The sequence below is a fragment of the Stenotrophomonas sp. S41 genome (assembly GCF_016624625.1).
Taxonomy (GTDB): Bacteria; Pseudomonadota; Gammaproteobacteria; order Xanthomonadales; family Xanthomonadaceae; genus Stenotrophomonas.
Genome location: NZ_JACVTV010000008.1, coordinates 1 through 56051 on the forward strand (window position 1 = coordinate 1; position 56051 = coordinate 56051).

At 67.7% G+C, this 56051-nt stretch carries 51 protein-coding genes, 1 other RNA gene and 1 riboswitch (1 of these 53 running past the window's edge); of the genes, 35 read left to right on the forward strand and 17 right to left on the reverse strand.

The genetic code is table 11. The features are described from left to right. Positions 1-117 precede the first annotated feature (117 nt). From ribH to thiL, 3 genes are all read left to right on the forward strand, one after another. Positions 118-585: a 6,7-dimethyl-8-ribityllumazine synthase gene (gene ribH / locus IAE56_RS03265; RefSeq protein ID WP_079220615.1), complete on the forward strand. Its 468-nt coding sequence runs from the start codon at positions 118-120 to the stop codon at positions 583-585. Further along, positions 582-1061 (forward strand): transcription antitermination factor NusB, encoded by a 480-nt coding sequence (nusB, locus tag IAE56_RS03270; RefSeq protein WP_116862605.1) that lies wholly within the window; start codon positions 582-584, stop codon positions 1059-1061. Before ribH ends, nusB begins: the two co-directional genes overlap by 4 nt. Before the next feature lie 342 nt (positions 1062-1403). Next, on the forward strand, positions 1404-2360 hold the full coding sequence (gene thiL / locus IAE56_RS03275; RefSeq protein ID WP_200751488.1) for a thiamine-phosphate kinase: 957 nt from the start codon (positions 1404-1406) through the stop codon (positions 2358-2360). Positions 2361-2491: 131 nt separating this feature from the next. Here thiL and IAE56_RS03280 read toward each other — a convergent pair whose 3' ends face one another. Both IAE56_RS03280 and IAE56_RS03285 read right to left on the reverse strand, forming a co-directional pair. Continuing rightward, complete coding sequence (locus tag IAE56_RS03280; RefSeq protein WP_200751445.1) at positions 2492-3226, reverse strand: fimbria/pilus periplasmic chaperone; 735 nt, start codon at positions 3224-3226, stop codon at positions 2492-2494. Between the two features lie 57 nt (positions 3227-3283). Further along, positions 3284-3790, reverse strand: a complete 507-nt coding sequence (locus tag IAE56_RS03285) for a fimbrial protein (protein ID WP_199932242.1) — start codon at positions 3788-3790, stop codon at positions 3284-3286. Positions 3791-3962: 172 nt separating this feature from the next. Here IAE56_RS03285 and IAE56_RS21270 point away from each other — a divergent pair, with 172 nt between their 5' ends. The 3 genes from IAE56_RS21270 to IAE56_RS03300 are packed head-to-tail and all read left to right on the forward strand — an operon-like array spanning position 3963 to position 7954. Continuing rightward, complete coding sequence (locus IAE56_RS21270) at positions 3963-4943, forward strand: fimbrial protein (protein WP_325167160.1); 981 nt, start codon at positions 3963-3965, stop codon at positions 4941-4943. Then, complete coding sequence (locus tag IAE56_RS03295; protein ID WP_200751446.1) at positions 4940-7429, forward strand: fimbria/pilus outer membrane usher protein; 2490 nt, start codon at positions 4940-4942, stop codon at positions 7427-7429. Before IAE56_RS21270 ends, IAE56_RS03295 begins: the two co-directional genes overlap by 4 nt. Positions 7430-7456: 27 nt before the next feature. Further along, entirely contained in the window at positions 7457-7954 is a 498-nt protein-coding gene (locus tag IAE56_RS03300; protein WP_200751447.1) for a fimbrial protein, read from the forward strand. A 103-nt stretch (positions 7955-8057) separates the two neighbouring features. Here IAE56_RS03300 and IAE56_RS03305 read toward each other — a convergent pair whose 3' ends face one another. The 5 genes from IAE56_RS03305 to IAE56_RS03325 all read right to left on the reverse strand — a co-directional run bounded on the left by IAE56_RS03305 (position 8058) and on the right by IAE56_RS03325 (position 13020). Continuing rightward, complete coding sequence (locus tag IAE56_RS03305) at positions 8058-8480, reverse strand: hypothetical protein (RefSeq protein WP_200751448.1); 423 nt, start codon at positions 8478-8480, stop codon at positions 8058-8060. A 488-nt stretch (positions 8481-8968) separates the two neighbouring features. Next, on the reverse strand, positions 8969-10354 hold the full coding sequence (locus tag IAE56_RS03310) for an FAD-linked oxidase C-terminal domain-containing protein (RefSeq protein ID WP_200751449.1): 1386 nt from the start codon (positions 10352-10354) through the stop codon (positions 8969-8971). Continuing rightward, complete coding sequence (locus IAE56_RS03315; RefSeq protein ID WP_200751450.1) at positions 10351-10941, reverse strand: metal-dependent hydrolase; 591 nt, start codon at positions 10939-10941, stop codon at positions 10351-10353. The genes IAE56_RS03310 and IAE56_RS03315 overlap by 4 nt, the downstream gene beginning before the upstream one ends. Beyond that, complete coding sequence (locus IAE56_RS03320; protein WP_174213483.1) at positions 10941-11309, reverse strand: YraN family protein; 369 nt, start codon at positions 11307-11309, stop codon at positions 10941-10943. The genes IAE56_RS03315 and IAE56_RS03320 overlap by 1 nt, the downstream gene beginning before the upstream one ends. Beyond that, positions 11299-13020, reverse strand: coding sequence for a penicillin-binding protein activator (locus IAE56_RS03325; protein ID WP_200751451.1), 1722 nt, complete (start codon positions 13018-13020; stop codon positions 11299-11301). Before IAE56_RS03325 ends, IAE56_RS03320 begins: the two co-directional genes overlap by 11 nt. Before the next feature lie 81 nt (positions 13021-13101). On the opposite strand from IAE56_RS03325, the gene rsmI reads away from it, so the two are divergent. Next, a complete protein-coding gene (rsmI, locus tag IAE56_RS03330; RefSeq protein ID WP_200751452.1) occupies positions 13102-13920 on the forward strand; it encodes a 16S rRNA (cytidine(1402)-2'-O)-methyltransferase in 819 nt (272 codons plus the stop codon). A gap of 122 nt (positions 13921-14042) precedes the next feature. After that, an RNA gene (gene rnpB / locus IAE56_RS03335) (RNase P RNA component class A) lies at positions 14043-14394 on the forward strand. 100 nt (positions 14395-14494) lie between these two features. Here rnpB and IAE56_RS03340 read toward each other — a convergent pair. Then, on the reverse strand, positions 14495-15283 hold the full coding sequence (locus tag IAE56_RS03340; RefSeq protein ID WP_200751453.1) for an NRDE family protein: 789 nt from the start codon (positions 15281-15283) through the stop codon (positions 14495-14497). A gap of 323 nt (positions 15284-15606) precedes the next feature. On the opposite strand from IAE56_RS03340, the gene mraZ reads away from it, so the two are divergent. The 16 genes from mraZ (at position 15607) to IAE56_RS21215 (ending at position 32587) form a co-directional block, all read left to right on the forward strand. Continuing rightward, entirely contained in the window at positions 15607-16053 is a 447-nt protein-coding gene (gene mraZ, locus IAE56_RS03345; protein ID WP_004143635.1) for a division/cell wall cluster transcriptional repressor MraZ, read from the forward strand. A gap of 14 nt (positions 16054-16067) precedes the next feature. Beyond that, entirely contained in the window at positions 16068-17036 is a 969-nt protein-coding gene (rsmH, locus tag IAE56_RS03350; RefSeq protein ID WP_200751454.1) for a 16S rRNA (cytosine(1402)-N(4))-methyltransferase RsmH, read from the forward strand. After that, positions 17033-17296 carry a cell division protein FtsL gene (gene ftsL / locus IAE56_RS03355; protein ID WP_079220624.1) on the forward strand — a complete coding sequence of 88 codons (264 nt, stop codon included), beginning with the start codon at positions 17033-17035 and terminating at the stop codon, positions 17294-17296. Before rsmH ends, ftsL begins: the two co-directional genes overlap by 4 nt. After that, positions 17293-19140 carry a penicillin-binding protein 2 gene (locus IAE56_RS03360; protein WP_200751455.1) on the forward strand — a complete coding sequence of 616 codons (1848 nt, stop codon included), beginning with the start codon at positions 17293-17295 and terminating at the stop codon, positions 19138-19140. The genes ftsL and IAE56_RS03360 overlap by 4 nt, the downstream gene beginning before the upstream one ends. Next, a complete protein-coding gene (locus IAE56_RS03365) occupies positions 19137-20645 on the forward strand; it encodes a UDP-N-acetylmuramoyl-L-alanyl-D-glutamate--2,6-diaminopimelate ligase (RefSeq protein WP_200751456.1) in 1509 nt (502 codons plus the stop codon). The genes IAE56_RS03360 and IAE56_RS03365 overlap by 4 nt, the downstream gene beginning before the upstream one ends. After that, positions 20642-22036, forward strand: coding sequence for a UDP-N-acetylmuramoyl-tripeptide--D-alanyl-D-alanine ligase (murF, locus tag IAE56_RS03370; protein WP_200751457.1), 1395 nt, complete (start codon positions 20642-20644; stop codon positions 22034-22036). The genes IAE56_RS03365 and murF overlap by 4 nt, the downstream gene beginning before the upstream one ends. Beyond that, entirely contained in the window at positions 22026-23111 is a 1086-nt protein-coding gene (mraY, locus tag IAE56_RS03375; RefSeq protein WP_079220628.1) for a phospho-N-acetylmuramoyl-pentapeptide-transferase, read from the forward strand. Before murF ends, mraY begins: the two co-directional genes overlap by 11 nt. A 2-nt stretch (positions 23112-23113) precedes the next feature. Beyond that, positions 23114-24436: a putative lipid II flippase FtsW gene (gene ftsW / locus IAE56_RS03380; RefSeq protein ID WP_200751458.1), complete on the forward strand. Its 1323-nt coding sequence runs from the start codon at positions 23114-23116 to the stop codon at positions 24434-24436. Then, the gene (gene murG / locus IAE56_RS03385) at positions 24433-25530 is read left to right on the forward strand and encodes an undecaprenyldiphospho-muramoylpentapeptide beta-N-acetylglucosaminyltransferase (protein WP_200751459.1); all 1098 of its coding nucleotides are present in this window, start codon (positions 24433-24435) and stop codon (positions 25528-25530) included. The genes ftsW and murG overlap by 4 nt, the downstream gene beginning before the upstream one ends. Positions 25531-25570: 40 nt before the next feature. Then, positions 25571-27007 carry a UDP-N-acetylmuramate--L-alanine ligase gene (gene murC / locus IAE56_RS03390; RefSeq protein ID WP_200751460.1) on the forward strand — a complete coding sequence of 479 codons (1437 nt, stop codon included), beginning with the start codon at positions 25571-25573 and terminating at the stop codon, positions 27005-27007. Beyond that, positions 27004-27966 (forward strand): D-alanine--D-alanine ligase, encoded by a 963-nt coding sequence (locus IAE56_RS03395; RefSeq protein WP_200751461.1) that lies wholly within the window; start codon positions 27004-27006, stop codon positions 27964-27966. The genes murC and IAE56_RS03395 overlap by 4 nt, the downstream gene beginning before the upstream one ends. After that, a complete protein-coding gene (locus IAE56_RS03400; protein ID WP_200751462.1) occupies positions 27963-28712 on the forward strand; it encodes a cell division protein FtsQ/DivIB in 750 nt (249 codons plus the stop codon). Before IAE56_RS03395 ends, IAE56_RS03400 begins: the two co-directional genes overlap by 4 nt. Then, on the forward strand, positions 28709-29944 hold the full coding sequence (ftsA, locus tag IAE56_RS03405; protein ID WP_079220634.1) for a cell division protein FtsA: 1236 nt from the start codon (positions 28709-28711) through the stop codon (positions 29942-29944). Before IAE56_RS03400 ends, ftsA begins: the two co-directional genes overlap by 4 nt. Before the next feature lie 161 nt (positions 29945-30105). Then, on the forward strand, positions 30106-31341 hold the full coding sequence (gene ftsZ, locus IAE56_RS03410) for a cell division protein FtsZ (RefSeq protein ID WP_079220635.1): 1236 nt from the start codon (positions 30106-30108) through the stop codon (positions 31339-31341). A gap of 184 nt (positions 31342-31525) precedes the next feature. Then, on the forward strand, positions 31526-32437 hold the full coding sequence (gene lpxC, locus IAE56_RS03415; protein ID WP_079220636.1) for a UDP-3-O-acyl-N-acetylglucosamine deacetylase: 912 nt from the start codon (positions 31526-31528) through the stop codon (positions 32435-32437). Positions 32438-32455: 18 nt separating this feature from the next. Further along, complete coding sequence (locus IAE56_RS21215) at positions 32456-32587, forward strand: hypothetical protein (RefSeq protein ID WP_267912555.1); 132 nt, start codon at positions 32456-32458, stop codon at positions 32585-32587. 132 nt (positions 32588-32719) lie between these two features. Here IAE56_RS21215 and IAE56_RS03420 read toward each other — a convergent pair whose 3' ends face one another. Next, positions 32720-33169 carry a DUF721 domain-containing protein gene (locus tag IAE56_RS03420; RefSeq protein WP_108767755.1) on the reverse strand — a complete coding sequence of 150 codons (450 nt, stop codon included), beginning with the start codon at positions 33167-33169 and terminating at the stop codon, positions 32720-32722. Between the two features lie 12 nt (positions 33170-33181). On the opposite strand from IAE56_RS03420, the gene IAE56_RS03425 reads away from it, so the two are divergent. The 3 genes from IAE56_RS03425 (at position 33182) to IAE56_RS03435 (ending at position 38201) form a co-directional block, all read left to right on the forward strand. After that, positions 33182-34135: a M23 family metallopeptidase gene (locus IAE56_RS03425; protein ID WP_200751463.1), complete on the forward strand. Its 954-nt coding sequence runs from the start codon at positions 33182-33184 to the stop codon at positions 34133-34135. A 265-nt stretch (positions 34136-34400) separates the two neighbouring features. Beyond that, a complete protein-coding gene (gene secA / locus IAE56_RS03430) occupies positions 34401-37133 on the forward strand; it encodes a preprotein translocase subunit SecA (protein ID WP_200751464.1) in 2733 nt (910 codons plus the stop codon). A 111-nt stretch (positions 37134-37244) separates the two neighbouring features. Then, positions 37245-38201, forward strand: a complete 957-nt coding sequence (locus tag IAE56_RS03435; RefSeq protein WP_200751465.1) for a Nudix family hydrolase — start codon at positions 37245-37247, stop codon at positions 38199-38201. Positions 38202-38296: 95 nt separating this feature from the next. On the opposite strand, the gene IAE56_RS03440 is transcribed toward IAE56_RS03435, so the two are convergent. Beyond that, positions 38297-38878: a DUF4124 domain-containing protein gene (locus IAE56_RS03440; RefSeq protein WP_200751466.1), complete on the reverse strand. Its 582-nt coding sequence runs from the start codon at positions 38876-38878 to the stop codon at positions 38297-38299. Positions 38879-38918: 40 nt separating this feature from the next. Continuing rightward, positions 38919-39746: a methylenetetrahydrofolate reductase [NAD(P)H] gene (gene metF / locus IAE56_RS03445; protein WP_200751467.1), complete on the reverse strand. Its 828-nt coding sequence runs from the start codon at positions 39744-39746 to the stop codon at positions 38919-38921. 204 nt (positions 39747-39950) lie between these two features. On the opposite strand from metF, the gene IAE56_RS03450 reads away from it, so the two are divergent. From IAE56_RS03450 to IAE56_RS03460, 3 genes are read left to right on the forward strand one after another with little or no spacing between them, the layout of a single operon-like run. Further along, on the forward strand, positions 39951-40883 hold the full coding sequence (locus IAE56_RS03450) for an alpha/beta hydrolase (RefSeq protein ID WP_200751468.1): 933 nt from the start codon (positions 39951-39953) through the stop codon (positions 40881-40883). A 26-nt stretch (positions 40884-40909) separates the two neighbouring features. Beyond that, positions 40910-41980 carry a histidine kinase gene (locus tag IAE56_RS03455; RefSeq protein WP_200751469.1) on the forward strand — a complete coding sequence of 357 codons (1071 nt, stop codon included), beginning with the start codon at positions 40910-40912 and terminating at the stop codon, positions 41978-41980. Further along, positions 41965-42696, forward strand: coding sequence for a LytTR family DNA-binding domain-containing protein (locus IAE56_RS03460; protein WP_200751470.1), 732 nt, complete (start codon positions 41965-41967; stop codon positions 42694-42696). The genes IAE56_RS03455 and IAE56_RS03460 overlap by 16 nt, the downstream gene beginning before the upstream one ends. Before the next feature lie 6 nt (positions 42697-42702). Here the strand turns inward: IAE56_RS03460 and IAE56_RS03465 are convergent, their stop codons facing one another. The 3 genes from IAE56_RS03465 to IAE56_RS03475 are packed head-to-tail and all read right to left on the reverse strand — an operon-like array spanning position 42703 to position 45814. Then, entirely contained in the window at positions 42703-43995 is a 1293-nt protein-coding gene (locus IAE56_RS03465; RefSeq protein WP_200751471.1) for a HAMP domain-containing sensor histidine kinase, read from the reverse strand. After that, the gene (locus tag IAE56_RS03470; RefSeq protein ID WP_200751472.1) at positions 43992-44681 is read right to left on the reverse strand and encodes a response regulator transcription factor; all 690 of its coding nucleotides are present in this window, start codon (positions 44679-44681) and stop codon (positions 43992-43994) included. Before IAE56_RS03470 ends, IAE56_RS03465 begins: the two co-directional genes overlap by 4 nt. A gap of 2 nt (positions 44682-44683) precedes the next feature. Next, the gene (locus tag IAE56_RS03475) at positions 44684-45814 is read right to left on the reverse strand and encodes a type 1 glutamine amidotransferase domain-containing protein (RefSeq protein ID WP_200751473.1); all 1131 of its coding nucleotides are present in this window, start codon (positions 45812-45814) and stop codon (positions 44684-44686) included. A 105-nt stretch (positions 45815-45919) separates the two neighbouring features. Between IAE56_RS03475 and IAE56_RS03480 the strand changes: the two genes are divergently transcribed. Further along, the gene (locus IAE56_RS03480) at positions 45920-46477 is read left to right on the forward strand and encodes a DUF3228 family protein (protein ID WP_108770611.1); all 558 of its coding nucleotides are present in this window, start codon (positions 45920-45922) and stop codon (positions 46475-46477) included. Between the two features lie 53 nt (positions 46478-46530). Here IAE56_RS03480 and IAE56_RS03485 read toward each other — a convergent pair whose 3' ends face one another. Both IAE56_RS03485 and ybaK read right to left on the reverse strand, forming a co-directional pair. Beyond that, positions 46531-46974, reverse strand: coding sequence for a hypothetical protein (locus tag IAE56_RS03485; RefSeq protein ID WP_200751474.1), 444 nt, complete (start codon positions 46972-46974; stop codon positions 46531-46533). Then, positions 46974-47447 carry a Cys-tRNA(Pro) deacylase gene (gene ybaK, locus IAE56_RS03490; RefSeq protein WP_200751475.1) on the reverse strand — a complete coding sequence of 158 codons (474 nt, stop codon included), beginning with the start codon at positions 47445-47447 and terminating at the stop codon, positions 46974-46976. The genes IAE56_RS03485 and ybaK overlap by 1 nt, the downstream gene beginning before the upstream one ends. Positions 47448-47720: 273 nt before the next feature. On the opposite strand from ybaK, the gene IAE56_RS03495 reads away from it, so the two are divergent. Further along, on the forward strand, positions 47721-48281 hold the full coding sequence (locus IAE56_RS03495) for an energy transducer TonB (protein ID WP_159097474.1): 561 nt from the start codon (positions 47721-47723) through the stop codon (positions 48279-48281). Positions 48282-48415: 134 nt separating this feature from the next. On the opposite strand, the gene ahcY is transcribed toward IAE56_RS03495, so the two are convergent. Next, positions 48416-49876 (reverse strand): adenosylhomocysteinase, encoded by a 1461-nt coding sequence (gene ahcY, locus IAE56_RS03500; RefSeq protein ID WP_200751476.1) that lies wholly within the window; start codon positions 49874-49876, stop codon positions 48416-48418. Between the two features lie 36 nt (positions 49877-49912). Further along, a riboswitch (S-adenosyl-L-homocysteine riboswitch) is annotated at positions 49913-49996 on the reverse strand. A 123-nt stretch (positions 49997-50119) separates the two neighbouring features. Between ahcY and IAE56_RS03505 the strand changes: the two genes are divergently transcribed. The 3 genes from IAE56_RS03505 to IAE56_RS03515 all read left to right on the forward strand — a co-directional run. Then, on the forward strand, positions 50120-52630 hold the full coding sequence (locus IAE56_RS03505) for a prolyl oligopeptidase family serine peptidase (protein WP_200751477.1): 2511 nt from the start codon (positions 50120-50122) through the stop codon (positions 52628-52630). A gap of 279 nt (positions 52631-52909) precedes the next feature. Continuing rightward, positions 52910-55621 carry a phosphoenolpyruvate carboxylase gene (gene ppc, locus IAE56_RS03510; RefSeq protein WP_200751478.1) on the forward strand — a complete coding sequence of 904 codons (2712 nt, stop codon included), beginning with the start codon at positions 52910-52912 and terminating at the stop codon, positions 55619-55621. Between the two features lie 75 nt (positions 55622-55696). After that, positions 55697-56051 carry the 5' portion of a hypothetical protein gene (locus IAE56_RS03515; RefSeq protein WP_200751479.1) on the forward strand. Its footprint extends 107 nt past the window's final position, so only the first 355 of its 462 coding nucleotides appear in the window; its start codon is at positions 55697-55699; its stop codon lies off the right edge, out of view.

Here is a 56051-nt window from a genome sequence, read left to right on the forward strand (position 1 = left end):
CCCCCCCCCCCCCCCCCCCCCCCCCCCCCCCCCCCCCCCCCCCCCCCCCACTACCCACGGGCGCCCCGGGGCCCATCCACGGTAGAATCACCCCCTTATCGAACCCCCAAGCCGCATATGAGCCACTACGAAGGCGATCTTCGCACCCCCGAGTCGGCGCGCTTTGCCATCCTGGCCAGCCGCTGGAACGCCCGCATCACCGATACCCTGGTTGCTGGCGCCCGCCAGAGCCTGGCCGGCAACGGCATTGCCGAAGCCAACATCGACGTGATCCGCGTGCCGGGTGCCTGGGAACTGCCGCTGGTCGCCGCGCGCCTGGCAGCTGCCCATGAACACGCCGCCATCCTCACCCTGGGCTGCGTCATCCGTGGCGACACCCGCCACTACGAACACGTGGCCGACCGCTGCGCCGAAGGCCTGATGCGCGTGCAGCTGGATTTCGGCGTGCCGGTGCTGAACGGCGTGCTGGCCGTGGAACGCGCCGAGGATGCCGAGGCCCGCGCCGGTGGCAGCCATGGCAACAAGGGTGAAGAAGTCGCAATCGCTGCATTGGAAATGGTCAACCTGCTGGAGCAACTGCCATGAACAAGAACACCCAGGGCAAGCCCTCCGGTAAACCCGTCCGCCGTGATGGCATCGACCCGGTGCTGCGCTCGCGCGCCCGCCGTCGTGCCGTGCAGGCCCTCTACGCCTGGCAGATCTCCGGCGGCAACGCACAGTCGCTGATCGCCCAGTTCGCCCACGAACAGGCCCGCGAAATCGCCGATCTGGCGTATTTCGAAGCCCTGGTGCATGGCGTGCTGGACAACCGCCGCGACATCGACGAAGCCCTGGGCCCGTACCTGGACCGTGGCATCGAAGAAGTGGATGCCATCGAACGCGCCGTGCTGCGTCTGGCCGGCTACGAGCTGCGCTACCGCCTGGACGTGCCGTACCGCGTGGTCATCAACGAAGCCATCGAATCGGCCAAGCGTTTCGGGTCCGAGCATGGCCACACCTACGTCAACGGCGTGCTGGATCGTGCCGCCGTCGAATGGCGCAAGGTCGAATCGGGTCACTGACCCGATTCTGCTTCTGGTGGGTGCCAACCTTGGTTGGCATGGCTGGGAACCTGCTCTGGACTTCGAACGGCGCGGGAACCTGCTCTGGACTTCGAACGGCGCGGGAACCTGCTTTGGTAGAGTCGACTGTTAGTCGACTGCTTTTCGATCAGCAGTCGTGGTGTCGGACGGGAAAACAGTCGACTAACAGTCGACTAACAGTCGACTAACAGTCGACTCTACCCCATCGGTTCCGCCCCATCGGTTCCGCCGCGTCGGTTCCACCCCGCCGGTTCATCTCGTCGGCATCATCCGCCCGCGCCCGCCGCCCATCCATGCAACCCGCCGGAGCGCCCCATGTCCCTGGCCGAATTCGCCCTCATCGACCGCATCCGCGCCCGCACCACCGAGCGCGACGACATCCTGCTCGGCATCGGCGATGACGCCGCGCTGCTGCAGCCGCGTGCGAATGAGCAACTGGTGGTCACCGCCGATACGCTCAACAGCGGCGTGCATTTTCCGGCGGAAACCCCGGCCTACGACATCGGCTGGAAGACCCTGGCGGTCAACCTGTCCGACCTGGCCGCGATGGGCGCACGCCCGGCGTGGTGCACGCTGGCGCTGTCGCTGCCGGACACCAGCGAAGAGTGGATCGACGCCTTTGCTGAAGGCTTCTTCGCCCTGGCCGACCAGCACGACATCGCCCTGATCGGCGGCGACACCACGCGTGGCCCGCTGTCGCTGACCGTGACCGCGATGGGCCAGGTCGGCCGCGGCCAAGCCCTGCGCCGCGACCGCGCGCAGGTCGGCGACGATGTCTGGGTGAGTGGCACGATCGGTGATGCCGCCGGTGCACTGAAGCTGTGGCAGCAGGGCGCGCTGGACGTGGCCACCGCCACGCTGCTGGGTGACTACGAAACCCTGCGCCTGCGCCTGCTGCGGCCCACCCCGCGCGTCACCCTCGGCCTGCGCCTGCGTGCCTTCGCGCATGCCGCCGTGGATCTGTCCGATGGCCTGGTGGCTGACCTGGGCCACATCGCGGCACGCAGTGGCTTGGCCGCGCAGATCGATGCCGACGTACTGCCGATCTCGCCGGAACTGCGTGGCCTGCTGGGTCGCGACGGTGCCCGCGAGTGCGCGCTGCACGGTGGTGACGATTACGAACTGTGTTTCACCGCCGCCGCCGACCAGCGCGACGCGCTGCTGTACCTGTCCGAATCGCTGGATGTGCCGCTGACCCGCGTCGGCCGCATCACCGAAGGGCAGGGCGTGCAGGTGGATGGCGAAGCCGCCAGCGGCGGTTACCAGCACTTCGCCTGATAGAGAGGCGCGCTGGGCAGGCCCGGCGCCACCACGTTGCCTGGGTAGATGCCAACCTTGGTTGGCACGCGCGCAACCGTGTCGACCAAGGTTGACACCTACCAGAGCGGTGTGTGACCGCCCCAGTCACCTCACTGCACGACAGCAGCTTCCGCATCGCGCGCGGTGCCGTGGTCATCCAACCATTGGAACCTCACTGTAGCCGGCAACGCGCTGTCCTTCGGCAGCAGGAACTCGGCCTGTGCACCGGGCGCGATCATGTCCACCTCCAGCGCGTTCCCATCGGGCAGGGTCACGCTGCTCAAGGTCACGTGGTAGGCACTCGGGTTGTGTACCTGCAATGCACCACCGTGCGCACGCCATTGCAGCAGGCCGGCCGCATCGCGTGGTTGGCCAGACAGGCCCGCCGGGCGGTGGAACAGCTTCACCCGCGTGCGCACCGCGAACTGAAGCAGGTTGCGCGTGCCGGCATCGGTCGGCTTTGGCGGTATGTCCAGCAGGTTGAAGTAGAAGACCGACTCCCGGTCGCTGGGCAGTGCTCCGTCCGTGGGACGTGGCGCATACGTGATGCGGTAGGCCTGCCCTTGGTGCGGCTGCAGCAGGCGCGGTTCGGCCGGGGTCAGCCGGAACGGCGTGCGCACGTCTTCGGGACGCGCATGGCCATCGCCTGCATCGATCCAGACCTGCACCAGCGCGGGCTGCGTGCCCACATTGTTGGCGGACACCGTGACATCGCGGCCCTTGCCGGCATCGTTGATGATACGCGTGCCCTGCAGCGTAACCGCCGCCGACGCGGACGGTGCTGGTGCGGCGGCCAGCACTGCTGTCAGCACTGCAGCAGGCACGCCAAGTGAGCGGAAGGACATGGTTCACCTCATCCCAGAGTGGGCGTTCCATCCGTGGATCGCCCATGAAAAGTGCCGTTACCTGTAGAGCACGACGAAGTCGCCGGATGCGTTGGCGATGCCCGCCTCTGCATCCTGGGCCGGGGAGGCATACCAGGCGCTGTAATTCAACTGACCGCTGCCGCCCGCGGCGATGGTCACCCACTGCACCGGGTCCTCGCCGATTTTCTGGTGGTTGCCGGCCGCGTCGTACAGGGCAACGCCCACGTTGCGGGCGGTGGAAGCGGCGGTCAGGCCAAGGTTGCCAGTGCTGCCATGCGGCAGCCCGCCGAAGCGGACGCTGACGTCCTGCGCAGCGCCCGAGCCGGTGCAGTCCAGCTGGATCGAGAAGTTCTTCTGGCCGGCACGCGTATCGGCATTGACCGAGGCCAGATCGACCTTGCCCATCGGCACGGTGATGGTGCCACCGGCTGAATTGACGGCACAGGTACTGGTGACCAGTTCACCGGTGACCTCCAGTTTCTCGGCAAAGGCGGACGGTGCTGCGCACAGCAGCAGAGGCAGTATCACCAAGCGGAAATTCATGGGTTGCTTCCATCATTGATCAAGGGAGCGCAGTATCATGCGCCGCCATTCGCTGGGGAATGCAACAAATTGCAATAGTCTGCGTCCGCCCTGATTCTGCAACTTGTTGCATGTTCGCCCCATTACCAGCCACCTAGAATCGCCGCCCTGATGATCCCAGGCAGGTGCAGCTGTGCGCGCTCCCACTCCCATCTTTTCTGGCCGGCTGCTGCTGCCGGCGCTGCTGCTCTATGCCGGCAGCGTAGAGGCGGCCTGCCAGCGCAACGGCACCCGTGACGGGACGCTGGACCTGGCACTCACCATGCCCAACATCGACCGACCCGACACGCGCTTCTCCGGTAGTGCAAGCACGGCCGCCGAGGCATTCAACTGCACGCTGGGTACAGAGACTTTGTCGATCCAGATGCCGGCGGCTGGGCTCACCTATGTACGTGACATCGTCTATGAGGCAAGAACCTACCCTGCCTACCAGACCAGTCCGCGCAGCCCGCTGCTGATCTTCAACCACACCATTGGCGAGCTGACAGGTGGCAACTACGAGCGTACGCCGTTGCGCGCCGGTGAAGTCACCCGGTCACAGTTCGTCCCAACCACGCAGGGGCTGTTTGATTCAGCCATCAATGTCTACGCTTTCTTCCGTGGCGGCGCGATGGAAAGCATTCCTGCCGCGTCGCTGGGGACGCTCGAAGTGTGGTCGCAGAGCGATGCCGGTAACCGCGTGCGGCACACCATCTCGGTGCAGCTGACGGTGCCCGTGCTGACGTGCACGCTGTCTGCGGCCAGTCACACGCTGGACGACGTGTCGGCCAATGCATTGGCCAGCGCCGGAGACACTGCAAGGGAGTCGGCGTTCGGCGTTTCGATGAACTGCCCGAGCGCCAACGTCGATGTCGATCTATCCGTGGCCGACGCCAACGCTGCCGGTGGCACCAACGGCGTGCTTGCGCTGGCGGCGGGCAGCACGGCGGGCGGCGTGCAGATCCAGCTGCTGCAGGCGGGCGTGCCAGTGCAGTTCGGCAGTACCTGGAGCCATGGCTTCTCGCTGAAAGGCGTACAGGCCATTCCGTTCACGGCGCGCTACCTGCGCATGCCGTCGGCCTTGGTGCCTGGCACGGTGAAGGGCGAAGCTGTGCTGACGGCCACCTACCGATGAAGCCTTCGCTAGGTCTGCTGAGCGTGGCGGTTGCGCTTGCGCTCCCCGCGCGCGCAACGGGCGCGCCTGCACTGGAGTTCAGCGAGGGCTTCCTGATCGGTGGCGAGGCCATTGATCTGTCGCGCTACACACAGGGCCACCCGGTGCCCGAGGGCATCTACGCCGTCGACCTGCATCTGAATGACCGTTTCGTTGCCGCACGCGATATCACCTTCGTGACATCTGACGACGCTGCGGTGGCGCGCCCATGCCTGCCGGCGAGCCTGGTGGCGGGGCTGGGCCTGAAACCGGCGTATCTGGCAGCACTGCCTGCCGACGACGACTGCGTGGATCTGCCCACGCTGGTTGACGGTGCAACCGTGGCCTTCGACAGCAGCACCCTGCAGCTGTCGATCACCGTGCCGCAGGCCGCACAGGCCACGGCGGTGCGTGGCTACGTGGCACCGGAGCTGCGCGACCGTGGCATCAACGCGGCCTTCGTTGACTACAGCGCCAACCATTTCCGCAGCGCTGGCCGCGACAGCAGCTACCTGGGCGTACGTGCGGGGGTGAACCTGGGCGACTGGCGCCTGCGCCACCGCGCCACCTTCAACCGCAGCACACATGAAGGCAGCCGCCACGACGTCATCAGCAGCCACGCCCAGCGTGACCTTCCCGCATGGAACAGCCAGCTGCTGCTGGGCCAGTCCAGCACCGGGGGCGAGCTGTTCGACAGCGTTGCCTTCACCGGTGTGCGTGTGGCGACCGACGAGCGCATGCTGCCCGACTCGCTGCGCGGCTATGCACCGGTGGTCAGGGGCATCGCCGAAGGCAATGCCGTGGTGACCATCCGCCAGAACGGCGGGGTGATCCACGAAAGCAACGTGGCACCGGGGCCGTTCCAGATTGACGACCTGTACCCGACCAGCTTCGGTGGCGATCTGGAAGTCACCGTGCAGGAGGCCGACGGCCGCAGCCAGCGCTTCAACGTGAACTTCTCCGCCGTGCCACAGGCCCTGCGTGCAGGCACGCATCGCTTCAGTGCTACGGTCGGTGCGCTGCGCGCGCAGGACGGGGTGTTCGCGCCGCTGCGCTTTGCCGAAGGCACCTACGTGCGGGGCATCAACAACCGGCTGACCCTGCTCGGCGGCAGCCAGCTGGGCGAGCGCTACGCCGCTGTGTTGGGGGGCGCGGCCATCAACACCACGTTCGGTGCGTTCGGCGCGGACGTCACCCATGCGCGCGCACGCCTGCCGGGTGCCGGTGTGGCCCGTGGCAACAGCTACCGGCTGAACTACCAGCGCTACTTTGCGGCCAGTGCGACCCACGTGGGTCTGGCGGCCTATCGCTACAGTACCGAGGGTTTCCACACGTTGGCTGATACTGCCCGCCTGCGCGACGATGCCTGGGCGCCAGCAGGGCGTGCGCGGCAGCGCTACCAGTTCAACCTGTCGCAGCGGCTGGGCACGCGCAGCAACCTGTACCTCAGCGGCGGCCATGTTGCGTACTGGGATCGAAGCGAGCGCCAGAATGATGTGCAGCTGGGCTTCCAGAGCGCCTGGGGCCCAGTGAACTATGGGGTTTCGGCATTGCGCTACCGGCTGGGCGACGGCCGCCTGGACACGCGCTACGCGCTCACCCTCAGCGTGCCGCTGGGCCAGAGCGCTGCTGCGCCACGCTTGAACAGCCAGCTGAGCCGCTCAGGCACGGGCGACATGCAGCGCCAGGTGGGTGTGAGCGGAACCGCCGGCGAACACCAGGCGCTCAGCTACAGCCTGTCCTCCACCCGCGCAACTGCGAGCCGCAGCAGCACCGATGCGTTTGCCAGCTACCGCGGCCGGCATGGCACCGTTGATATGGGCTACAGCCAGACTGGCAACCGGCACAGCCAGTCGCTGGGGCTGTCGGGCAGTGTGGTGGCCCATGCCGGTGGTGTGCAGCTGGGCCTGCCCGTGGGCGAGGGCTTCGCGCTGGTGCAGGCCAAGGGGGCGGCCAATGCCCGCGTCGGCAGTGGCGGCGACGTGCGCATTGCTGGCAACGGCTACGCGGTGCTTCCGCACATCAGCCCTTACCGCTGGAACCAGATTGAACTGGATCCCTCCGGGTTGCCGCTGGAGGTGGAGCTGCTGCAGACCTCGCAGCGTGTTGCGCCCACGGCCGGCAGCATCGTGCGCGTGGCCTTCGAGGTGCGCCGCGAACGCACGCTGTACATCGATGCCACCGATGCACTGGGCCAGCCGTTGCCATTCGCGGCGCGTGTGGAAGACGCGCGGGGCCAGCACAGGGGGGCCGTGGGCCAGGGCAGTGTCATCGCGCTGCGCGGTGCGCAGGCCGAAGGTGTGCTGGTGGTCGACCCCGACGGCCCGCAGCGCTGCCGGCTGATTTACCAGCTACCCGACGCACCCGATGCCTACGGGCTGTCGTGGACCCAGGCCATCTGCATGCCCGATCCGCCGCTGCCTCCTGGCCTGCAGGTCCGCACTTCGCTGCCGCCTGCGTCCCCTTGATCCATCCGCTTTGAAAAGGAACCTGACATGCCCAAGTCCCTGCTTCCCCTGTTGCTGGTTGTGCTGCCCGCGAGTGCGCTGGCCGATACGGCGACGCTCACCGTCAGCGGTACGGTGCTGCCTGGCACCTGCACCATGACCGCCACGGACATCACCCTCGATCCGGTGAAGGCTGATGAAATGGCCGTCGCCACGCCGGTCAACCTCAAGGCCGGCGCGTTGAACTTCGCCGGTTGCGTGGGCGTGGTCCGGGCCCGTCTATCGTTCGACGGTACCGAGGCCGATGGCGATGCCCAGCGCTGGAAGAACACGGCCACGACCACGCCAGCCACCGGTGTTTCGATCGCGCTGCTGTCGGGCACCACTGGTACCAATTACCTGAAGAAGGGTGATGCCCAGACGGTTGCCGTGACCGGTGCCACGGCCAGCTATGCCCTGCGCGCGGGCTACTACATCGGGTCGAATGCTGGCATCAACGCCGGCAACATCTCCACCGAGATCGTGGTGACTGCCGCCTACGATTGAGGGCATGCGCGCACTACGCGCGCAGTAGAGCCACGCCACGCGTGGCTGCTCTCTGTACGGGGTCAGAGCCCTTTGCACCGCAAAGGGATCTGACCCCGAAACCTCACGCTGCGCGCAGCTGCACATCCACGTACTCGGCCAACGCACGGCAGGCAAACAACAGCCCTTCGCGTGCGCCATCACCCACCTGTTCCGTTTCATCGCCATCCACGCGCGTGCGTTCGATGGCGTGCAGCAGTTCCAGCAGGAAGGTCTGCCCGGCATTGGCGCGGTCGATGCGGGCCAGTGCCATGCTCTGGCCGGGCGTGTGGCCATCGTTCGGCCACGGCTGGCCATTGGCGGCTTCCACCTGGCGGATGCGCCGCAGGCAGTTCAACACGGTGATGCTTTCGGGCGTGCGTTCGGGGACGTTGACGGCATCGGTGGCGGCCAGCGTGCTTTCCAGCGTGCGCGCCAGATCATCGGGCAGGCGCGCGGCGGCGTCGCCCAGGGTGGCGAACAGGAAGGGGTACTTGGTCGTGGTCATCTCGGCGTCCTTGTGCATGAAGCAGGACGCCACCCGCGCGGGACTGCGAGGGTGGCGGACGGTGCGTGGTTGCAATACCGGTGGTAACTTCGCGAAACGCCGGCGGGCACGAGGCCCCCACGCACCGCCCGCCATACAAACGCGGACGGATTGCCTGCCGACGCCGCGCACAGGGGATGCACGACGCCGGCAGACAAGCGTAAACAACGAAGTTACCCAACGGGATTGCAAGCCCGTGCCACCCGTTGTCGGTGGCATGTCGAGGATGGGCGGTCAGCGCCCGCAGCCCAATGAGAAAAGTTGGAAAGGTAGAAGAATTACGAATGCTTGCAGCGGCGCGGCGGCGGCTGCACGAACATGCAGATCGCGACAAGCGCGCAATCGCTCTGGTAGGTGCCAACCTTGGTTGGCACGCTGTGGCAGGTGTCGTGGTGCCTGAAGCGGGCGCGCTGGCGCGCGTGCCAACCCAGGTTGGCAGCTACCAACCGCTATGCCGCCGGCAGCACCTTGCCCGGGTTGAGAATGCCGTCCGGGTCCAGCGCGGCCTTGATCGCGCGCATCGTGGCCAGCGTGGCCGGGGTGAACGCCTGCGCCATGAAATCGCGCTTGGCCAGGCCGATGCCATGCTCACCCGACAACGTGCCGCCCAGCGCCAGCGTCAGTTCGAAGATCTTCGGCAGCGCCGCCTGCGCACGCGCGTTCTCGTCAGCATCCTCCGGGTGGTAGAGGATGTTGACGTGCAGGTTGCCGTTGCCGGCATGGCCGAAGGTGACGATGGTCAGCGTGTACTCGCGCGCCAGCGCCTGCACGCCGGCCACCAGATCGGGAATGCGCGACACCGGCACCACCACGTCTTCGTTGATCTTGCCCGGCGCAACGCTGCGCAGTGCAGGCGACAGCGCCTTGCGCGCGGCCCACAGCTGGTCGCGGGCGCGGCCTTCCATCGCCACATCCAGTTCGATCATGCCGTCGCCTTCGGCGGCAGTGGCCAGCGCCTGCAGCAGGTAGGGCAGGGTGTCGTGGTCGCCATCGGCTTCGACCAGCAGCATCGCGCCAGCCTCGGGCACGTCGGCGCCATTCAAGCGCAGCAGTTCCAGGCTGCGTGCATCCATGAATTCCAGGCGCGTGGGCACCACCGGCTGTGACATCAGCCGCGATACCGCAGCGGCCGCGGCATCGGCATCGCGGTACAGCACGCGCAGGCCGGCCTGGGTGACCGGCAGCGGGGTCAGCTTGAGCGTCGCTTCCACGATCAGTGCCAGCGTGCCTTCGCTGCCCACCAGCAGATGGGTCAGGTCATAGCCGGTGGCGTCCTTGGTGTAGGCGCCGCCGCAGCGGATCACTTCGCCGGTGCCGGTGACCGCGACCAGTCCGAGCACGTTGTCGCGGCTGGTGCCGTACTTCACCGCGCGCGGGCCACCGGCATTGCAGGCCAGGTTGCCACCGATGCTGCAGATCTCCGCGCTGGACGGGTCCGGCGCCCAGAACAGGCCGTGTGGCGCCAGCGCCTGCTGCAGCGGGCCGTTCAACACACCGGGCTGCACCACGGCGCAGCGGTCGCCGGCGCGGATCTCGACGATGCGGTCCATGCGGGTGAACGACAGCACGATGCTGCCCGGCTGCGGCACCGCCGCGCCGGTGGTGCCGGTGCCCGCACCGCGTGCGACCAGGGCCACGCCGTGCGTGCGGCAGGCGCGCACCAGCGCCTGCACCTGTTCGATGTCGGCCGGCAGCGCCACGGCTTCCGGACGCTGGCGGCGCCATGAGTTGTCCTGTGCGTTGGCCTCCAGCGCACCGTCATCCATGCGCCAGCCCTCCGCGCCCAGCAGGGCGGACAGTTCGGCAACGAGGGCGGCGGGCAGGGCAGTGCTCATGAGGGGTTCCGGGGGACGGCAGGGGCGGGTTGGATCAGTTTCCAGGCGACTACGGCGGTGGCCAGCGGCAGCCACACCCAGCGCAGCTCGGACAGCAGCGTGGCCAGGCCGCGCGCGCTGAAGAACTGCGGGGCAAACGGTGAAACGCGGATCGGCCGCCACGGTGCGAAGAAGCGATGCTCGCTCCACGGCCAGGCCAGGGCGACGCCCAGCCCGCCGGAGGTCATCGCATCCAGCAGCGGATGGCTGGCCGCGCAGACGAAGACGAACACCGTGGCCTGCACGGTGGATGTCGTAGATGCCAACCTTGGTTGGCTCGAAACCGCCGACCAAGGTCGGCGACTACCAAAGAACGCCAGCACCGCCGCCAACGCGGCCAGCACGCCGGAAAACAACAACGAATGGCTGGCGCCACGATGGCCGAACGCATCGGCGTAGGGAATGTCCAGGGCAAACGCCAGCACGTCGGCGTCGGGCAGCATGGCGGCAATCACGCCGGCGGCCAGCAGGCGCGGCGGAATGCGGCCGCGATCAGCAGCGCACCACAGCGCCAGCGGCACGGCGGCATGGGTGATGATCGACGGCATCAGCAATCATCCAACCGGAACGCATCGCGCAGCCAGCGCAGCTGCGGCGGATCGCCACTGGCCTCCACCACATCGAAACGGCAGGGCGCATCGGCCAGGGCAGGGTGCTCCTGCAGGTACAGCAGCGCGGCATGGGCCAGGCGCCGGCATTTGCGCGCATCCACCGAGGCCGCGCCGCCACCGAAATCCGCGCGTGCGCGGTAACGCACTTCCACGAACACCACGGTGCCCGCGTCGTCCATCACCAGGTCCAGTTCGCCACCGCGGTAGCGCACGTTGCGTGCGCGCGGCTGCAACCCGGCCTGTTGCAGGTGCTGCTCGGCGGCGGCTTCCACCGCCGAGCCCCGTTGCAGGTGCTCAGCGACCACCGACGATCGGCATCGGGCGGCCACCGCTGAAGGTGGACCACGCCGGCTGGCGCAGGATGTTGCCGTTGCTGTCCAGGTACAGCGTGCCGGTGGCGCCATCGAGGCCGCCTTCGTTGGACAGCTTTTCCAGGTAGGCGCTGATCTTCCACGCATCGGCGCCGAAGGCGAACAGGCGGCCGGCGGCACCGCGCGCGCTGGGCAGGGTCTGGCCCACCTGCGCGGCCGACGGCAGGCCGGACACGCTGCGCACGTTCCAGGCTTCGTTCGGGTAGATGATGCCGTCCAGCGCCACGTCTTCCTCGGCCTTGCCGCTGCCGGTGGTCAGCTGGCTGGTGCCGACGCGCGTTGCGCCACCGGCACCGGCCAGGGCCAGCTGCGGTGCCAGCAGTCGTGCCTGTGGGGCACGCACGGCCAGGAACACGGCATCGATCTGCCCGGCGTTGCGCACCTGCGCGCTGACATCCCCCACGGCTTCGGCAACGGAGACCGTGGCGGCCACCTGGCCACCGCGCTGGGCGAAACGCTGGGCGAAGGCGGCGGCGGCACGGCGGCCGGTGTCGTCGTTGCTGCTGATGACCAGGGCGCGGTTGCGCTCACGGCCACGCAGGTATTCGGCGGCGACGATGCCGTCATCTTCCGGCGCCAGCGAGAAGCCCGCGCTGCCGGCCGGCGGCGCATCCTTGCCGCGGTTCAGGGCCAGCACCGGCACCTGCAGCGGCTGGCGGCCGTAGACCGCATCCACTTCGTCGCGGCCCAGCGGGCCGACCACGAAGTCGGCACCGGAGGCCACGGCCTTGTCGTACGCGGCCAGCGCACCGGCCGGGGTACCGGCGGTATCGAAGAAGTTGATGTCCGGGCGGCGGCGACTTTCACCGTAATAGGCGGCCAGCAGGCCATCGCGCACCGGCTGTGCGGCGGTGGCCAGGCGGCCGCTCAGCGGCAGCAGCACGGCCATCTTCGCCGGCGGACGGTAGCCATCGCTCAGCGCCGGCGGGCGCTTGCTGGTATCGAACTGGGCGGCACCGTCGCGGTCGAACGGGCGCGGCAGCGGCAGGCCGCGGGCGATCAGCGCACGGCCGGTGAAGTTGTACAGCGGGTCGTTGGCCGGCAGCGCCGCGGCGCGGCTGCGCAGGGTGGCGTCGTCCAGCGTGCCCAGCAGGCCGGAAATGGCGGCCTGGTTATCGCTGCGGGCGGTCCCGGCCAGGCCGGCGTGGGCACGGGCGCGCTCGGCGGCGGCAGCGAAGCTGTCACCGCTGGCCTGCAGCGCCTGGGCGCGGGCCATGTACCAGCGCGTGCGCAGGCTGGGGTGCACGTTGTCACCCGCGTCCTTCAGCAGGACCAGCACGTGTGCCGGCTGCTTGTCGGCCAGGGCCAGCTCGGCGCTGGTCAGCTGGAAACGCTGCAGGCTGGCGCCGGACAGCTGGCGGGCGGTCAGCTGGCCCAGCAGGCTGCGTGCGCGGGCGCTATCACCGGCCAGGTGCCAGGCCCAGGCCGCATCGGCCAGGGCGTTGCTGCGGGCACCGCCGCGCAGGGTGGCGGCCTGCGCTTCCAGCTGCAGGGCAGCGTCGCGCGGCTTGCCTTGTTCGATCAGCGCCAGCGCCTGGCTCTGGGCCGGCGATTCGGGGGCGCTGGTAAGGCTGGTGGTGGCACAACCGGCCAGAAGCATCAGCGACAACGACAGGGCGGAGATGCGTGCGGCGGGCTTGTTCATGATCGGGTCCATGCGATGAGGGCAGCGGCCTTGGCCAGGTACACGCTAGGATTCTACCCTTGCCCCGTGAGTACCGCTGAAATGAGTGTGCCAACCCTGTATGTCGTCGCCACGCCGATCGGCAACCTGGCCGATCTGAGCCCGCGCGCGCAGGAGGTGCTGCGCTCGGTGGCGGCCATCTGTGCCGAAGACACCCGCCGCAGCGGCCAGCTGCTGTCCCATTTCGGCATCCAGCAGCCGCTGGTGGCCCTGCACGAGCACAACGAAGAGGCCCTGTCGCAGCGCCTGGTGGCGCGCCTGCAGGCCGGCGAGTCGCTGGCGCTGGTGAGCGATGCCGGCACGCCGCTGGTCAGTGATCCCGGCTTCCGCCTGGTCCGCGCCGCGCGCGCGGCCGGCATCAAGGTCAGCCCCATCCCCGGTGCCTGCGCGGCCATCGCTGCGCTCAGCGTGGCTGGCCTGCCCAGCGATCGCTTCAGCTTCGAGGGCTTCCTGCCGGCCAAGGCCAGCGGCCGCCGCGACCGCCTGCAAGCGCTGGCCGGCGAAGTGCGCACGATGGTGTTCTACGAATCCTCGCACCGCATCGCCGAATCGCTGGCGGACATGTCGGCGATCTTCGGCGCCGAGCGCCCGGCGGTGCTGGCACGCGAGCTGACCAAGCTGTTCGAGACCGTGCTGGATGGTGATCTGGCCGGCCTGCTGGCCAGGGTCGAGGCCGACGAGAACCAGCGCAAGGGCGAGTTCGTGGTGATGGTGCAGGGCGCCGGCGATGACGCCGAAGCGCAGCTGGCGCACGGTCGCCACGTCTACGCCAAGCTGAGCGAGCACCTGCCGCCGTCGACTGCCGCCAAGCTGGCCGCCGAACTGACCGGCGCCCCGCGCAAGGCGTTGTACGGCAGCTGATGAGGGGCGCAGCCACGCATGGCGTGGCTCTACTGTAGATCCACGCCATGCGTGGATGGATGAACCGCGTGCCGCGATCAACACGGCAGAAAAGGGCTGCGTAGGCTAGAATGCGCGTTGGCGGAGCCGGCCAGACAGTCGCGTCATCCCTTCGGGGGTGCCGAGGAAAGTCCGGGCTCCATAGGGCAAGGTGCCAGGTAACGCCTGGGCGGCGCAAGCCGACGGAAAGTGCAACAGAAAGATACCGCCTACGTCTTCTTCGGAAGGCCGGCAAGGGTGAAATGGTGCGGTAAGAGCGCACCGCGAGTCTGGTAACAGACCGGCACGGCAAACCCCACCTGGAGCAAGACCAAATAGGGATCCATTGGCGCGGCCCGCGTTGGATCCGGGTAGGTTGCTTGAGCGTTGCGGCGACGTAACGCCTAGAGGAATGACTGTCCACGACAGAACCCGGCTTATCGGCCGGCTCCGCCTCCATTTCTCAGATCGGCGATGCCATCCACGCATGGCGTGGATCTACTGGGCGTGCAGTCATCCACGCATGGCGTAGGCAGTCGAGCAAGCTCGACTCTACCTAGAACGCGACGCGGCTCTCGCCCAGGAATACGCCCTGCGCGCCAAAGCGGCGTTCGTGCATCTGTCCATGGCCCTCGGCATCGATCAGCAGCACGGTGCTGGCACGCGTGCCGTAGTCGTCGCCGCGGATGAAGGCCGGGCTCAGCCAGCGCTCGCGTTCAAGGCCGATGCCGGTGTCGGGCAGGTCGCTGTCGGCGGGGCGGTGTTCGTCGGCGAGGGCATTCCATAAGGGGGTCAGAGCCCTTTCGCTTTGCGAAAGGGATCCGACCCCGTCGGCGGCCCCGTCGTCGTCCAGCCAGGTCGAGAGTGCGGCCATCAGCCGGCGGGTCTTCGGCCAGGGCGCGTCCAGGGCGCCGTTGGACATGCCGTGTACGCCCGGTCCCAGCGTCTGGCGCTCGGCAGGATGGTTGCCCAGGTACTCGAGGCTGTCGCTATCGGCCAACAACAGGTTGAACGGAGCATATGCCGCGGCGATGCCGGCCAGGCGGTCCATGTGCACGGCGGCCGGTTCGCGGCCGCGCAGGAAATCGGCCACCAGCGCACCACGCGAAGGACCGGCCTGGGCGGCCAGCGGGTCACGCACGTTGGTGACCACGGCCATGCGCCCGGCACGGCCTGCACCGGCCCAGCCACCGCCCGAACGCAGGTCGCGTCCGCCGATGATGGACGGCTCGTCCTGCCAGGGGGCGAGGGCCGCGGTCGGGCGGGCGTGGAACTCATCGCGGTTGCCGGTCATCACCAATCGCCAGTGCGGGTGACGTAACCAGCCAAGAGCAAGCAGGCACATGGCGTCATTGTGCCCGGTTTGCGCAGTCCGACGCCGCTTTCAGCCCGTCCTGGATGAATGCGCAAGCCATGTTTCACGCCGTCTCCACACCCCTGAACTTCTGTTCAATCTCAAAAATTGAGACGGATCAGCAACTTGTGGATAAGCCTTGAACAATTCTCTAAACATTGCCGCAAGCCATTGATGTGGCTGGCGATTTCCCCGCTGAAAAGTTGTTGACAACCCTAGGGCCGCTGCTAAGGTGGGCATCAGAGGGAAAACCGGGTGTTTTGTGGGTTTTCGTGGTTCAATGTTTCACCGGGCGAAGGAAGGGTGCACGCGTCGTGTTCCAGGGCGAGACGGCCATCACAGTTGACGATAAAGGACGCATGGCGGTTCCCACCGCCTACCGCGACCTCGTCGCGCGTGCCAGCAACAACCGTCTTGTTTTGACCTACAACCCGTTCGAAGCCGGCTGCCTGTGGCTGTATGCCGAGTCGGAATGGGAACGGGTCCGCGACGACGTGATGTCCAAGCCCAACACCCAGCGCGTCGTGCGCCTGTTGCAGCAGAAGCTGGTCGGCTCGGCCGCCCACCTGGAGCTGGACGGCAACGGTCGTATCAGCATTCCCGCCAGCCACCGCGGTGCGGTGGGCATTGAAAAAAAGGCGGTATTGCTCGGTATGGGCGACAAATTCGAATTGTGGAGCGAGCAGGCGCATCGTGCCCTGATCCAGCAGACATTGTCTGACGAGGATCTGGGTGATGGGTTGCTCGACCTGAAGTTGTGAGCCGGGGTGCCCGGATGCGCCCAGAAGCGCAGACCGGTCACCTTCCGGTGTCGCAGTCGCCGGCGGTGCACCTGCCGGTCCTGTACACCCAGGTCATTGACGGCCTGAGGGTGATCGAAAACGGACGTTATCTGGATGGCACGTTCGGTCGTGGCGGTCATGCACGCGGCGTGCTCACCCAGTTGGGCCCGGAGGGGCGCCTGCTGGTCATGGACAAGGATCCGGAAGCCATCGCCGTGGCCGAGCGCGACTTCGCGCCGGACCCGCGCGTGTCCATCTTCCGTGGCAGCTTCGCCCAGCTGCTGCAGTGGGATGCGACGGCCGACGGCCTGGATGGCGTGCTGTTCGACCTCGGCGTGTCCTCGCCGCAGCTGGACGTGGCCGAGCGTGGTTTCAGCTTCGGCAAGGACGGCCCGCTGGACATGCGCATGGACCCGGACAGCGGCGAAAGCGCGGCGCAGTGGATCAACCGCGTCGAAGACCGCGAGATTGCCGAAGTGCTGTGGACCTACGGCGAAGAGCGGCAGAGCCGCCGCATCGCCCGTGCCATCGTCGCCCGCCGCGAGAAGCAGCCCTTCACCCGCACTGGCGAACTGGCCGAGCTGATCGCCTCGGTGATGCCGCGTGGCAAGGACAAGATCCACCCGGCCACGCGCAGCTTCCAGGCCATCCGTATCCACATCAACCGCGAGCTGGCCGATCTGGAAGCCGGGCTCGATGCGGCCGTGGAACGGCTCAAGCCCGGTGGCCGCCTGGCGGTGATCAGCTTCCATTCGCTGGAAGACCGCATCGTCAAGCAGTACATGAACCGCCTGGCCAAGGCGCCGCCGGCCAACCGCCGCCTGCCCGAGGCCGTCGCCTTCGTGCCGACCCTGGACCTGATCGGCGGTGCCATCAAGGCCACCGATGAAGAACTGGCCGCCAACCCGCGTGCCCGCAGCGCCGTGCTGCGCGTGGCACAGAAGCGGGAGGCCGATGCATGAGCCGGCTGCTGCTGATCATCCTGTTGGCCTGCACCGTGGCCTCGGCGATCGGCGTCGTGTTCGTGCGTCACCGTCATCGGCAGACGTTCATCGAGCTGTCGCGTGCCGAGCGCACGCGTGATGACATCAACCTGGAGTTCGGCCGCCTGCAGCTGGAGCAGGCCACCCTGGCCGAAGCCAACCGCGTCGACCGCGTGGCCCGCGAGAAGCTGGGCATGAAGTTCCCTGAAGCCGCCGACGTGGTGGTGGTGCGCCCATGAGCAAGACCGGCCGCAACCGCCCGCGCAACGCCTTCAACCTGCGCCAGCGCCTGCGCTGGGTCGCCCTGGCGCTCGGCCTGTGCTCGGTGTCGCTGGTCGGTCGCGCGGCCTACGTGCAGATCATCAACAGCGACTTCTACCAGCGCCAGGGTGAGGCACGTTACCTGCGCGAGCTGCCGATCAAGACCTCGCGCGGCATGATCACCGACCGCAATGGTGAGCCGCTGGCGGTGTCGACCCCGGTCGCCTCGATCTGGGTGAACCCGCAGGACCTGCTGCGTGCACCGGACCGCATCCCCGAGCTGGCCCAGGCGGTCGGCATGTCGGTGGACGAGCTGAGCAGCCGCCTGTCGCAGAAGTCGGACAAGGAATTCATGTACCTGCGCCGCCGGATCAATCCGGACGACGCGGAGAAAGTGGTCGCGCTGAAGATTCCGGGCGTGGCCGCACAGCGCGAGTTCCGTCGCTTCTACCCGCAGGGTGAGGCGATGGCGCACGTGCTGGGCTTCACCAACATCGATGACCGCGGCCAGGAAGGGCTGGAGCTGGCCTTCGACGAATGGCTGCGCGGCAAGGCCGGCGCCAAGCGGGTGATCCGCAACCGCAAGGGCGAAACGGTGGAGAGCGACCTGCTGCGCGCCGCCGAGCCGGGCAAGGACCTGACCCTCAGCATCGACCGCCGCATCCAGTACCTGGCCTTCAAGGAACTGCGCAACGCGCTGGTGGCCAACAAGGCGGCCGGCGGTTCGATGGTGATCATGGACGTGGCCACCGGCGAGATCCTGGCCATGGTCAACCTGCCGACCTACAACCCGAATTCGCTGAACGGTGCAGTGCCGGACACGCGCCGCAACCGCGCCGTGACCGACCTGGTCGAGCCGGGTTCGACGATGAAGCCGCTGACCATCGCCACCGCGCTGCAGTCCGGTGCGGTGACCAAGGACACCATCATCGATACCAACCCGGGCTACATGCAGGTCGCCCGCTTCACCATCCGTGACGTGCCGCGCAACAACGGCGTGCTCAACGTCACCGGGGTGATCACCCGCAGTTCGAACATCGGCGCCGCCAAGATCGCTGCGAAGATGACCGACCAGACCTTCTATGACGGCGTACGTCGTTTCGGCTACGGCTCGGTGCCGCACAGCGGTTTCCCCGGTGAATCCGGTGGTGTGGTGCGCCGCCCGGGCAACTGGGATGGCGCCACCAAGACCACCATGTCCTACGGTTACGGCCTGAACGTGACGCCGCTGCAGATCGCGACCGCGTACTCGGCGCTGGCCAACGGCGGCAAGCTGATCGCCCCGACCTTCGTCAAGGGCCAGCGCAACGAAGGCAAGCAGATCATCGACGAGAGCGTGGCCAAGGAAGTCGTGGCCATGATGGAAACGGTGGTGACCCAGGGCGGCGCCAAGCAGGCAGCCGTGCTGGGCTACCACGTGGCCGGCAAGACCGGTACCGCGCGCAAGGCCGGCCCGGGCGGTTACGAGCGTGGCCACTACAACTCGCTGTTCGCCGGCGTGGTGCCCGCCACCAACCCGCGCTTCGCCACCGTCATCGTCATCAACGACCCGCAGGGCGGCAAGTTCTACGGCGGCCTGGTGTCGGCGCCGGTGTACCACAACGTGATGGAAGGCACCCTGCGCCTGATGGACGTCCCGCTGGACGACCTGCAGTCGTGGCTGGCTGCCCAGCAGTCCGGAAAGATGGGGCATTCGGCCTCCATCCTGCCGGCGCCGCCGGCCGAGGCCGCGCTGCCGGCCGATGCCGCCGCCGAATTCGACGCCGCGCTGCCCAGCGCGCAGAACCATGTGCCGGCCCCGCCCGCGGGAGGCACGCAATGAGTCCTTCGATGTTGCTTTCGCAGTTGCTTCCGGATGTTGCCCTGGCGGGCAACGATCCCGTTCTGACCGGCCTGGTGCTGGACAGCCGTGCCGTGCGCCCCGGCAATGCCTTCGTCGCCATCGCCGGTTTCGGTGCGCATGGCCTGGGCTTTGTCGAACAGGCGCGCGCGGCCGGTGCCAGCGCCATCCTGTTTGAACCGCCGGCCCCGGCCGAGCTGCCGGCCCCGGCTGATGCCATCGCCGTGCCGGGCCTGCGCGCACGCCTCGGCGCCATGGCCGACCAGTTCCATGGTGCGCCCTCGCGTGCGATGACGATGGTGGGGGTGACCGGCACCAACGGCAAAACCTCCACCGTGCAGCTGCTGGCCCAGGCCTGGCACCTGCTCGGTACGCCCAGTGGCAGTATCGGCACGTTGGGCGCCGGACTTTATGGCGCGGTCGAGCCGACCGGCTTCACCACCCCGCTGGTGCTGCAGATGCATGCGCTGCTGGCGCAGCTGCGCAACGACGGCGCACGTGCGGTGGCGATGGAAGTCAGCTCGCACGCGCTGGACCAGGGCCGCGTGGATGCCGTGCACTACGACGTGGCGGTGTTCACCAACCTCACCCGCGATCACCTGGATTACCACGGTGACATGGCCAGCTACGGCGCGGCCAAGGCACGCCTGTTCCACCGCCCGGGCCTGAAGGCCGCGGTGGTGAACCTGGATGATGCCTTCGGTCGTGAACTGTTCGCAGGCCTGCCGGCCAGCGTGCAGGCCATCGGCCTGAGCTCGCGCGGTGCCGCCGGTGCCAGCGTGCGTGCCGAAGGCCTGCAGCTGGATGGTCGCGGCATCGGCTTTGAACTGGTCATCGACGGCGCGCGCGCTGCGGTGCAGTCGCCGCTGCTGGGCCGCTTCAACGTGGACAACCTGCTGGCCGTGGCCGGTAGCCTGCATGCACTGGGCGAACCGATCGAGCGCATCGCCGAAGTGCTGTCGGCACTGCAGCCTATCCGTGGCCGCATGAACCGCCTCGGCGGTGAAGACGGCCTGCCCACCGTGGTGGTCGACTACGCACACACCCCCGATGCGCTGGAACAGGCGCTTGAAAGCCTGCACGGCCACCTGCAGGGCACGCTGTACTGCGTGTTCGGCTGTGGTGGCGAGCGCGATACCGGCAAGCGCCCGCAGATGGCCGCCATCGCCGAGCGCCTGGCCAACCAGGTCATCGTCACCGACGACAACCCGCGTGGCGAAGACGGCGACGTGATCGTGGCCGACATCCTCGCCGGTTTCACCGATGCCTCCGCCGTGACCGTGCAGCGCAGCCGCGCGCGTGCGATCGGCCTGGCAGTGAAGCGCGCCGGTGCGGGCGACATCATCCTGATCGCCGGCAAGGGCCACGAGCCCTACCAGGAGGTCAACGGCGTGCGCCATGACTTCGACGACACCGAAGTGTCGGCCGCCGCGCTGGCTGCGAAAGCCGGTGTGCTGGCAGCACAGGCAGGGGAGGGCATCGCATGAAGCGCACCCTGCTTTCGCTGATCGCGCACTGGGCCGGTGGTGAGATCCACGGCGACGACGTGGCCATCGATGCGGTCAGCAATGACACCCGCAGCCTGGGCGCCGGCAGCCTGTACGTGGCCCTGCGCGGCGAGCGTTTCGACGGCCATGACTTCGCCGCCGATGCGCAGGCGCGTGGCGCGAGCGCGCTGCTGGTCGAGCGCCTGCTGCCGCTGGATGTGCCGCAGGTGCTGGTGGCTGACAGCGAACTGGCCCTGGCCAGGATTGCCGCCGGCATGCAGCGCGACCGCGACACCGAGGTGTTCGCGATCACCGGCAGCAACGGCAAGACCAGCGTCAAGAGCCTGCTGCTGGCGATCCTGCAGCAGGTGGCCGAGCACGCGCACAAGGTGGTCTACGCCAACCCGGGCAACCGCAACAACGAGATCGGCCTGCCGCTGGCGGTGATCGATGCCCCGGAAGATGCCGACTACGCCGTCTACGAGATGGGCGCCGGCAAGCCGGGCGACATCGCCTACCTGACCGACATCGCCCGCCCGCGCTATGCGCTGGTCAACAACATCGCCCCGGCGCACCTGGAACGCATGGGCAGCCTGCTCGGCGTGGCGGTGACCAAGGGCGCGATCTATGCCGCGCTGCCGGCCGATGGCGTGGCCGTCATCAATGTCGACGATGCCTACGGCCGCTGGTTCGAACAGCATTTCATCGGTACCCCGGCGCGCTGCCGGGTGCTGCGCTATGGCCTGGACCACAGCGCCGACGTCACCGCGCGCGACATCCGCGCCGGTGCGCAGGGCAGCCAGTTCACCCTAATCGCGCCGCAGGGCGAGGTCCGCATCGCACTCGGCCTGCCGGGCCGGCACAACGTCAGCAATGCGCTGGCCGCGGCCAGCCTGGCGCTGGGCGCCGGCATCGACCTGGCCCTGGTGGCGTCGGGCCTGGCTGCGGCGCAGCCGGTGCCGGGCCGCCAGATCGCCCACCAGCTGCGCAGCGGCGCGGTGCTGGTGGACGACAGCTACAACGCCAACCCCGGTTCGCTGGCCGCCGCCATCGATGCCCTGGCTGCCGCCCCGGAAGAGGGCTGGCTGGTGCTGGGCGACATGCGCGAGCTGGGCCCGGACGCCGAAGCCCTGCACGCGCAGGCCGGCCTGCGCGCACGTGCCGCCGGCCTCAAGCGCCTGTATGCACTGGGCCCGCTCAGTGCCGCCGCCGCCACCGCCTTCGGCGAAGGCGGCCGTCATTTCGCCACCCATGACGCGCTGTCGCAGGCGCTGAAGGACGAGCTGCACGCTGGCGTGCGCTGCCTGGTCAAGGGTTCCCGTGGCAGCGCCATGGACACGATTGTCAAAGCGCTGCTGGCGCAAGGAGAGGAATCCCCGCATGTTGTATGAACTGGCTCGATGGTTGCAGCAGTTGGAGAGCCTGTTCGGGCTGTTCAACTACCAGACGTTCCGCGCCATCCTTGCCGCGCTGACGGCCCTGTTCCTGTCGCTGTGGCTCGGCCCGGCGGTGATCCGCCGTCTTGCCCAGTTCAAGGGCGGCCAGCCGATCCGTACCGACGGCCCGCAGACCCACTTCGTCAAGGCCGGCACGCCCACCATGGGCGGTTCGCTGATCCTGCTCACCGTCACCCTGTCGGTGCTGATGTGGGCCGACCTGCGCAACCGCTACGTGTGGCTGGTGCTGGCCGTCATGCTGTGCTTCGGCGCCATCGGCTGGTACGACGACTGGATCAAGATCGTGCGCCGCGACCCGAACGGCCTGGCCTCGCGCTGGAAGTACCTGCTGCAGTCGATCTTCGGCCTGGCTGCTGGCATCTTCCTGCTGCAGACCGCCGACGTGCCGGCCGCGCTGACCTTCTACATCCCGATGTTCAAGTCGATCGCGCTGCCGCTGGCTGGCATCAGCTTCGTGGCCATCGCCTACTTCTGGATCGTCGGCTTCTCCAACGCGGTCAACCTGACCGACGGCCTGGATGGCCTGGCGATCATGCCCACCGTGCTGGTGGCCTGCGGCCTCGGCGTGTTCGCCTACGCCTCGGGCAACGTGGTGTTCGCCAACTACCTGCAGATCCCGCAGATTCCTGGTGCCGGTGAACTGGTCATCATCTGCGCGGCCATCGCCGGCGCGGGCCTCGGCTTCCTGTGGTTCAACACCTACCCGGCCATGGTCTTCATGGGCGACATCGGCGCACTGGCGCTGGGCGCGGTGCTGGGCACGATCGCGGTCATCACCCGCCAGGAGCTGGTGCTGGTGATCATGGGCGGCGTGTTCGTCATCGAAACGCTGTCGGTGATGATCCAGGTGGCCTCGTTCAAGCTGACCGGCAAGCGCGTGTTCCGCATGGCGCCGATCCACCACCACTTCGAGCTGAAGGGCTGGCCGGAGCCGCGCGTGATCGTGCGCTTCTGGATCATCTCGGTCGTGCTCGTGCTGATCGGCCTTGCCACCCTGAAGGTGCGCTGAGAATGAACGACCTGTCCCGCCAGGCAACACGCCTCGAAGCCATCGAAGGCAGCTACGACAAGTGGCTGCTGGGCGCGATTATCGCGCTCACGGGCATTGGCGTGGTGATGGTGGCGTCCAGCTCGATCGCACTGATGAGCAGCCCGTTCTACTACCTCAACCGCCACCTGATCTTCCTGGCGGTGGGCATCGTGCTGGCGGTCGTGGCCGCCCGCACCGAGCTGAAGTCGATCGAGCAGTACAACCAGATCCTGCTGCTGGGCTGCTTCGTGCTGCTGCTGGCGGTGTTCACGCCGGGCCTGGGCAGCACGGTCAACGGCGCGCGCCGCTGGATCAACCTGGGCATTTCCAAGTTCCAGACGGTCGAAGCGGTGAAGGTGCTCTACATCGTCTGGCTGTCCAGCTACCTGGTGCGTTTCCGCGACGAGGTCAATGCGACCTGGCCGGCGATGCTCAAGCCGCTGGGCGTGGCCGGTGCGCTGGTCGTGCTGCTGCTGCTGCAGCCCGACTTCGGTTCGTCCACCCTGCTGCTGGCGATCACCGCCGGCATGCTGGTGCTGGGCGGGGTGAACATGCCGCGCATGTCGATGCCGGTGATCATCGGCCTGGTCGGCATGAGCGCGCTGGCGATCATCGAGCCGTACCGCATGCGCCGCATCACCTCCTTCCTCGACCCGTGGGCCGACCAGCAGGGTGACGGCTACCAGCTGTCCAACGCGCTGATGGCCGTGGGCCGTGGCGAGTGGACCGGCGTCGGCCTGGGCAACTCGGTGCAGAAGCTGTACTACCTGCCCGAAGCGCATACCGACTTCATCTTCTCGGTCACCGCCGAGGAATTCGGCTTCCTGGGCACCTGCACCATCGTCGCCCTGTACGCGCTGCTGGTCGGCCGCACCTTCTGGCTGGGCATGCGCTGCGTGGAAATGAAGCGCCACTTCTCCGGCTACATCGCCTTCGGCATCGGCCTGTGGATCAGCATGCAGACCTTCGTCTCGATCGGCGTGAACCTGGGCATCCTGCCGACCAAGGGCCTGACCCTGCCGCTGATCTCCTCGGGCGGTTCGTCGGTGCTGATGACCTGCGTGGCGATGGGCCTGCTGCTGCGCGTGTCCTATGAACTGAAGCGCGCCGAGCGCCGCCAGGCCGTGCGCATCGGCGGTGGCGAAGAGGCCGCGGGTGCGCCCCTGGCTGAACCGGCTGCACCGGCCGCTGCCACCAGCGCGCCGAAGGCTGCCGAACCGGTGGCTGCCGCTGCGCCGACCGCTGCACGTGGCACCAGCCGCCTGCAGTCGCGCATCGAACCGACCTTCGGGAGGCTGTCATGAGCACTGCCTCCACGAACAACACCAACGCCCGCCCGGTGATGATCCTGGCCGGCGGTACCGGTGGCCACATCTTCCCCGGCCTGGCCGTGGCCCGCGTGCTGCGCCAGCGTGGCGTGCCGGTTACCTGGATGGGCGCCGACGGCGCGATGGAAACCCGCCTGGTGCCGCAGCACGACATCCCGGTCGACACCCTGGCCATCACCGGCCTGCGCGGCAAGGGCAAGCTGGCCCTGCTGGGTGCACCGTGGCGGCTGATGCGCGCGCTGCGTGCGGCCGGCATGATCATCCGCAAGCGCCAGCCGCGCGCCGTGGTCGCCTTCGGTGGCTTCGCCTCCGGCCCCGGTGGCATCGCCACCCGCCTGCACGGCCTGCCGCTGCTGGTGCACGAACAGAACCGTGCGCCGGGCATGACCAACCGCATCCTGTCGCGCTACGCGCGCCGCCTGCTGACCGGTTTCCCGGGCACCTTCGCCAAGCGCGAAGAGTTCGTCGGCAACCCGGTGCGCGCGGAAATCGCCGCCATCGCGCCGCCGGAACAGCGCTTCGCCGATCGCCAGGGGCCGCTGCGCCTGCTGGTGGTGGGCGGCAGCCAGGGCGCACGCGCGCTCAACACCGGCGTGCCGCAGGCGATTGCCGCGCTGGCAGGCACCGTGCAGGTACAGGTGCGCCACCAGAGCGGCGAGAAGCTGCATGGCGAAGCCGTGCAGGCCTATGCCGAGGCTGGCGTGCAGGCTGAGATCACCCCGTTCATCGCCGACATGGCCGATGCCTTCGCCTGGGCTGACCTGGTGGTGTGCCGTGCCGGCGCGTCCACCCTGGCCGAGCTGTGCGCGGTGGGCGTGGGCAGCGTGCTGGTGCCGTTCCCCGCTGCCGTCGACGATCACCAGACCCGCAATGCGGAGTACCTGGTCGAGCGCGATGCGGCCGTGTTGCTGAAGCAGGATGGAACGCTGGCCGACGGCATTGCCGCACTGCTGCGCGAACTGTCCGAAAATCCCGCCCGCCGCATGCAGATGGCGCAAGCCGCGCGTGCCCTGGCCAAGGTCGATGCCGCCGAGCGCATCGCCGATATCATTCTCGAGGAAGCTGTATGAAGAAGGCCCGCTACTGCGCCTGCCACGCGCGAGGCCGCGCATGATCCGCCGCCTGCACGACACCAACGACCTGGTGCGCGCGTTCCCGCGCGTGCATTTCGTCGGCATCGGCGGTACCGGCATGAGCGGCATTGCCGAAGTGATGCTGACGCTGGGCTATGAAGTGTCCGGTTCGGACAACGCCGACAACGCGGCCACCCGCCGCCTGGCCGGCCTGGGTGCACGCATCATGCGTGGCCACTCGGCCGCCAACGTGCTGGGCACCGACTGCGTGGTGGTCTCCAGCGCCATCCGCGAAGACAACCCGGAACTGATGGAAGCGCGCAGCCAGCGCATTCCGATCATGCCGCGCGCGGCGATGCTGGCCGAGCTGATGCGCTTCCGCCGCGGCATCGCCGTGGCCGGCACGCACGGCAAGACCACCACCACCAGCCTGACCGCGGCGGTGCTGAGCGAAGGTGGCCTGGACCCGACGTTCGTGATCGGTGGCCAGCTGCTGGCCGCCGGTGCCAACGCCAAGCTGGGCGGTGGCCAGTGGCTGGTGGCCGAGGCCGACGAAAGCGACGGCAGCTTCCTGCGCCTGAACCCGCTGATGTCGATCATCACGAACATCGATGCCGACCACCTGGAAAACTACGGCAACGACTTTGCCCGTGTGCAGGCGGCGTTCGCCGAGTTCCTGCAGCGCCTGCCGTTCTACGGCCTGGCCGTGCTGTGCATCGACGACCCGGAAGTGGCCGCGCTGGCCGCCAAGACCCCGCGCCACGTGATGAGCTACGGCATGAGCCCGCAGGCCGACGTGCGCGCCGAGAACGTGGTGCAGGAAGGGTCGCGCATGCGCTTCACCCTGCGCCTGCCGCAGGGCACCAGCCAGGAAGTCGTGCTGGCCCTGCCGGGCAAGCACAACGTGTTGAACGCACTGGCCGCTGCGGCGGTGGGCTGGCAGCTGGGCGTGGCCCCGGATGCGATCGCCCGCGCGCTGGAAAGCTTCGCCGGCGTCGGCCGCCGCTTCAACGACCTGGGGGAAGTGACCACGGCCAGTGGCGCCAAGGTGCGCATCATCGACGACTACGGCCATCACCCGAGCGAGCTGGAAGCGGTGTTCGCCGCCGCGCGCGGTGGCTGGGCCGACAAGCGTCTGGTGGTGGCCTTCCAGCCGCACCGCTACAGCCGTACCCGCGACCAGTTCGACAAGTTCGCTGCCGTGCTGTCCAGCGTCGATGCGCTGGTGCTGAGCGAGGTCTACCCGGCCGGCGAGGAGCCGATTGCCGGTGCCGATTCGCATGCCCTGGCCCGCGCCATCCGTGCGCGCGGCCGCAGCGAGCCGGTGGTGGTGGGCAAGGCCGCCGAGCTTGCCAGCGTGCTGCCGGACGTGCTGCAGGACGGTGACCTGCTGCTGATGATGGGTGCCGGTGACATCGGCGCCGTCGCCAGCCAGATCGCCGTGGAAGGTTTCAAGGCGGAGGGCCAGGCGTGAGCACGCTGACCTTCCCGCCGCTGCGCGCCACCGCCCCGGCCGTGTTCGGCCGCGTCGCGGTGCTGCTCGGTGGCAGTTCCAGCGAACGCGAGGTGTCGCTGGATTCGGGCCGCAACGTGCTCGAAGCCCTGCAGTCGCGCGGCGTCGATGCGTTCGCCGTGGATGGCATTCCGGCGCTGGCCAAGGCGCTGGCCGCCGGCGGCGTCGACCGCGTGTTCAACATCCTGCACGGCCACAACGGTGGCGGTGAGGACGGCATCGTGCAGGGCCTGATGGACGCCTTCGGCGTGCCGTACACCGGTTCGGACGTGCTGGGCTCGGCGCTGAGCATGGACAAGATCCGCACCAAGCAGGTGTGGCTGTCGCTGGGCCTGCCGACCCCGCAGTACCGCAAGGTGACCGCGGAGAACGTGCACGCCAACGCGGCCGAGCTCGGCCTGCCGGTGGTGGTCAAGCCGGCCAACGAAGGTTCCAGCGTGGGCATCAGCCGGGTGACCGACGACGCCGGCCTGGACGAAGCGGTGGCCCTGGCCGCGCGCTACGACGGCCAGCTGCTGATGGAACAGATGGTGGTGGGCGACGAACTGACCGTGGCCATCCTCGGTGATGTCGCGATGCCGTCGATCCGCATCGTGCCCAAGGGCCAGTGGTACGACTACAACGCCAAGTACATCGCCGAGGACACCCAGTACCTGTGCCCGGGCCTGGACGGGGCAGACGAAGAAGAAATCCGCCGCATCGCCCTGGCCGCGTTCCGCGCCGCCGGCTGCCGTGGCTGGGGCCGCGTGGACGTGATGCGTGACCGCACCAGCGGCCGTTTCTTCCTGCTGGAAGTGAACACCGCGCCGGGCATGACCAGCCACTCGCTGGTGCCCAAGGCCGCGGCACAGGCCGGCATCGGTTTCGAGGAACTGGTGTGGCGCGTGCTGGAACAGACCCTGGAGGCATCGCACGCATGAACGCGGTGCTGCGCATCTTCGTCTGGCTGTTGGCCCTGTCGGTGGTTGCACTGCCGGTGGTGGCCGTGGTCAATGGCTGGGTCGGCGCTGAGCGCTGGCCGCTGGCGAAGCTGCGCGTGCACGGTGAGTTCAAGCGGGTGCCGCCGGAACAGCTGCAGCAGGTGCTGCTGCCGTACGCACATGCGGGCTTCTTCGCGGTCAAGCTGCAGGATGCGCAGGACGCCCTGGAAAAGCTGCCGTGGGTGGAAAGCGCGCAGGTGCGCAAGCAGTGGCCGGACGTGCTGGAAGTGACCCTGGTCGAGCACAAGCCGTTCGCACGCTGGGGCGAAGGCCGCCTGCTTTCCGAGCAGGGCAAGCTGTTCCCCACGCCGAAGAAACTGGCCGACCTGCAGCTGCCCGAGCTGGATGGCCCGGACAGCCAGACCGAAGAAGTGGTGAAGCTGTACAACGATGCGCGCGCGCTGTTCGCACCGGCCGGTGTGGACGTGCGCCGCCTGACCATGGATGCACGCGGCAGCTGGTCGCTGCTGCTGAGCAATGGCACCGAAGTGGTGGTCGGCCGTGACGATGCCCGCTCGCGCCTGCAGCGCTTCGTGCGCGTGCTGCCGCAGCTGGCCAACCAGGCTGCGCCGATCGAGCGCGCCGACCTCCGATACACCAATGGTTTCACCCTGAGCTGGGGAACGCCGGCCACGCCGGCCGGCGCACCCGCGACCCCGGCCAAACGAACGCAGGAAAGGACATGAATCGCAAGGGTGACAAATCGCTGATCGTCGGCCTGGATATCGGCACCTCCAAGGTGGTGGCGCTGGTGGGCGAGTATTCGCCGGGCAACCCGATCGAAGTGATCGGCATCGGCTCGCACGAATCGCGCGGCCTCAAGCGCGGCGTGGTGGTGGACATCGAATCGACCGTGCAGTCGATCCAGCGTGCGGTGGAAGAAGCCGAGCTGATGGCCGGCTGCGAGATCCGCTCGGTGTACGCCTCCATTTCCGGCAACCACGTGCAGTGCAAGAACTCGCCCGGCATCGTGCCGATCCGCGACGGCGAAGTGACCTGGGGTGACCTGGATCGCGTGCTGGATGCGGCCAAGGCGGTGGCGATCCCGGCTGACCAGAAGATCCTGCATGCGATCCCGCGCGAGTACGTGCTGGACGATTCGCAGGAAGGCATCCGCAACCCGGTCGGCATGACCGGCGTGCGCCTGGAAGTGCATGCCCACCTGGTGGTCTGCGCGCAGTCCGCGGCGGCCAACATCAGCAAGTGCGTGCAGCGCTGCGGCCTGCAGGTGGACGACCTGGTGCTGTCCTCGCTGGCCTCCAGCGTGGCGGTGCTGACCGCCGACGAAAAGGAACTGGGCGTGGTGCTGGTCGACATGGGCGCCGGCACCACCGACATCGCCGTGTTCGTGCAGGGTGCGATCTGCCACACCGCGTCGCTGCCGATCGCCGGCGACCACGTGACCAACGACATCGCGCACATGCTGCGCACGCCGACCCCGGAAGCCGAGCAGATCAAGGTGCGCTACGCCTGCGCCCTGGCCCAGCTGGCCACCGCCGAGGAAAGCATCCAGGTGCCGTCGGTGGGCGACCGTCCGCCGCGCCGCATGCCGCGCCATTCGCTGGCGCAGGCAGTGCAGGGCCGTTACGAAGAGATCTTCGAGATGGTGCAGGCCGAACTGCGCCGCTCCGGTTTCGAGGAACTGGTGCGCGCCGGCCTGGTGCTGACCGGTGGTGCTTCGAAGATGGAAGGCGTGGTCGAACTGGCCGAGGAAATGCTGCAGATGCCGGTGCGCGTGGGTATTCCGCAGCACGTCACCGGCCTCGGCGAAGTGGTGGGCAACCCGGTGCATGCCACCGGCGTGGGCCTGCTGCTGATGGGCAGCCAGAACGAGCATCCGCGCCGGCCGTCGCTGCCGACCGGACGCGCGGGCAGCATGTTCAAGAAACTCAAGACCTGGTTCCGCGGCGAATTCTGACGCGGAACCTGCATCACCCGGGTCCGCCCGGTTGCAATACCGGCAACACGACGCAACAACGCAACACACAACCCACACAGCCGCATCGGCAACATGACGCGAAAAGGCAGGAGGCCTGAACGCCCATGCCACCGACAAGCGGATACAACGAGGACACGGACATGGCGCATTTTGAACTGATCGAAAAGATGGCACCCAATGCGGTGATCAAGGTGGTTGGCGTGGGCGGCGGCGGCGGCAATGCCGTGGCGCACATGGTCAACTCGGCAGTGGATGGTGTGGAATTCATCACCGCCAACACCGACTCGCAGGCCATCAAGAATTGCGGTGCCAAGCTGCAGCTGCAGCTGGGTACCAACGTGACCAAGGGCCTGGGCGCAGGCGCGAACCCGGAAGTCGGCCGCCAGGCTGCTCTGGAAGACCGTGAGCGCATCATGGACGCCCTGCAGGGCGCGGACATGGTGTTCATCACCGCCGGCATGGGCGGCGGCACCGGCACCGGCGCTGCACCGGTGGTGGCACAGCTGGCCAAGGAAATGGGCATCCTGACCGTGGCCGTGGTCACCAAGCCGTTCCCGTTCGAAGGCCGTCGCCGCATGCAGGTCGCGCTGAAGGGCATCGAAGAGCTGAGCCAGCACTGCGACTCGCTGATCACCATCCCGAACGAGAAGCTGATCACCGTGCTGGGCCGCAACGCCACCATGATCCAGGCCTTCCGTGCCGCCAACGACGTGCTGCAGGGCGCCGTGCAGGGCATCGCCGACCTGATCGTGCGTCCGGGCCTGATCAACGTCGACTTCGCCGACGTGCGCACCGTCATGTCCGAAATGGGCCTGGCGATGATGGGTACCGGCACCGCACGTGGCGATGACCGCGCGCAGGCCGCTGCCGAAGCCGCCATCCAGAACCCGCTGCTGGACGATGTGAACCTGGCCGGTGCCAACGGCATCCTGGTCAACATCACCGCCGGTGCCGACTTCACCATGGCCGAGTTCGACGAGATCGGCCGCACCATCGATGGCTTCGCTTCGGAAGACGCCACCGTGGTGGTGGGTACCGTGCTCGACCCGGACATGCAGGACGAAGTGCGCGTGACCGTGGTGGCCACCGGCCTGAACCGCGTGTCGGCCAGCAAGAGCCAGCGCCCGGGCGAACGCGCGCCGATCAAGCTGGTGCGCAACGCGACCACCGGCCAGCCGGAATTCGGCGACTTCGACAACGGTGGCGACGCCGTGTCCAAGGCCGTCGGCGGCATGGGTCTGGGCCTGCGTCGTGCCAGCAGCGACAGCGTGGCCGCGTCGACCCCGTCGGCACCGGCCTCTTCGGCCCCGGCGTCGGCTGAACTGCCGAACGATTACCTGGACATCCCGGCCTTCCTGCGCCGCCAGGCGGACTAAGCGGAGCTGCCCGGGGCTTGTCCCCCCCGGGTTGCGCCACCATGTCCAGAAAATGCGGGCGCCGGGCCAGGATGGGCCCGGCCGCCTTGCTTCACGCGTGTCCCACCGGCAGCCTCCAGGGGTGTTTCAGCCGGGGTATGGGGACGTGCGTGTTAATCTAGCGTGTCACTTCCGGTCTACCCCCATGATCCAGCAACGCACCCTCAAGAACACGATCCGCGCCACCGGCGTTGGCCTGCACAGCGGTGACAAGGTCTACATGACCCTGCGCCCGGCACCGGTCAACCATGGCATCGTGTTCCGGCGCGTGGATCTGGACCCGGTGGTGGAAGTGCCGGCCAAGGCCGAACTGGTCACCGAAGTGACCCTGTGCACCGGCCTGACCTGCAACGACGCCAAGATCCAGACCGTCGAACACCTGATGTCGGCACTGGCCGGCCTGGGTGTGGACAACATCATCGTCGAACTGTCCTCGGCCGAGCTGCCGATCATGGACGGTTCGTCCGGCCCGTTCGTGTTCCTGCTGCAGTCGGCGGGCATCGTGGAACAGGACGCGCCCAAGCGCTTCATCCGCGTGCTGAAGACCGTGGAAGTGACCGAGGGCGACAAGGTCGCCCGCTTCACCCCATACGAGGGTTACAAGCTGGGCTTCACCATCCAGTTCGACCACCCGATGATCCCGGCCAAGCAGTCGCGCCAGGAAATCGAGTTCTCGACGATGGCCTACACCAAGGAAATCTCCCGCGCGCGCACCTTCGGCTTCATGCGCGACCTGGAGTACATGCGCGAGCGCAACCTGGGCCTGGGCGGTTCGATGGACAACGCCATCGTGCTGGACGAGTTCCGCGTGCTCAACGAAGACGGCCTGCGCTACGCCGACGAATTCGTGCGCCACAAGATCCTCGATGCGATCGGTGACCTCTATCTGGCCGGTGGCCAGGTGCTGGGCGCCTACGAGGGCTTCAAGTCCGGCCACGCACTCAACAACAAGCTGGTGCGGGCGCTGATGGCCGATGCCACCGCCTGGGAATGGGTGACCTACGAGTCGCCGACCGCCGAAGATCCGGTGGTGTACGCCGTGCCGGCCTACGCCTGACCGTTCCAGGTTGTTGAAATGCAAGAAGAAAACGCCGCCTTCCAGGGCGGCGTTGTCGTTTCCGGGCAGGGCTGGCTGAATGGCGCAGCGCGTAAAGCGACGGTCGGCTGCGGATCACGGTTTTGTGAACCTGACCGCTTTGAAGCCTGAATATAACGATTATTTAACAACAATCTAACGACTCGACCACCCGGGACGGCTAGGATGCGACCCGGCCCCCGAAAATGTTTCACGCTGCGGTGACACGCGCGACGGGGATCGGAGCTGGATGCTCCGTTGTCCTCAGGACCCTTGCTTCGGTTTGACCGGGGCATCCTGCAGGGCCGCCAAGGCGTCGCGTAGCCCTTTGTGCGTGGCGGCTGAAACTGCGTGGGGGCCATTCCGGTTGTCGTGCGCTGGGGAGCGCGTGGGAGTGGGAGACGCAGTCTTGATGGTCACCTTGGTGGCCTTCAGCCCGATGGACCGGGCCGCGTCGAGCAACTGGGCTTCGGCAAGCCGCAACTTGGCATGCCAGACCGGTGATTCGACGAGAAAAACGAGGTGTTCCCCGTCCACATTGGCCAGCCGGCAACGGTTGCGCAACGCGGGCGGTAACTGGGGGCGCAACTGACGGTCCAGCGCATCGAGCCACAAGGCACGGCGCAGAGGGTTCCCGCTTTTGTCCGCCATCACTGCATCCAGTGCCGGTTTCGGCCTGGACGCGGGACGAACGCTGGATTTCGGCTCAGACATGAAAACTCACTGATGGCATTCAAAAAGATCGTAATCAAAACGCGTGAAGGGCAGGCCAAATCGCCGATCGCGCGTCTGCGGTTCTATTTCGAGGACCGCCCCCGCGCCCTGCTGGGCAGCGTGCTCGGGGTAGGCTGCATTATCGGCCTTGCCGGCGGCATTGGCGCCAGCGCGCTCAATGATTCGCGCCTGCAGGCCAAGGTCGACCGCCAGGAAGCTGAACTGGCCAAGGTCCAGCGCGATGCGCAGACCCAGGTCAACGCCCTGGCCGCCCGCCTGGGCGAGCTGCAGGCACAGGCCACCCGCCTGAACGCCCTCGGCGAGCGCCTGACCCAGATGGGCAAGCTGGAAGACGGCGAGTTCGACTTCAACGAGATCCCCGGTCTGGGTGACGGCGATGCCGGCGGCCCGACCTCGGACATCCCGGTCAAGGACGTCAACGCCGACTTACAGGTGCTGGAGCAGCGCTTTGCTGCTTCAGGCCGCCAGTTGTCGGTGATGGAATCGCTGATGTTCGACCACCAGCTGCAGCAGAACGCCGTGCCCTCGCGCATGCCGATCCGCAACAGCTACGTGACCTCCGGCTTCGGCACCCGTGCCGATCCGTTCGGACGCGGTGCCGCCACCCACAAGGGCATGGATTTCCACGCCAAGGTGGGCGACCCGGTGATGTCCGTGGCCGATGGCGTGGTCAGCTTCTCCGGCGTGAAGGGCGGCTACGGCAACGTGGTCGACGTTGACCACGGCAACGGCTACGTGACCCGCTACGCGCACAATTCGCGCCTGGTGGTGAAGGTCGGTGACCTGGTTCGTGCCGGCCAGGAAGTGGCCAAGGCCGGTTCCACCGGCCGCTCGACCGGTGCCCACGTGCACTTCGAGGTCTGGGAAAACGGCAACGTGGTCAACCCGCGCAAGTTCCTCGGCGACGGCGGCAACACCCCGGTCGGCCGCATCAGCCGCGGTTGAACCCTGGTTGGGGGTAGCGCGGGGCCATGCCCCGCGAGCGCGCAGCGCGGTGAACCGATAGAGACCGCCGGGCATGGCCCGGCGCTACCGGTTTGCCAGATCCGGGACGATTGTGACCGGATCAGTGCTTGAAACCCCTCGCGGTCGTCCCAAGCTACAATGGGTGTTGCCATCGACAGGGCGCCAGGCGCCCTGTTTCGTTTGCGGCGGACGGATCCCCAGGGGGAAGACCGGGCCGCTGTGTCCATCCAACCCGGTTCCTTCAATGATCAACAGCCTGCTTACCCGCGTATTTGGCAGTCGTAATGAACGACAGCTGCGCCAGCTCAACCGCATCGTCGCCAAGATCAATGCGCTGGAGCCGGAGATCGAGAAGCTTTCCGACGAGCAGCTGCAGGCCAAGACGCCGGAGTTCAAGCAGCGCATCGCCGGTGGTGAAGCCCTGGACAAGGTGTTGCCGGAAGCGTTCGCGGTCTGCCGCGAAGCCGGCCGCCGCGTGCTGGGCATGCGCCACTACGACGTGCAGCTGATCGGCGGCATGGTGCTTCACCTGGGCAAGATCGCAGAAATGCGCACCGGTGAAGGCAAGACCCTGGTCGCGACCCTGCCGGTGTACCTCAACGCGCTGGAAGGCAAGGGCGTGCACGTGGTCACCGTGAACGACTACCTGGCCCGCCGCGACGCCGCCCAGATGGGCAAGCTGTACAACTGGCTGGGCCTGAGCGTGGGCGTGGTCTACCCGGGCATGCCGCACAGCGACAAGCGCGAAGCGTATGCCTCGGACATCACCTACGGCACCAACAACGAATTCGGTTTCGACTACCTGCGCGACAACATGGCGCTGTCCAAGGCCGACCGCTACCAGCGCGGCCTGCACTACGCCATCGTCGACGAAGTCGACTCCATCCTGATCGACGAAGCGCGTACCCCGCTGATCATCTCCGGCCCGGCCGACGATTCCCCGGAGCTGTACATCCGCGTCAACCGCGTCGTGCCGAACCTGGTCAAGCAGGAAGCGGAAGACGGCGAGGGCGACTTCTGGGTGGACGAGAAGGGCAAGCAGGTGCACCTGTCCGAAGCGGGCATGGAGCACGCCGAGCAGCTGCTGGTGGAAGCCGGCATCCTCGACGGCGAGACCGAAGGCCTGTACGCGCCGCAGAACCTGACCGTGGTCCACCACCTCAACGCCGCCCTGCGCGCGCACGCCATCTACCAGCGTGACGTGGATTACATCGTGCGCGACGGCGAAGTGGTCATCGTCGACGAATTCACCGGCCGTACCCTGTCCGGTCGCCGCTGGTCCGACGGCCTGCACCAGGCCGTGGAAGCGAAGGAAGGCGTGCCGGTCCAGCGCGAGAACCAGACGCTGGCAAGCATCACCTTCCAGAACCTGTTCCGCATGTACAAGAAGCTGTCCGGCATGACCGGTACGGCCGATACCGAAGCGTTTGAATTCCAGAGCATCTATGGCCTGGAAGTGGTGGTCATCCCGACCAACCGCCCGACCATCCGCAAGGACAGCCCGGACCAGGTGTTCCTCAACCGCAAGGGCAAGTTCAATGCGGTCCTGGCCGACATCGAAGAGTGCGCCAAGCGCGGCCAGCCGGTGCTGGTGGGTACCACCTCGATCGAAACCTCGGAAATGCTGTCCGAGCACTTGAGCAAGGCCGGCGTGAAGCACGAAGTGCTCAACGCCAAGCAGCACGACCGCGAAGCGACCATCGTCGCCAACGCCGGTCGTCCGGCCGCGGTGACCATCGCCACCAACATGGCCGGCCGTGGTACCGACATCGTGCTGGGTGGTTCGCTGGAAGCGGAAATCCACGAACTGGGCGAGGGCGCGACCGACGAGCAGAAGGCGGCGGTCAAGGCCGAATGGCAGAAGCGCCATGACGCGGTGAAGGCCGCCGGCGGCCTGCACATCGTCGGCACCGAGCGCCACGAATCGCGCCGTATCGACAACCAGCTGCGTGGCCGTTCGGGCCGCCAGGGTGACCCGGGTTCGTCCCGCTTCTACCTGTCGCTGGAAGACAACCTGATGCGCATCTTCGCCTCCGACTGGGTGCAGAAGGCCATGCGCATGATGGGCATGAAGGAAGACGACGTCATCGAGGACCGCCTGGTCAGCCGCCAGATCGAAAAGGCGCAGCGCAAGGTCGAGGCCCACAACTTCGACATCCGCAAGAACCTGCTGGACTTCGACGACGTCAACAACGACCAGCGCAAGGTGATCTACGCCCAGCGCGACGAGCTGCTGGACGCCGAATCGGTGAAGGACAACGTCGATGGCATCCGCGACGACGTGATCTTCGATGTCGTCGCCCGCTTCGTGCCGCCGAACTCGGTGGACGAGCAGTGGGACCTGCGTGGCCTGGAAGCGACCCTGGAGTCGGACTTCGGCCTGCAGATGTCGCTGGTGGACATGGTCAAGTCGCACGAGGAACTGGACGCCGAAGGCATCGCTGCCAAGGTGCTGGAGCGCGTCAACCAGCACTTCGCCGAGAAGGAAGCCGGCGTGGGCGAGGAAACCATGCGTGCGCTGGAAAAGCACGTGATGCTGACCGTGCTCGACCAGAGCTGGAAGGAACACCTGGCCCGCATGGACTACCTGCGCCAGGGCATCTACCTGCGTGGTTACGCGCAGAAGCAGCCCAAGCAGGAGTACAAGAAGGAAGCCTTCGAGCTGTTCTCGGACATGCTGGAGAACGTCAAGCGCGAAGTGGTGACCCTGCTGGCCCGCGTGCGCATCCGCAGCGACGAGGAAGTGCAGGCGCTGGAAGCAGCCGAACGGCAGCAGGTGGAAGCCCGCCTGAGCCAGTCGCAGTTCCAGCACCAGGACGCCGGCAGCTACAGCGCCGACGAGGAAGCGGCACAGGTGGAAGCCGCGCAGCAGGGGATGAACCCGCTGCAGCGTGACGAGCCGAAGATCGGCCGCAACGATCCGTGCCCCTGCGGCAGTGGCAAGAAGTACAAGCACTGCCACGGCCAGCTGAGCTGACCCCAGGAAGCCCCGCGAAAGCGGGGCTTCTTCGTTATGGCCGGGGCGATGGCCGCGCCGGGCCGGAGCCCGGCATTGCGCGGCGCCCTGCCGATTCGGCATCCTGTCCCCATGCCTTCCCCGAAACGATCGATCCATGTCGTGGCCGGCGTCATCACCGACGCCCGTGGCCGCATCCTGCTCAACCGCCGTACCGAGAACCGCGACATGGCCGGCCTGTGGGAATTCCCGGGCGGCAAGCGCGAGGCCGGCGAGACGTCCGAACAGGCGCTGGTGCGTGAACTGCGCGAGGAGCTCGGCATCGAGGCCGAGATCGGCGAGTGGATCATGGACGTGCCGCAGCACTACCCGGACAAGCACCTGACCCTGGACGTGCGGCACATCCGCAGCTGGAAGGGCACCCCGCGCGGGCGCGAGGGCCAGGCCATCACCTGGGTGGCGCCGGACAAGCTGGGCCGCTATTCGATGCCGCCGGCCGACCTGCCGGTGGTAGCCGCGCTGCGGCAACCGGACCGTTACCTGATCACCCCGGCGCCGGAGGACGGCGAGCACGGGCCGCAGCGCTGGCAGGACCAGCTGCAGGAGGCGGTGGCCGCGGGCCAGCAGCGCATCCAGCTGCGCCTGCCGGCCGCGCACCCGCAGCGGCAGGCGTTGATCGAACAGGCCCTGCGGGCACACCGCCAGGGCGTGCAGTGGCTGCTCAACCGCGATATCGAACTGGCCCGCACCCTGGGCGTCGGTGTTCACCTGGGCAGCGAACAGCTGGCGACCCTGCAGGAACGCCCGCTGCCAGCCGGGCAGCTGGTGGCTGCCTCCTGCCACGACCTGGCGCAGCTGCAGGCGGCGCAGCGGCTGGGCTGCGATTTCGCCGTGCTGGGCCCGGTGCTGGCCACGGCCAGCCATCCCGATGCCACGCCGCTGGGCTGGGAGGCGTTCGCCGCGCTGCGCGCGCAGGTGTCATTGCCGATCTACGCGCTGGGCGGGCTGGATGCCGGCCACGTCAGCCAGGCCCGCCGCCACGGCGGCCAGGGCATCGCCGCGATCCGCGGCCTGTGGCCGGGCGGGTAGCGCGGTGCTTCTGGCCTTCCGCCGGGCATGGCCCGGCGCTACCACAGGGTCGGCCGCCCGCTGTCAGTAGATCCACGCCATGCGTGGATGCGGCCCTACAACGTGATCCAGAAACACCCGTACTGCCGCCGCAGCCCCAGCACCGTCGCGGCGCGCGCCGCACTGCCCGGCAGGGTCTGTTCCAGGCGCAGGCCGATGGGATGCCGTGGCGCCGCCGGCTCCGGGTCGGATCCCTGCGCAGCAGGGCTCTGACCCTCTTCCAATGGCAGCTGCTGATCCCCCTGCGGATACACCGGCACCACGTCCACCAGCGGCCGCCGCACCACCGATTCCAGCTGGCCGAGGATGCGCTGCGCGCCGGCATCGGACACCGCGCTCCACAGGTACAGCGTGGACAGCCGGTTGACGTCCTGGGTGTTCACCGCGTCGTGCAGGGCCTGCACCAGCTCGCTCAGGCGGCGAGGGCAGCTGGCGCCCAGGCTGTCGCGCTGCAGGGTGCTGCCGGCCGGTGGCGGCGGCGGGCGCCGCGACTGCGCGCCCACGCTGTCACAGGGACGGTCGGTATAGACGCTCTGGCCCTGCGCATCGGTGCAGCGGTTCAAGCGCGTGGATTGGGCGTGGGCGTCGATGCTGGCCGCGGACAACAGCACCAGCAGCAGGGACAGGACGGCTTTCATCGCCACAGGGTAGCGTTGAACGCGACAACACAGTGCGCTTTCAGCCGTTCAGCAGCTTCAGCACCGACACCGTCGGCTTGGCCAGGTTCAGCGTGTAGAAGTGCAGGCCGGGTGCGCCGCCTGCGACCAGCCGCTCGCACAGCTTGGCCACGACTTCAGCACCAAACGCGCGCACCGACTCACTGTCATCGCCATAGGCCAGCATCTTGCGGCTGATCCAGCGCGGGATCTCGGCACCGCACTGCTCGGAGAAACGCCGCAGCTGGCTGAAGTTGGCGATCGGCATGATGCCCGGGGTGATCGGCACCTGCACGCCCAGCCGCTGCACTTCATCGACGAAGTGGAAGTACGCGTCGGCGTTGTAGAAGTACTGGGTGATGGCCGCATCGGCGCCTGCATCGACCTTGGCCTTGAAGTGCTTCAGGTCGGTCAGTGCGTCCGGTGCCTGCGGATGGGTTTCCGGGTAAGCGCCCACTTCGATGCGGAAGGCATCGCCGTGTTCGGCGCGGATGAAGGCGATCAGTTCGGACGCATAGCGCATGTCGCCGGGGAAGCCCATGCCCGAGGGCAGGTCACCGCGCAGCGCGACCAGGCGCCGGCAGCCGATGGCGCGGTACAGCTTGAGCAGCTCGCGGATCTCCTGGCGGGTGCCGCCGACGCAGGACAGGTGCGGCGCAGCGTCCAGGCCGTGGTGCTGGTTGAGATGGCGCACCGTCTCGGAGGTGTAGCTGAGGGTCGAGCCACCGGCACCGAACGTACAGGACACGTACTCGGGGGCGTACGCCTTCAGCCGGGCGGCGGCACGGTCCAGCTGGCCACGCTGCTCATCGGTCTTGGGCGGGTAGAACTCGAAGCTGATGGCGGTCATGGCACGGGCGGTGGCGGCGGGTGCGGTTGAGTATATCTCTCCATCAAGATGGATGTGAAGTTGCGCGACGTGAAGAACCGGTCCGCCCCGGGCGACCGTTCACCCGGGCGCACGGCCGTTGCTCCGCTACTGCAACACGCCGGCAGCCACGGCGGCCAGGCTGGCCGCATCCCCCCACGCACCCGTCCCTGCAAGGAGTACGCGATGAAGATGATGCTGGCGATGTACTACGCGATGAAGGCCCTGGCCCGGCTGGCGATGCTGGGCATGGCGATGGCCGTGCTCGGCTCGGGCGCTGCCCATGCCGCCGGGGCGGCCCCGGCTGGCACCGGCAAGGTGCAGGTGGAAGTGGTCGGGCATGGCCGCCCGCTGCTGATGATCCCCGGCCTGAACAGCAGCGCCGAGGTCTGGCACGAGACCTGTCGGGCGCTGAAGGACGTGCAGTGCCACCTGGTGCAGCTGCCGGGCTTTGCCGGCGCCCGCGCCGCCGACCCGCGACCGGCCGATTTCCTGTCGGCCATGCGCGACCAGCTGCTGGCCTACGTGCACGACCAGAAACTGGATCATCCGGCGGTGATCGGCCACAGCCTGGGCGGCGTGCTGACCCTGCAGATGGCGGTGAAGGAACCGGACGCACTGGGGCCGCTGGTCATCGTCGATTCGTTGCCGTTCTATGCCGGCATGCAGAACCCGCAGGCGACGGCACGGAGCGTGCAGCCGATGGCCGAGCAGATGCGCACGGCGATGCTGGCCGCGGACCCGGCCAGCTACCAGGCGCAGGCCGAAGCGGCGCTGGCCCCGTTGACCAACAGCACCGCGCGCCTGCCCGAGCTGAAGCGCTGGGGCCATGACAGCGATCGCGCCACCACCGCCGATGCGATGTACTCGCTGCTGGTGACCGACCTGCGCAGCGAGGTGGCCGGCATCCGTTCGCCCACGCTGGTCCTCGGCGCCTGGGCGTCCTACCAGGCAATGGGTGCGACCGAAGCCTCGGCGCGTGCGATCTTCCAGTCGCAGTACGCCGCGCTGCCCGGCGTGCGCATCGAACTGAGCGCGACCGGCCACCACTTCCTGATGTGGGATGATCCGCAGTGGCTGCGTGGGCAGGTACAGGCATTCCTGGACAGCCACCGCTGATCCTTCCGTCCGCTCCGGCCATCGCCATGCCCGATTCGACTTCCACACTGCGCTTCTGGCTGATCAACACCTTCGGGTGGGCGCTGTTCTGCGCGCTCAGCCTGGCGATGACCAGCACCTTCGGTGGCGGCGCCAGCAGCGGTGGCACGCTCATCAGCGTCGGATTGGGCGTGCTGCTGTGGGGCATCAGTGCAGGCGTGCGCGCATTGGCCCTGCGGCGCGGCTGGTGGCAGCGCGAGTTCGGCGCGCTGGTGCTGCGGCTTGCGCTGGCGGTGCTGCTGGGCGCGCTGCTGGCGCAGCTGCTGCTGACCGCCGTGCTGCAGCCGGCGCTGGCACTGGGCTGGGTGGATTTCGGCGGCCGGGCGGGTGACTTCCGCCCGGTGGCGCGGCTGGCCTATCTGCTCAACACCGTGCTGCTGCTGGGCCTGTGGACCGCGCTGTGGGCCGGCCTGCACAGCCTGCGCCAGGCGCGCCACGCGGAACTCGAACGCCTGCGGGCGGAGGCCCAGCGCAGCGCGCTGGAACGCGATGCACTGCGCGCGCGCTTGAATCCGCACTTCATGTTCAATGCGCTGAACAACCTGCGAGCGCTGATCCTCGAAGACCCCGAGCGCGCGCGGCAGATGGTCACCGATCTGTCGCGCACGCTGCGCCACGCGCTGGAGCACGCGCGCAACGAGGAGGCACTGCTGGCCGACGAGCTGGCCGTGGTGCGCGATTACCTGGCCGTTGAAGCGGTGCACTACGAACAGCGCCTGCAGCTGCACATCGACGTGAGTGAAGAGGCCGCGCAGGCACGGTTGCCGGTGATGGCGCTGCAGCTGCTGGTGGAAAATGCGATCAAGCACGGCATCGCCGTGTGTCCTGGCGGTGGCGAGGTGCGTATCAGCGCGCAGTGCCGCGACGGCCTGCTGCGGCTGCAGGTCGACAACCCGCTGGGTGTGGCCACGGCCGGCACGGATGCCACGACCGCCGGGCATGGCGTCGGCCTGGCCTACCTGCGCTCGCAGCTCGGCCGTGGCGGCCGCTTCCATCTGCAACCGCTGGACGGCCGCATGCAGGCCGTCCTGGAGATTCCGCAATGCGCACGACCCTGAATGTCCTGATCGTCGATGACGCGCGGCTGGCGCGGCAGGAACTGCGCACGCTGCTGGCGGCGCTGCCGTGGGTGCAGTGCGTGGGCGAGGCCGATGACGTACCGGCGGCGCGCGAGGCGATCGCACGATTGAAACCCGACCTGGTGCTGCTGGATGTGCAGATGCCGTCCGGCACCGGCTTCGACGTGCTCGATGGCCTGGATCCGGCACCCGCCGTGGTGTTCGTCACCGCCTACGATGCCTATGCGGTACGTGCCTTCCAGACCAATGCGCTGGATTACCTGGTCAAGCCGGTGGAAGCGCCGCGCCTGCATGAAGCACTGGAACGCGTGCGCCAGCACGAGGTGCCTGCCGCGCCGGCGGTGGTTGCAGGTGGCAGCCTGAACGCGCAGGACCAGGTGTTCGTGCGCGATGGCGAGCGTTGCTGGTTCGTGGCGGTGGGCGAGATCCGCCGGCTGGTGGTGGATGGCAATTACACCCGCCTGTGGTTCCGCGACCAGAACGCGCTGCTGACCCGCAGCCTGAGCGCGCTGGAAGCACGCCTGCCAGCCGAGCTGTTCTTCCGCGCCAACCGCAACACGCTGGTGAACCTGCGGCGCATCCGCAGCGTTACGCCCAGCATTGCCGATGGCTACGACCTGACGCTGGATGATGGCAGCGAGGTGGAAGTCTCGCGGCGGCAGGCGCGTGAGCTGCGCGAGCGGATGGCGTTGTAGCCGCTGCTACAGCTCGGCGGGCTGACCCGTCAAACGGGCCATGACCCCTTCGCCGCCATGCTGGATGACCAGCTCGAGCCCGTAGTGGCTGCAGAGTCGCCGCATGATGTCCAGGCCCAGGCCGTTGCCCTCGCTGCCATCTCGCTTGTCGAAGGGCCGCGGTTCGGGCCAGCTGCCCAGAAAGGGCAATGTACCCGCGGTGTTGTGCACCAGCAGGTGACCGTCCTGCCATGCAATCAGGACCTCTCCCTGCGCGGTATGCGCGAACGCATTGCCGACCAGATTGGCCAGGACGACGCGCAGGGCCGCCTCGGGCGCACGCAGCGCGGCCTCGTTGGGCACGGTCAGCCGCACTTCGACAGGCCGCGCGGCCAGCAACGGAGACTGCTCGATGATCACCCGTTCCAGCAGCGGTACCAGCTTGACCGGCGGCGCACCGTGGCTGGCGGTTTCTTCGCGTGCCAGCGCCAGCAGCGCTGCGATGGCCTGCTGCAGCTGCAGTGCCGAAAGGCGGATGTGCTGCACATGCTGGCGGCCACGCTCGGACAGTGCTGGCTCGCTCGATAGTTGGCCTGCCGCGCTGGAGATGACGCTCAGAGGTGTACGCAGCTCATGGCTGGCATCGCGCGTGAACGCCTGTTCGCGGGCAAGGAAGGCAGCGACGCGTGCGGACAACCCATCGAGCGCGCGCGCGAGTACGCCAATCTCGTCATCGTCGAAACGTGCTGCCAGGCGCATGCCGTGGCCAGGTTCCGGCTGCAGCGCTTCAACCTCTTCGACCAGCACGTAGAGCGAGCGCGTGCTGCGATGGGCGAGCCACATGCCAAGAGCAATCGCCGCGATCAAGACCAGCAGTGCCGTGCCGGCCAGCAGCATGACAACCCGGTCGCGGATCGGTCGGACCACCAGTTGCGCGCTGACTTCCGACACGAGCCACGCAGGCGGGGCGCCGGCCGGAGGATCGATCCGCTTGAGATGGTAGTGCCGCCCATCGACGCCTGCGAACTCCGAGCGCCAGGGTTCCTTTGCGAACTCGCTGCGTAGATCGTCAGGGAAGGTCGAAGGTGAGTCATGCAGCTGGATGGCGGCGTCGGCAGGCGTCCCCCAGTCCCCTTCGTGCGCGTGGCGGGCAAGCTGGGCCCGCGCTTCACGGTCCAGCTGGGCGTTGAAGATGCTGTCTTCCACCACGTACATGAATACCAGCGAATAGGTGCCGAACACCATGGCGGTAAACAGCGCGAAGGCGGTGAATGTGATCACCAGTCGGCGGCGCAGGCGCTGGGTTGGCCGCGGCCTCATGGCGAGGCTTCCAGACGGAAGCCGACACCGTGGACGGTTCGCAGCATCTCGCCTTCAAACGGCCTGTCCAGTGCCTGCCGCAACAGATACAGGTGCGATCGCAGCGGATCGGAAGGCGGTGCCTCATCACCCCACAGGCGTTGAACGAGCTCGCTGCGCGTGACCGTTCGCGGCCAGGCCTCGGCCAGCATGAGCAGGATGCTCTGCGGGACCTGTGCCAGTTCCAGAAGCATTCCTGCACGCCTGGCCTGGCCGCTGCGGCGGTCGATGCTCAACGGTCCAACCTGCAGGAGGTTCGGTTGACCCACGCGATGGCGGCGGGCGAGGGCGAGACAGCGGGCGAGCAGTTCGGCGTCGTCGAAGGGCTTGACCAGATAGTCATCTGCGCCCGCAGCGAAGCCCTGCAGCTTGTCGCCGATCGCATCCCGTGCGGTCAGCATCAGCACCGGGACGTGCCGATCGCTTCGCTCGCGCAGCCGATGGCAGACGGTCGTGCCATCGATGCCGGGCAACCCGATATCGAGCAGCAATACATCCGGCGGTGAAGCCAGTGCCAACTGCAGCCCGAGGTGACCTTCAGCGGCAAAATCGACCAGATGGCCATGCGCCTGCAGCATGTCGATGATGGCCGAGGCCAACGGCAGGTTGTCTTCAATCAACAGCAGGCGCAGGCGCTCGGCGTCCATGGTCAGGGCTGCATGCGGGCCAGGAGAGCGTTAGCTTCGTCCAGTCCGGGCTGCTTTTCCAGCACAGCCAGTATCTGCGAACGGGCCAGTTCGGTCCGTCCCAGGCGCCAGTGGGCTTCTGCCATCGCGACCTGCAGCCTCGGTTCGTCCATATGCGGGCTGGCCAACTGCATGATGGACAGCGCGTCGGTGATGGCGCTGGCATCCTTGGCGCCCTTCAGCTGGTAGAAGCCCAGCATGCCGATCAACTCCACGTGATGGTCGGAAGGGCGCTGCGCCAGTTCTCGTGCCGCCTGTCCATCGCGCTGCTGCAGGTGCTGCTCCACCAGCGCCATGCTGCGCTCGTCGCGCCATGCCTGGCGCGCCAGTGGCACGCGTCCGCTGGCGCGCACGAAGGCATCGGCTAGCGCGGCGGTCGAGAACGGGTTCTGGCCAGTCAGCAGGCGTCCATCGACCACGACTTTCGGCATCATCAGCGGTGCCTCCTGCCAGCGTGCTCCCAGCTCGCGCATGCGCGGTTCAAGCTGGAACGCGAATTCCTTCGCCCAGCGTTTGCCAAACAGGGCTTCTTCCTCTTCCGTGAAACCGGTCATGGCGCGGCCATCCACCATCGCCCGGCCATCGGGAAGGCGAACACCTGCCAGCGCGGCTGGGCCATGGCACACCGCCGCGACCAACCCGCCCTGCTGCCAGATGCCGGCAATCGTGGCGTGCAGGGCGGTGTCGACGGGAAGATCGAACATGGCGCCCTTGCCGCCGATCACCAGGACGCCCTGGTAGTCGCTGGCACGCAGTCGTGCGGTGGGCACGGTCGCGGCCAGCTTGCCCATGGCCTGCGGATCGGCAAGGACGGCGGCATTGAAAGCCTCGGAGGGGTTGTACTTGTCAGCCTCGACGGCGCCACCTCGCGGACTTGCCACATCAATGTCGAAGCCGTTCTGCTTGAGGATCAGCCAGGCCTGCGCGAATTCGTCCATCTCGAAGCCCGGACGGGTCTTGCCCTGGTCCCGGCCTTCGCTGCTGACCACGAGCAGCACCCGCGGTGATGCGGCAGATAGGGAAGGGATGGACAAGGCAGCGGGGAGAAGGAGGGCCAGCAGGCCGGACAGCAGAGGGCGGTGGAAGCGGTTCATACAGGACTCTCCGGGAGATGTACGCGCACTGTGGCCGTCAAATGTGAAGCAGACTTCAAGCGCATCGGCCGTTACCCTGATGACCTGTTCCCGCCCGTGTACGCCATGTCCATCGTCCTCACTGAGTTCGCCCGTCCCCGCCTGTTCCCGCGCGTGCCGCGCGCCAACACCATCCAGGATGTCAGCGCAGAGCAGTTCCAGGCACACCTCAACGCGCAAGCACCGCTGAAGGTGCTCGACGGCTACGCGCCGTTCTGCAAGCTGTTCGTCTACGAGAACTGGACCAGCACGCGCTGCCTGACCGTGCCGGTCACCGAGGCCAACCGCCACCTGCTGCGCAGCGGCTACGAAGCGCGCAACCGCGAGGAGCTGCCGGTGCTGGTGCGCTGGTTCGAGGGCGTCGAATCGCCGCGCGCGAACTACCTTGTGGTGATCCTGTACAGCGCCGAGCAGCTGGCCAAGGAAGGCTCGCCGATCGACGCGGACTGGGGCATCGTCGGCTGCATCTACACCGCCGAGCCGGAGGAAGTGCCGATGGCGCCGATCACCATGATGCGCAATGCACTGGGCGTGGAGGAGGGCGGTTCCGGCGTGCCGCTGGACCGCGAGGCCTACCAGCGCGCCGTGCAGTTCTGGGAGAACAACGCCAACTGGCGGCCGTGATCCATTGGGAGGGGTCAGAGCCCTTTCCGGTGGAAAGGGATCTGACCCCTTCGTCAATCAGCTTTCCACTCCCACCACGGGTAATGGTATTCGCGGTCGGTCGCCTGCCAGTGCTGACCACACTGCGTGCAGGCAACGTGGTGGCATTCGCCCCAGCCGTCATCGGCGTCGCCTACTGAGAGCAACTGCATCTGCCCCTGTTCGATCAGTCTGCGCGGGTCGAAGAACAGATACGTCGGCGTAAGCGCGCACAGGCAGCCGGCCTGCGCCTGCCAGTAGCGCAGGCGTTTCAGCGCAGACTGCAGATGCACCTGGTTGGCCAGCAGCGCACCGCCCAGCGTGACCCCGGCGCAAGCGTGTTCGATGCGGTCGGCATGCGGCGCCAGTGCATCCAGCAGCGCGGGATCGAAGGTCACTGCGACCCGGCTGGCTGAGGCATGGATACGCGTGGCATCGCCACTCAGCAGGTCCTGCAGCAGGGCATCGGCCGCGGACATCAACGGGCCTTCCCGATGGGCGCGTAGTGCCCTGCGGTCAGCCGCAGCAGGTCGGCCGGGGCCAGTTCCACTTCCAGGCCACGGCGGCCGGCGCTGACGTGCAGCGTCGGCAGCGACTGCGCGCTGGCATCGAGGAAACTGCGCAGGCGCTTCTTCTGCCCGAGTGGGCTGATGCCGCCGACCAGGTAGCCGGTGGCACGCTGGGCGGCATCGGCGGCGGCCATCTCGCACTTCTTGCAGTCGGCGGCTTCGGCCAGCGCCTTCAGGTCCAGCTGCCCGGCCACCGGCACGATCGCTACCAGCAGCTCGTGGGTGTCGGTGCTGGCCAGCAGGGTCTTGAACACCTGCGCCGGGTCCAGGCCCAGCTTCTCCACGGCTTCGCCACCGTAGGACTCGGCGTGTGCGTCGTGAACGTAGCTGCGCACGGTGTGGGCGATCTTCTCGCGCTTGAGCAGGTTGATGGCGGGGGTCATGGGGGCATCGTAGCGCGCGCGGGTCGCGTTGCCTTGACCGAGGCTACTGTCGGAGAGCATCCACGCATGGCGTGGATCTACTGATCCTCCGCCCCCGCTAGATCCACGCCATCCGCCCCCCAGTAGATCCACGCCATGCGTGGATGAGCCAACGGGCATGACCGAGCTGCCGCCGTCTGCACCGACGTGGCAGACTGGGGGCAACAGGACGCAGCACAGGGGAATGGAGTGGCATATCAGCGGATGATCGCGGCAGGCCTGCTTGCCGGAATGATGTTGGCCGCCGGACCGGCACTGGCCGATGACGGACGCTGCACGCGAGGCAAGGCCGTGGGCGAGCTGATCGATGCCGGCATGGTGTCGATGGCCTCGCACCGCAAGGGTGACCAGTGTCGTTTCACCGGCGTGGCGTCGAGTGTCCACGCGATGCTGCGGCAGGCCATGTTCCTGTCCGCGCTGGCGGGCAACTGTCGCGGCATTGCCCTGGAAGTGGACCCGAAGCAGGAGACCCGCCTGGGCATCCGTGTACCGCAGCGCTGCCTGGTGGACACCGACCCGCCGGATGCTCCGCCGGTCGATTGGTGGCCGCTGTCGTCGCCTCCGCCGAGATACCCGCAGGAGGCCTACAAGCAGGGCCTGAAGGGCACCACCGTGATCCTGGTGGTGATCAACCGCGAGGGCCGGGTGACGGGAAGGATCATCGCCGAGTCCAGTGGCCATCCGGCGCTGGACGAGGCAGCCATCAACGCGGCCTCGGCCTGGACGTTCAGCAGCAAGCGCAGTGATCCGCCCGACGTCAGCCTGGCCAGGATTCCGGTCAACTTCGAATTCTGAGCGCACTGCCGCACGGATCATTTGCGTGAGTCCGCAAACGCAGAACGGGCGCCCGAAGGCGCCCGTTCCGTTTGCATCCGTTGCCGGGGTCAGAGCCCTTTCCTGCGGAAAGGGATCCGACCCCGGGCACGGCATCAGTAGCGGTAGTGGTCCGGCTTGAACGGGCCTTCCACCGGCACGCCGATGTAGTCGGCCTGTTCCTGGGTCAGGGTGGTCAGCTTCACGCCGATCTTTTCCAGGTGCAGGCGGGCCACTTCTTCGTCCAGGTGCTTGGGCAGCAGGTAGACCTTCTTCTCGTAGCTGTCCTTGTTGGCCCACAGGTCGATCTGGGCCAGGGTCTGGTTGGCGAACGAGTTGGACATGACGAAGCTCGGGTGGCCGGTGGCGCAGCCCAGGTTCACCAGGCGGCCTTCGGCCAGCAGGAAGATCGCATTGCCAGCACTTCCATCAGAAGCCGGGAAGATGTACTTGTCCACCTGCGGCTTGATGTTCACGTGCTGCACGCCCGGGAACGCCACCAGCGCATCGACCTGGATCTCGTTGTCGAAGTGGCCGATGTTGCAGACGATGGCCTGGTCCTTCATCGCGCTCAGGTGCTCGATGCGGATGATGTCCTTGTTGCCGGTGGTGGTGACGTACAGGTCGGCACGGCCCAGGGTCGATTCGATGGTGTTGACTTCATAGCCTTCCATCGCCGCCTGCAGGGCGCAGATCGGGTCGATCTCGGTGACGATGACGCGCGCGCCGTAGGCACGCAGCGACGCGGCGCAGCCCTTGCCCACGTCGCCGTAGCCGCAGACCACGGCCACCTTGCCGGCCAGCATCACGTCCATCGCGCGCTTCAGGCCATCGGCCAGCGACTCGCGGCAGCCGTACAGATTGTCGAACTTGCTCTTGGTGACCGAGTCGTTGACGTTGATCGCCGGGATCAGCAGGGTGCCGGCCTGGGCCAGCTGGTACAGGCGGTGCACGCCGGTGGTGGTCTCTTCGGAGACGCCCTTCCAATCCTTGACCACGCGGCCCCAGTAACCCGGGCGCTCGACGGCCACGCGCTTGAGCAGGTTCTTGATGACCTGTTCTTCGTGCGAATCAGCCTTTTCATTGACCCAGTTGCTGCCGTTTTCCAGCTCCAGGCCCTTGTGGATCAGCAGGGTCACGTCACCGCCGTCGTCCACCACCAGCTCCGGGCCGGTCAGGGTGCCGTCGGGCAGGGTGAAGGTCAGCGCGTCCAGGGTGCAGTCCCAGTACTCTTCCAGGCTCTCGCCCTTCCAGGCGAACACCGGGGTGCCGGTGGCGGCGATGGCCGCAGCGGCGTGGTCCTGGGTCGAGAAGATGTTGCACGAGGCCCAGCGCACGTCGGCGCCGATGTCCTTCAGGGTCTCGATCAGCACCGCGGTCTGGATGGTCATGTGCAGCGAGCCGGTCACGCGCACGCCCTTCAGCGGCAGGCTGGTGGCGTGCTTGCGGCGGATCGACATCAGGCCCGGCATCTCGTGCTCGGCGATGTCCAGTTCCTTGCGACCCCAGTCGGCCAAGGTGATGTCGCGGATCTTGTAGTCACCTTCGGTGGAGAAGGTCTTGGCAACAGCGTTCATGCAGTAGCTCCGGTTGTGGGCGAGCGGATACTCGCATCTAGCCGGGCGCCGTTGTTACAAAGCCACCTTACCGAGCCTGGCCGGGCCTCAGGGGATCCGGTCGCAGCGCCCCTCGGCAGGGGAGAACGCCCAGTATATCGCGGCCCCGGGCCGGAACCGGAGCGACCCAACCATCGGCAGATGGGGCGCGGGTCGGCGCCTGTTAAGGTCGAAGGTCTTCACGCATCCAAAACAGGAAGAACGATGAGCAAGCACGCGCGCCGCAGCCGGCGCTGGACCGGCTTGGTCCTGTCCATGGCCCTGCTGGCGGTGGTCCCGCAGGCGTGGTCGGCCGACAGCCCGCAGGTGGCCGCCGCCAGGGACGTGGCCGGTTATGAGCTGCCCTCGGCCGCGCTGCAGGCGGTGGTCGATGCGCCGCGTGCGCCCAGCCTGTTCCTGTCGCCGCGCCGCGACGTGGCCGCGCTGATGCAGATGCCGTCGCTGCCGTCGATCCAGGTGGTGGCGCAGCCGGAACTGAAGCTGGCCGGCGTCCGCATCAACCCGCGCACGTTCTCCGACAGCCGCTTCAGCTTCGGCGAGAAGCTGTGGCTGATGAACGTGGCCGACGGCAAGGAACGCCAGATCAGCGGCCTGCCGGCGCAGCTGTCGATCGCTGGCCTGGCCTGGTCGCCCGACCAGAAGTGGCTGGCCTTCAACCAGGTCGACGCCGCCAGCGGTGCCAACGAGCTGTGGCTGGTGGATGTGGCCAACGGCAGTGCGCGCCGCCTGCAGACCAACCTCAACACGGTGTTCGGCGATGGCTACCAGTGGCTGCCCGACAGCCGCGGCCTGATCGTGATGACCCGCCTGGCCAATGCCGGTGATCCGCCGCCGGCCGATGGCATCCCGACCGGCCCGGCCGTGCAGCAGACCGGCAAGAACAGCGGCGTGGTGTCCATCCGCACCTACCAGGATCTGTTGAAGAACGAAGCCGACGCGCGCCTGTTCGACTACTACGCGCGTGCGCAGCCGATGCAGGTCGGCCTGGACGGCCAGGCCCGCGCCATCGGCATGGCCGGCATCTACCTGGGCCTGTCGGCCTCGCCGGACGGCAACTACCTGCTCAGCCAGACCGTGCAGCGCCCGTACTCCTACGTGGTGCCGGTGGGCAGCTTCCCGCGCCGCATCGACGTGCTCGACCGCAACGGCCAGCTGGCCCACAGCGTGGCCTCGCGCCCGCTGGTGGAAGGCCTGCCGACCGGCAACGATGCCGAGGTGACCGGCGTGCGTGACATCAGCTGGCGCGCCGATGCGCCGGCCACCCTGGTCTGGGCCGAAGCGCAGGACGGCGGTGACCCGAACCGCGACGCCAAGGTGCGCGATGCGGTGTTCATGCAGGCAGCGCCGTTCGAGAAGCCGCCGGTGACCCTGGCCCAGCTGGGCAGCCGTTTCGGTGGCATCACCTGGGGCCGTGGCGATCTGGCCCTGCTCAGCGAATCGTGGTGGAAGACGCGCAACACCAAGACCTGGCGCATCACCCCGGACGACGCGACGCAGTCGCCGCAGCTGCTGTGGGACCGCGATGCACAGGACCGCTACAACGATCCGGGCCGCGCCGGCGTGGTGCGCGACGTCAACGGCCGCAGCCGCCTGCAGACCACCGCCGATGGCCGCAGCATCTTCCTGTACGGGCAGGGCGCGTCGCCGGAAGGTGACCGTCCGTTCGTCGACCGCTTCGACATCGAAAGCCGCAAGGCCACCCGCCTGTTCCATTCGCAGGCACCGGTCTATTCGGCACCGGTCGCGCTGCTGGACCAGGAAGGTGAGTCGCTGCTGCTGACCCGCGAAAGCCCGGACGAGCCGACCAACTTCTACGTGCAGTCGCTGGCCCAGGCCGATGCCGCACCGCGCGCGCTGACCCGTTTCGCCCACCCGCTGCCGCAGCTGAAGGGCGTGCAGAAGGAACAGATCCGCTACAAGCGTGCCGACGGCGTGGACCTGACCGCGACGCTGCTGCTGCCGCCGGGTTACGACCCCAAGCGTGATGGCCCGCGGCCGCTGCTGATGTGGGCCTACCCGGGTGAGTTCAAGAGTGCCGCGGCCGCCAGCCAGGTGACCGATTCGCCGTACCGCTTCAACGCGATCAGCTACTGGGGTCCGCAGGCGTTCCTGGCCAAGGGCTACGTGGTGCTGGCCAGCCCGACCATGCCGATCATCGGCGAAGGTGACAAGGAACCCAATGACACCTACATCGAACAGCTGGTGGCCAATGCACAGGCCGCGGTGGACGAAGTGGTGCGTCGTGGCGTGACCGACCGCGGGCACATCGCCATCGGTGGCCATTCCTACGGTGCGTTCATGACCGCCAACCTGCTGGCGCACACCCGCCTGTTCAAGGCCGGCATCGCCCGCAGCGGCGCCTACAACCGCACGCTCACCCCGTTTGGTTTCCAGGCCGAGGAGCGCAACTACTGGCAGGCGCAGGACGTCTACCAGAAGATGGCGCCGTTCAATTACGCGGACAAGATCAAGGATCCGATCCTCTTCATCCACGGCGTGGACGACAACAACTCCGGCACGTTCCCGATCCAGAGCGAGCGCATGTTCGCCGCGGTGAAGGGCCTGGGTGGTACCGCGCGGCTGGTGATGCTGCCGAACGAATCGCACGCCTACCGCGCACGCGAATCGATCATGACCATGCTGGCCGAGAGCGAGCGCTGGCTGGAACAGACCATCGGCCCGGTGCAGCAGGGCAAGGCGAAGAAGAAGCGCTGACCGCGCGCGTGATGATGGCGGCCCCTGCAACGGGGGCCGCCTGTTGCTCCGGCGGGGTAGAGTCGACCGTTGGTCGACTATCGCGCGCAGCGCGGGCTTTCCAAGCGCCGCAAGAAGAGCAGTCGACCAACGGTCGACTCTACCCCGGCGGTGTTTGCCCGACCGGTGTATCCGTAGCCGGCGGATACGTGCAGATGAAACCATTTCTGCAACGCAGCAACGGCTTCGAATTGGGATAGGCTTGGCGACGGATCATGCCCCGAGGTTCGTGCGTCGCCGATGAACGAGTACCGCAGCAGCATCGAATTCGCTTCCCCCGATCTTCCGCTTCGCGATGATGTGCGCCGACTGGGCGCACTGGTCGGCGACCTGCTGGTCGAACAGGTGTCCGCCGCGTTCCTCGACGACGTCGAGGACGTGCGCACCCGCGCGATCGCGCGCCGCGAGAACCAGGCACCGCTGTCCGAGCTGGCCGATGGCCTGGCCGGGCGCACGCCGGAGCAGGCCGAAACCATGGTGCGTGCGTTCAGCACGTACTTCCAGGTGGTCAACATCGCCGAGCGCGTGCACCGCATCCGCCGCCGCCGTGATTACCAGCGTGCCGGTACTGCCGCGGCGCAGCCCGATGGCCTGCAGGATGCGCTGCAGCACCTGAAGGCGCAGGGCGTAGGCCTGGACGAGCTGGCGCAGTGGCTGCCGCGCATCGACATCGAACCGGTGTTCACCGCGCACCCGACCGAGGCGGTGCGCCGCGCGCTGCTGGAGAAAGAACAGCTGATGGTGGCCAGCCTGGTGGACAACCTGGATGGCCAGCGCACGCCGGGCGAGGCTGCTGCCGATGCCGCGCGCTTCCGCATGGCGCTGACCGCGTCGTGGCAGACCACCGATTCCTCGCCGGTGCGGCCCACCGTCGATGACGAACGCGAGCACGTCGGCTTCTATCTGGTGCAGGTGCTGTACCGGGTGATTCCGGTGCTGTACGAATCGCTGCAGCAGGCGCTGCGCGATACCTACGGCGAGGAGCTGCCGCTGCCGCGCCTGCTGCGCTTCGGCACGTGGGTGGGCGGTGACATGGACGGCAACCCGAACGTGGATGCCGGCACCATCCGCAACACGCTGGATGCACAGCGGCAGGCGGTGCTCGGGCGCTACCAGAAGGAACTGCTGCAGCTGGCCAGCCTGCTCAGCCAGTCCACCGAACGGGTGGGCGTGAGCGATGCGCTGCAGGCGCGCGTGGCGCACTACCAGCAGCTGCTGCCGCAGGTGCAGTCGCGCCCGCGCCACGCCGACATGCCGTACCGCCTGCTCAACGACCGCATGCGCGCGCGCCTGCAGGCCACGCTGGATGATGGCGAGGGTGCGTATGCCGGCCCGGACGAACTGATCGACGACCTGCAGCTGATCCTCGACAGCCTGCATGCCCACCGTGGCGAGCACGCCGGTGGCTTCGCCGTGCAGCGCCTGCTGTGGCGGGTGAAGACCTTCGGTTTCCATCTGGCGCGGCTGGACGTGCGCCAGGAATCGAGCGTGCATGCACGCGCACTCGCTGCAGTGCTGGGCGGCGAAGACGCCTGGCAGTCACTGGATGCACTGGGACGTGCACGCCTGCTGGGCCCGCATGCCAGCGGCGAAACACCGCTGCCCAAGGGCGATGACGAGGGCAACCAGCGCCTGGATGCGGTTTTCGCGGCGCTGGCCGATGCACGTGCACGCCATGGTGGCGATGCACTGGGCAGCTACATCATTTCGATGGCGCACGATCGCGGCGACGTGCTGGCCGTGCTGGCACTGGCGCGACGCGGTGGCCTGGTCGATGCCGATGGCGGCGTGCCGCTCGACATCGCGCCGCTGTTTGAAACCGTGGACGACCTCAAGCGTGGCACCGCCACCCTGCGCGACCTGCTGGAGGATCCGGTGTACCGCGCGCACCTGCGTGCACGCGATGACGTGCAGATGGTGATGCTGGGTTACTCGGACAGCAGCAAGGACGGCGGCATCGCCGCCTCGCGCTGGGGCCTGCAGCGTGCGCAGGTGGAACTGCTGGATGTCGCGGCCGAGGCCGGCATCCGCCTGACCTTCTTCCACGGCCGTGGTGGTTCGATCAGCCGTGGCGGTGGCAAGACTACCCACGCCGTGGATGCATCGCCGCGCGGCAGCATCGATGGCCGCCTGCGGGTGACCGAGCAGGGCGAGGTGATCCACCGCAAGTACGGCATCCGTGCGCTGGCGCTGCGTTCGCTGGAACAGGCCACCGGGGCGGTGCTGCGCGCCAGCCTGCGCCCGCGTGCGCCGGAGCCGCGCGAAGACGGGTGGCGGCCGGTGATGGACGTGGTGGCTGCGGCCAGCAGTGAGGTCTACCGTGGGTTCGTCGGTCAGCCCGGTTTCATGGATTACTTCCGCAGCGCCACGCCGATCGATGTGATCGAGCGCATGACGCTGGGCTCGCGGCCTTCGCGAAGGCTGGGCCAGGATGCGGCGCTGGGCAACCTGCGCGCGATTCCGTGGGTGTTCGCCTGGAGCCAGGCGCGTGCCGTCATTCCCGGCTGGTACGGCGTGGGCAGCGGCCTGCAGGCGGCGGTGGACGCCGGCCATGAACAAACGCTGCGCGAGATGGCGCGTGACTGGCCGTTCTTCCGCACCTTCCTCGACGACATCGCGATGGTGCTCTCGAAGGGCGATATCACCATCGCCGAACAGTTCTCGCAGCTCTCTGGTGACCTGCACGGTCGCTTCTTCCCGCAGGTCGAGAAGGAGCTCGCGCTCACCCGGCACTGGCTGCTGGCGCTGATGGGGCAGCAGACCCTGCTGGACCATGATGCGCGGCTGGCGCTGTCGATCCGCCTGCGCAATCCCTACGTGGACCCGATCAGCGTGCTGCAGGTGGACCTGCTGCAGCGCTGGCGGGCCAGCGGGCGCGAGGATGATGACCTGCTGCGCGCGCTGGTGGCCTGCGTGAATGGCGTTTCGCAGGGCGTGCAGAACACCGGCTGACCTGTGAATTCGAAAGGGTAGTGCCGGCCGCTGGCCGGCATCACCGCGATATCGGTTCCGTTATCCTCTCGCCCCATGAAGCATTCCTGGCGTATCACCAAGTACTGGCAGCGGATGCCCGAGGGATACCTCTGCTCACCGCCCGAAGGGTGGACGGACTTCGGTGATGTCGGCAGCCTGGTGAGTCTCGAGGATTACCTCGTTGTCGAGAATGCGTATCTGGATGCGATCAGGCGTTTCTGCGTCGGCATCGGCGTCGAGTCACTGCGCATCCAGTCGCTTGAACGGCGTGACTCACGCGATTACCACGAGGGCCAGCCGCTGGATCTGGATGGGATCGAGCGGGTGGCGCGTGACGTGCTACGCAACGTCATCTGGTGCAAGCTGGTGGGCGACAGCGCCGAAGTTCATTTCGGTTACGACTACTACA

Excerpts from the sequence above, each read along its gene's own strand:
- IAE56_RS03465 (WP_200751471.1), bottom strand. The coding sequence starts at position 43,995 with ATGAGGCCGCGGCCAACCCAGCGCCTGCGCCGCCGACTGGTGATCACA.
- metF (WP_200751467.1), bottom strand. The coding sequence starts at position 39,746 with ATGACCGCCATCAGCTTCGAGTTCTACCCGCCCAAGACCGATGAGCAG.
- IAE56_RS03420 (WP_108767755.1), bottom strand. The coding sequence starts at position 33,169 with ATGTCTGAGCCGAAATCCAGCGTTCGTCCCGCGTCCAGGCCGAAACCG.
- IAE56_RS03315 (WP_200751450.1), bottom strand. The coding sequence starts at position 10,941 with ATGCCGTCGATCATCACCCATGCCGCCGTGCCGCTGGCGCTGTGGTGC.
- IAE56_RS03325 (WP_200751451.1), bottom strand. The coding sequence starts at position 13,020 with ATGAACAAGCCCGCCGCACGCATCTCCGCCCTGTCGTTGTCGCTGATG.
- mraY (WP_079220628.1), top strand. The coding sequence starts at position 22,026 with ATGTTGTATGAACTGGCTCGATGGTTGCAGCAGTTGGAGAGCCTGTTC.
- IAE56_RS03305 (WP_200751448.1), bottom strand. The coding sequence starts at position 8,480 with ATGACCACGACCAAGTACCCCTTCCTGTTCGCCACCCTGGGCGACGCC.
- IAE56_RS03495 (WP_159097474.1), top strand. The coding sequence starts at position 47,721 with ATGTTGGCCGCCGGACCGGCACTGGCCGATGACGGACGCTGCACGCGA.
- ribH (WP_079220615.1), top strand. The coding sequence starts at position 118 with ATGAGCCACTACGAAGGCGATCTTCGCACCCCCGAGTCGGCGCGCTTT.
- lpxC (WP_079220636.1), top strand. The coding sequence starts at position 31,526 with ATGATCCAGCAACGCACCCTCAAGAACACGATCCGCGCCACCGGCGTT.
- IAE56_RS03285 (WP_199932242.1), bottom strand. The coding sequence starts at position 3,790 with ATGAATTTCCGCTTGGTGATACTGCCTCTGCTGCTGTGCGCAGCACCG.
- IAE56_RS03455 (WP_200751469.1), top strand. The coding sequence starts at position 40,910 with ATGCCCGATTCGACTTCCACACTGCGCTTCTGGCTGATCAACACCTTC.
- IAE56_RS03480 (WP_108770611.1), top strand. The coding sequence starts at position 45,920 with ATGTCCATCGTCCTCACTGAGTTCGCCCGTCCCCGCCTGTTCCCGCGC.
- IAE56_RS03300 (WP_200751447.1), top strand. The coding sequence starts at position 7,457 with ATGCCCAAGTCCCTGCTTCCCCTGTTGCTGGTTGTGCTGCCCGCGAGT.
- IAE56_RS03435 (WP_200751465.1), top strand. The coding sequence starts at position 37,245 with ATGCCTTCCCCGAAACGATCGATCCATGTCGTGGCCGGCGTCATCACC.
- murG (WP_200751459.1), top strand. The coding sequence starts at position 24,433 with ATGAGCACTGCCTCCACGAACAACACCAACGCCCGCCCGGTGATGATC.
- IAE56_RS03280 (WP_200751445.1), bottom strand. The coding sequence starts at position 3,226 with ATGTCCTTCCGCTCACTTGGCGTGCCTGCTGCAGTGCTGACAGCAGTG.
- IAE56_RS03485 (WP_200751474.1), bottom strand. The coding sequence starts at position 46,974 with ATGTCCGCGGCCGATGCCCTGCTGCAGGACCTGCTGAGTGGCGATGCC.
- rsmI (WP_200751452.1), top strand. The coding sequence starts at position 13,102 with ATGAGTGTGCCAACCCTGTATGTCGTCGCCACGCCGATCGGCAACCTG.
- IAE56_RS03425 (WP_200751463.1), top strand. The coding sequence starts at position 33,182 with ATGGCATTCAAAAAGATCGTAATCAAAACGCGTGAAGGGCAGGCCAAA.
- IAE56_RS21215 (WP_267912555.1), top strand. The coding sequence starts at position 32,456 with ATGCAAGAAGAAAACGCCGCCTTCCAGGGCGGCGTTGTCGTTTCCGGG.
- ftsA (WP_079220634.1), top strand. The coding sequence starts at position 28,709 with ATGAATCGCAAGGGTGACAAATCGCTGATCGTCGGCCTGGATATCGGC.
- murF (WP_200751457.1), top strand. The coding sequence starts at position 20,642 with ATGAAGCGCACCCTGCTTTCGCTGATCGCGCACTGGGCCGGTGGTGAG.
- ftsZ (WP_079220635.1), top strand. The coding sequence starts at position 30,106 with ATGGCGCATTTTGAACTGATCGAAAAGATGGCACCCAATGCGGTGATC.
- IAE56_RS03460 (WP_200751470.1), top strand. The coding sequence starts at position 41,965 with ATGCGCACGACCCTGAATGTCCTGATCGTCGATGACGCGCGGCTGGCG.
- ahcY (WP_200751476.1), bottom strand. The coding sequence starts at position 49,876 with ATGAACGCTGTTGCCAAGACCTTCTCCACCGAAGGTGACTACAAGATC.
- secA (WP_200751464.1), top strand. The coding sequence starts at position 34,401 with ATGATCAACAGCCTGCTTACCCGCGTATTTGGCAGTCGTAATGAACGA.
- IAE56_RS03505 (WP_200751477.1), top strand. The coding sequence starts at position 50,120 with ATGAGCAAGCACGCGCGCCGCAGCCGGCGCTGGACCGGCTTGGTCCTG.
- ppc (WP_200751478.1), top strand. The coding sequence starts at position 52,910 with ATGAACGAGTACCGCAGCAGCATCGAATTCGCTTCCCCCGATCTTCCG.
- IAE56_RS03440 (WP_200751466.1), bottom strand. The coding sequence starts at position 38,878 with ATGAAAGCCGTCCTGTCCCTGCTGCTGGTGCTGTTGTCCGCGGCCAGC.
- rsmH (WP_200751454.1), top strand. The coding sequence starts at position 16,068 with ATGCGCCCAGAAGCGCAGACCGGTCACCTTCCGGTGTCGCAGTCGCCG.
- IAE56_RS03450 (WP_200751468.1), top strand. The coding sequence starts at position 39,951 with ATGAAGATGATGCTGGCGATGTACTACGCGATGAAGGCCCTGGCCCGG.
- IAE56_RS03400 (WP_200751462.1), top strand. The coding sequence starts at position 27,963 with ATGAACGCGGTGCTGCGCATCTTCGTCTGGCTGTTGGCCCTGTCGGTG.
- IAE56_RS03365 (WP_200751456.1), top strand. The coding sequence starts at position 19,137 with ATGAGTCCTTCGATGTTGCTTTCGCAGTTGCTTCCGGATGTTGCCCTG.
- IAE56_RS03475 (WP_200751473.1), bottom strand. The coding sequence starts at position 45,814 with ATGAACCGCTTCCACCGCCCTCTGCTGTCCGGCCTGCTGGCCCTCCTT.
- IAE56_RS03310 (WP_200751449.1), bottom strand. The coding sequence starts at position 10,354 with ATGAGCACTGCCCTGCCCGCCGCCCTCGTTGCCGAACTGTCCGCCCTG.
- ftsW (WP_200751458.1), top strand. The coding sequence starts at position 23,114 with ATGAACGACCTGTCCCGCCAGGCAACACGCCTCGAAGCCATCGAAGGC.
- IAE56_RS03295 (WP_200751446.1), top strand. The coding sequence starts at position 4,940 with ATGAAGCCTTCGCTAGGTCTGCTGAGCGTGGCGGTTGCGCTTGCGCTC.
- IAE56_RS03340 (WP_200751453.1), bottom strand. The coding sequence starts at position 15,283 with ATGTGCCTGCTTGCTCTTGGCTGGTTACGTCACCCGCACTGGCGATTG.
- murC (WP_200751460.1), top strand. The coding sequence starts at position 25,571 with ATGATCCGCCGCCTGCACGACACCAACGACCTGGTGCGCGCGTTCCCG.
- nusB (WP_116862605.1), top strand. The coding sequence starts at position 582 with ATGAACAAGAACACCCAGGGCAAGCCCTCCGGTAAACCCGTCCGCCGT.
- IAE56_RS03360 (WP_200751455.1), top strand. The coding sequence starts at position 17,293 with ATGAGCAAGACCGGCCGCAACCGCCCGCGCAACGCCTTCAACCTGCGC.
- ftsL (WP_079220624.1), top strand. The coding sequence starts at position 17,033 with ATGAGCCGGCTGCTGCTGATCATCCTGTTGGCCTGCACCGTGGCCTCG.
- ybaK (WP_200751475.1), bottom strand. The coding sequence starts at position 47,447 with ATGACCCCCGCCATCAACCTGCTCAAGCGCGAGAAGATCGCCCACACC.
- IAE56_RS03470 (WP_200751472.1), bottom strand. The coding sequence starts at position 44,681 with ATGGACGCCGAGCGCCTGCGCCTGCTGTTGATTGAAGACAACCTGCCG.